This window comes from Paenibacillus tarimensis, from assembly GCF_021532315.1.
In the GTDB taxonomy this organism is placed as follows: Bacteria; Bacillota; Bacilli; order Paenibacillales; family Paenibacillaceae; genus Paenibacillus_I; species Paenibacillus_I tarimensis.
The window spans coordinates 1-47,795 of sequence record NZ_JAKGAO010000008.1 but is presented as its reverse complement, the minus strand read 5'-3'; the positions used below and the strand labels follow the sequence as shown (position 1 = coordinate 47,795).

Annotated in this window: 44 protein-coding genes, 5 tRNA genes and 2 pseudogenes; 17 read left to right on the top strand and 34 right to left on the bottom strand. The window is 52.2% G+C overall.

The features are described 5' to 3' along the window. Positions 1-72: 72 nt before the first annotated feature. The gene (locus L1N82_RS08805) at positions 73-267 is read right to left on the bottom strand and encodes a hypothetical protein (protein WP_235287020.1); all 195 of its coding nucleotides are present in this window, start codon (positions 265-267) and stop codon (positions 73-75) included. 385 nt (positions 268-652) lie between these two features. Here L1N82_RS08805 and L1N82_RS08800 point away from each other — a divergent pair, with 385 nt between their 5' ends. From L1N82_RS08800 to L1N82_RS08785, 4 genes are all read left to right on the top strand, one after another. Next, positions 653-1,618, top strand: a complete 966-nt coding sequence (locus L1N82_RS08800; protein ID WP_407946728.1) for a TIGR01212 family radical SAM protein — start codon at positions 653-655, stop codon at positions 1,616-1,618. Further along, the gene (locus L1N82_RS08795) at positions 1,618-2,205 is read left to right on the top strand and encodes a class I SAM-dependent methyltransferase (protein WP_235287019.1); all 588 of its coding nucleotides are present in this window, start codon (positions 1,618-1,620) and stop codon (positions 2,203-2,205) included. The genes L1N82_RS08800 and L1N82_RS08795 overlap by 1 nt, the downstream gene beginning before the upstream one ends. A 56-nt stretch (positions 2,206-2,261) precedes the next feature. Then, positions 2,262-2,654, top strand: coding sequence for a VOC family protein (locus L1N82_RS08790; protein WP_235287018.1), 393 nt, complete (start codon positions 2,262-2,264; stop codon positions 2,652-2,654). 123 nt (positions 2,655-2,777) lie between these two features. Continuing rightward, on the top strand, positions 2,778-3,749 hold the full coding sequence (locus L1N82_RS08785) for a type I phosphomannose isomerase catalytic subunit (RefSeq protein WP_235287017.1): 972 nt from the start codon (positions 2,778-2,780) through the stop codon (positions 3,747-3,749). Between the two features lie 119 nt (positions 3,750-3,868). On the opposite strand, the gene L1N82_RS08780 is transcribed toward L1N82_RS08785, so the two are convergent. Together L1N82_RS08780 and L1N82_RS08775 are read right to left on the bottom strand one after the other, a co-directional pair. After that, the gene (locus tag L1N82_RS08780) at positions 3,869-4,237 is read right to left on the bottom strand and encodes an ATP-binding protein (RefSeq protein ID WP_235287016.1); all 369 of its coding nucleotides are present in this window, start codon (positions 4,235-4,237) and stop codon (positions 3,869-3,871) included. A 43-nt stretch (positions 4,238-4,280) separates the two neighbouring features. Beyond that, positions 4,281-4,523 carry a hypothetical protein gene (locus L1N82_RS08775; protein WP_235287015.1) on the bottom strand — a complete coding sequence of 81 codons (243 nt, stop codon included), beginning with the start codon at positions 4,521-4,523 and terminating at the stop codon, positions 4,281-4,283. A 210-nt stretch (positions 4,524-4,733) separates the two neighbouring features. Here L1N82_RS08775 and L1N82_RS08770 point away from each other — a divergent pair, with 210 nt between their 5' ends. Next, complete coding sequence (locus L1N82_RS08770; RefSeq protein WP_235287014.1) at positions 4,734-5,168, top strand: pyridoxamine 5'-phosphate oxidase family protein; 435 nt, start codon at positions 4,734-4,736, stop codon at positions 5,166-5,168. 210 nt (positions 5,169-5,378) lie between these two features. Next, a complete protein-coding gene (locus tag L1N82_RS08765) occupies positions 5,379-10,724 on the top strand; it encodes an S-layer homology domain-containing protein (RefSeq protein WP_235287013.1) in 5,346 nt (1,781 codons plus the stop codon). A 65-nt stretch (positions 10,725-10,789) separates the two neighbouring features. Here the strand turns inward: L1N82_RS08765 and msrA are convergent, their stop codons facing one another. After that, positions 10,790-11,791: a peptide-methionine (S)-S-oxide reductase MsrA gene (gene msrA, locus L1N82_RS08760; protein ID WP_235287012.1), complete on the bottom strand. Its 1,002-nt coding sequence runs from the start codon at positions 11,789-11,791 to the stop codon at positions 10,790-10,792. 191 nt (positions 11,792-11,982) lie between these two features. Between msrA and L1N82_RS08755 the strand changes: the two genes are divergently transcribed. After that, a complete protein-coding gene (locus L1N82_RS08755; protein ID WP_235287011.1) occupies positions 11,983-12,318 on the top strand; it encodes a LytTR family transcriptional regulator DNA-binding domain-containing protein in 336 nt (111 codons plus the stop codon). A gap of 71 nt (positions 12,319-12,389) precedes the next feature. On the opposite strand, the gene L1N82_RS08750 is transcribed toward L1N82_RS08755, so the two are convergent. From L1N82_RS08750 to L1N82_RS08735, 4 genes are all read right to left on the bottom strand, one after another. Then, positions 12,390-13,133, bottom strand: a complete 744-nt coding sequence (locus L1N82_RS08750) for a response regulator (protein WP_235287010.1) — start codon at positions 13,131-13,133, stop codon at positions 12,390-12,392. A 135-nt stretch (positions 13,134-13,268) separates the two neighbouring features. Next, positions 13,269-14,099 carry a carbohydrate ABC transporter permease gene (locus L1N82_RS08745; protein WP_235287009.1) on the bottom strand — a complete coding sequence of 277 codons (831 nt, stop codon included), beginning with the start codon at positions 14,097-14,099 and terminating at the stop codon, positions 13,269-13,271. A gap of 2 nt (positions 14,100-14,101) precedes the next feature. Then, positions 14,102-14,986: a carbohydrate ABC transporter permease gene (locus L1N82_RS08740; protein WP_235287008.1), complete on the bottom strand. Its 885-nt coding sequence runs from the start codon at positions 14,984-14,986 to the stop codon at positions 14,102-14,104. A gap of 105 nt (positions 14,987-15,091) precedes the next feature. After that, positions 15,092-16,318 (bottom strand): ABC transporter substrate-binding protein, encoded by a 1,227-nt coding sequence (locus tag L1N82_RS08735; RefSeq protein ID WP_328284458.1) that lies wholly within the window; start codon positions 16,316-16,318, stop codon positions 15,092-15,094. 452 nt (positions 16,319-16,770) lie between these two features. On the opposite strand from L1N82_RS08735, the gene L1N82_RS08730 reads away from it, so the two are divergent. Genes L1N82_RS08730 through L1N82_RS08720 form a run of 3 tightly spaced genes read left to right on the top strand, consistent with a single transcriptional unit; the run spans position 16,771 to position 20,148 of the window. Continuing rightward, the gene (locus tag L1N82_RS08730) at positions 16,771-17,721 is read left to right on the top strand and encodes a glycoside hydrolase family 113 (protein WP_235287006.1); all 951 of its coding nucleotides are present in this window, start codon (positions 16,771-16,773) and stop codon (positions 17,719-17,721) included. A 14-nt stretch (positions 17,722-17,735) separates the two neighbouring features. Then, complete coding sequence (locus tag L1N82_RS08725) at positions 17,736-18,977, top strand: AGE family epimerase/isomerase (RefSeq protein WP_235287005.1); 1,242 nt, start codon at positions 17,736-17,738, stop codon at positions 18,975-18,977. Beyond that, complete coding sequence (locus L1N82_RS08720) at positions 18,970-20,148, top strand: glycoside hydrolase family 130 protein (RefSeq protein ID WP_235287004.1); 1,179 nt, start codon at positions 18,970-18,972, stop codon at positions 20,146-20,148. Before L1N82_RS08725 ends, L1N82_RS08720 begins: the two co-directional genes overlap by 8 nt. A 476-nt stretch (positions 20,149-20,624) precedes the next feature. Here L1N82_RS08720 and L1N82_RS08715 read toward each other — a convergent pair whose 3' ends face one another. The 9 genes from L1N82_RS08715 to L1N82_RS08675 form a co-directional block, all read right to left on the bottom strand. Beyond that, on the bottom strand, positions 20,625-21,686 hold the full coding sequence (locus L1N82_RS08715) for a LacI family DNA-binding transcriptional regulator (RefSeq protein ID WP_235287003.1): 1,062 nt from the start codon (positions 21,684-21,686) through the stop codon (positions 20,625-20,627). Between the two features lie 68 nt (positions 21,687-21,754). Then, positions 21,755-23,068, bottom strand: a complete 1,314-nt coding sequence (locus L1N82_RS08710; protein WP_235287002.1) for an ABC transporter substrate-binding protein — start codon at positions 23,066-23,068, stop codon at positions 21,755-21,757. Beyond that, positions 23,065-24,972 carry a cache domain-containing sensor histidine kinase gene (locus tag L1N82_RS08705; RefSeq protein ID WP_235287001.1) on the bottom strand — a complete coding sequence of 636 codons (1,908 nt, stop codon included), beginning with the start codon at positions 24,970-24,972 and terminating at the stop codon, positions 23,065-23,067. Before L1N82_RS08705 ends, L1N82_RS08710 begins: the two co-directional genes overlap by 4 nt. A gap of 126 nt (positions 24,973-25,098) precedes the next feature. Next, positions 25,099-25,497 (bottom strand): GNAT family N-acetyltransferase, encoded by a 399-nt coding sequence (locus tag L1N82_RS08700; RefSeq protein ID WP_235287000.1) that lies wholly within the window; start codon positions 25,495-25,497, stop codon positions 25,099-25,101. A 369-nt stretch (positions 25,498-25,866) separates the two neighbouring features. Continuing rightward, entirely contained in the window at positions 25,867-26,859 is a 993-nt protein-coding gene (nrdF, locus tag L1N82_RS08695) for a class 1b ribonucleoside-diphosphate reductase subunit beta (protein WP_235286999.1), read from the bottom strand. 34 nt (positions 26,860-26,893) lie between these two features. Then, positions 26,894-28,978: a class 1b ribonucleoside-diphosphate reductase subunit alpha gene (gene nrdE / locus L1N82_RS08690; RefSeq protein ID WP_235286998.1), complete on the bottom strand. Its 2,085-nt coding sequence runs from the start codon at positions 28,976-28,978 to the stop codon at positions 26,894-26,896. Beyond that, positions 28,965-29,324, bottom strand: coding sequence for a class Ib ribonucleoside-diphosphate reductase assembly flavoprotein NrdI (nrdI, locus tag L1N82_RS08685; RefSeq protein WP_235286997.1), 360 nt, complete (start codon positions 29,322-29,324; stop codon positions 28,965-28,967). Before nrdI ends, nrdE begins: the two co-directional genes overlap by 14 nt. 566 nt (positions 29,325-29,890) lie before the next feature. Continuing rightward, complete coding sequence (gene fumC / locus L1N82_RS08680; RefSeq protein WP_235286996.1) at positions 29,891-31,282, bottom strand: class II fumarate hydratase; 1,392 nt, start codon at positions 31,280-31,282, stop codon at positions 29,891-29,893. Positions 31,283-31,558: 276 nt separating this feature from the next. Next, positions 31,559-31,771: a YwbE family protein gene (locus L1N82_RS08675; RefSeq protein WP_235286995.1), complete on the bottom strand. Its 213-nt coding sequence runs from the start codon at positions 31,769-31,771 to the stop codon at positions 31,559-31,561. A 183-nt stretch (positions 31,772-31,954) separates the two neighbouring features. Here L1N82_RS08675 and L1N82_RS08670 point away from each other — a divergent pair, with 183 nt between their 5' ends. From L1N82_RS08670 to L1N82_RS23215, 3 genes are all read left to right on the top strand, one after another. Further along, on the top strand, positions 31,955-32,383 hold the full coding sequence (locus L1N82_RS08670; protein ID WP_268821893.1) for a GNAT family N-acetyltransferase: 429 nt from the start codon (positions 31,955-31,957) through the stop codon (positions 32,381-32,383). A gap of 27 nt (positions 32,384-32,410) precedes the next feature. Next, positions 32,411-32,896 carry a hypothetical protein gene (locus L1N82_RS08665; protein WP_235286994.1) on the top strand — a complete coding sequence of 162 codons (486 nt, stop codon included), beginning with the start codon at positions 32,411-32,413 and terminating at the stop codon, positions 32,894-32,896. Positions 32,897-33,064: 168 nt separating this feature from the next. Further along, complete coding sequence (locus tag L1N82_RS23215; protein WP_268821892.1) at positions 33,065-33,376, top strand: DivIVA domain-containing protein; 312 nt, start codon at positions 33,065-33,067, stop codon at positions 33,374-33,376. Between the two features lie 116 nt (positions 33,377-33,492). Here L1N82_RS23215 and L1N82_RS08655 read toward each other — a convergent pair. The 9 genes and pseudogenes from L1N82_RS08655 to L1N82_RS08615 form a co-directional block, all read right to left on the bottom strand. Next, positions 33,493-34,138, bottom strand: a pseudogene (locus L1N82_RS08655) (NAD(P)-binding protein); the annotation flags it as partial. Positions 34,139-34,213: 75 nt separating this feature from the next. Next, the gene (locus L1N82_RS08650) at positions 34,214-35,605 is read right to left on the bottom strand and encodes an MATE family efflux transporter (protein WP_235286993.1); all 1,392 of its coding nucleotides are present in this window, start codon (positions 35,603-35,605) and stop codon (positions 34,214-34,216) included. Between the two features lie 207 nt (positions 35,606-35,812). Beyond that, positions 35,813-37,441 carry a methyl-accepting chemotaxis protein gene (locus L1N82_RS08645; protein WP_235286992.1) on the bottom strand — a complete coding sequence of 543 codons (1,629 nt, stop codon included), beginning with the start codon at positions 37,439-37,441 and terminating at the stop codon, positions 35,813-35,815. A gap of 414 nt (positions 37,442-37,855) precedes the next feature. Then, positions 37,856-37,941, bottom strand: a tRNA-Leu gene (locus tag L1N82_RS08640). A 57-nt stretch (positions 37,942-37,998) separates the two neighbouring features. Next, positions 37,999-38,074: transfer RNA gene (locus L1N82_RS08635), tRNA-Lys, on the bottom strand. A gap of 17 nt (positions 38,075-38,091) precedes the next feature. After that, a tRNA-Glu gene (locus tag L1N82_RS08630) sits at positions 38,092-38,166 on the bottom strand. A gap of 186 nt (positions 38,167-38,352) precedes the next feature. Continuing rightward, positions 38,353-38,443 (bottom strand) — tRNA-Ser (locus L1N82_RS08625). Between the two features lie 5 nt (positions 38,444-38,448). Next, positions 38,449-38,524: transfer RNA gene (locus L1N82_RS08620), tRNA-Asn, on the bottom strand. 43 nt (positions 38,525-38,567) lie between these two features. Further along, positions 38,568-39,047: a SprT family protein gene (locus L1N82_RS08615; protein WP_235287021.1), complete on the bottom strand. Its 480-nt coding sequence runs from the start codon at positions 39,045-39,047 to the stop codon at positions 38,568-38,570. A 160-nt stretch (positions 39,048-39,207) separates the two neighbouring features. On the opposite strand from L1N82_RS08615, the gene L1N82_RS08610 reads away from it, so the two are divergent. Together L1N82_RS08610 and cmpA are read left to right on the top strand one after the other, a co-directional pair. Further along, positions 39,208-39,561, top strand: coding sequence for a hydrolase/acyltransferase (locus L1N82_RS08610; protein ID WP_235286991.1), 354 nt, complete (start codon positions 39,208-39,210; stop codon positions 39,559-39,561). Between the two features lie 193 nt (positions 39,562-39,754). Beyond that, positions 39,755-39,895, top strand: coding sequence for a cortex morphogenetic protein CmpA (cmpA, locus tag L1N82_RS08605; RefSeq protein ID WP_111147872.1), 141 nt, complete (start codon positions 39,755-39,757; stop codon positions 39,893-39,895). A 131-nt stretch (positions 39,896-40,026) separates the two neighbouring features. Here the strand turns inward: cmpA and L1N82_RS08600 are convergent, their stop codons facing one another. From L1N82_RS08600 to L1N82_RS08575, 6 genes are all read right to left on the bottom strand, one after another. Beyond that, positions 40,027-40,671 (bottom strand): nitroreductase family protein, encoded by a 645-nt coding sequence (locus L1N82_RS08600; RefSeq protein WP_235286990.1) that lies wholly within the window; start codon positions 40,669-40,671, stop codon positions 40,027-40,029. Positions 40,672-40,876: 205 nt separating this feature from the next. After that, complete coding sequence (locus L1N82_RS08595) at positions 40,877-41,314, bottom strand: RrF2 family transcriptional regulator (protein ID WP_235286989.1); 438 nt, start codon at positions 41,312-41,314, stop codon at positions 40,877-40,879. Between the two features lie 139 nt (positions 41,315-41,453). After that, positions 41,454-43,712: a Tex family protein gene (locus tag L1N82_RS08590; protein WP_407946727.1), complete on the bottom strand. Its 2,259-nt coding sequence runs from the start codon at positions 43,710-43,712 to the stop codon at positions 41,454-41,456. Between the two features lie 97 nt (positions 43,713-43,809). After that, positions 43,810-44,457, bottom strand: coding sequence for an MBL fold metallo-hydrolase (locus tag L1N82_RS08585; protein WP_235286987.1), 648 nt, complete (start codon positions 44,455-44,457; stop codon positions 43,810-43,812). Positions 44,458-44,460: 3 nt separating this feature from the next. Further along, entirely contained in the window at positions 44,461-45,027 is a 567-nt protein-coding gene (locus tag L1N82_RS08580) for a thioredoxin family protein (RefSeq protein WP_235286986.1), read from the bottom strand. Positions 45,028-45,174: 147 nt separating this feature from the next. Then, a complete protein-coding gene (locus tag L1N82_RS08575; protein ID WP_235286985.1) occupies positions 45,175-45,783 on the bottom strand; it encodes a DedA family protein in 609 nt (202 codons plus the stop codon). 163 nt (positions 45,784-45,946) lie between these two features. Here L1N82_RS08575 and L1N82_RS08570 point away from each other — a divergent pair, with 163 nt between their 5' ends. Then, a complete protein-coding gene (locus L1N82_RS08570) occupies positions 45,947-46,393 on the top strand; it encodes a cupredoxin domain-containing protein (protein WP_235286984.1) in 447 nt (148 codons plus the stop codon). Between the two features lie 57 nt (positions 46,394-46,450). Then, complete coding sequence (locus tag L1N82_RS08565) at positions 46,451-46,762, top strand: dehydrogenase (protein WP_235286983.1); 312 nt, start codon at positions 46,451-46,453, stop codon at positions 46,760-46,762. 135 nt (positions 46,763-46,897) lie between these two features. On the opposite strand, the gene L1N82_RS08560 is transcribed toward L1N82_RS08565, so the two are convergent. Both L1N82_RS08560 and L1N82_RS08555 read right to left on the bottom strand, forming a co-directional pair. Then, positions 46,898-47,257: a hypothetical protein gene (locus L1N82_RS08560; RefSeq protein WP_235286982.1), complete on the bottom strand. Its 360-nt coding sequence runs from the start codon at positions 47,255-47,257 to the stop codon at positions 46,898-46,900. Positions 47,258-47,418: 161 nt separating this feature from the next. Further along, positions 47,419-47,795: pseudogene (locus L1N82_RS08555) on the bottom strand (hypothetical protein); the annotation flags it as partial.

Sequence of the window (47,795 nt, the reverse complement as noted above, 5' to 3'; positions counted from 1 at the left end):
GAAACAAGACAAAGCCCCGAAGTGGGGCTTTGTCGACAGTCTGAGGCCGGATCACGGATCCGGCCGATCTATCTAGTTCAGCAGCTTTGTTTCCTTGCCCTGCTCAATCTCATATGTCTCTTCCAGCGCCTCATTCAGCTTCTTCCGGGCAGCTGCCTTCATCGTATGATTGTCGTGAAACCGGACGCCGGTCAAGGCCATCAATTCCTTAACCGTCAGTTCCACCTTAACTTTGGCATCGCCTTGAGGAATTTTCACTTGATTCACTACGCATCACCTCACGAGTAATATAAAAAAGTATTCCCAGTTAGGCACGCCGCTATAAAAAGTGGCGAAAAATAGATGATGTAAGGTTTATTTATTGATTTGGCGCACTTTTAATATAACATAAAGTGTAAGGTAATGCAATGGTGAAATCGCTTACAGATTAAGTTCTTGCGCCTAAGTTTCCAGTTCCGGACGAACCATCTCTCCCTCAGGCAATTCGTTCGCCAAGCCTGCCGTCCCTGCAGCATTCCCTGCTGCGACCACACGGGTTTGTTCGCCAATGCGGCTGGCACTGTCCGCTCCTTATCAGGTATAATTGTGGAGTCGAGGGCTAACAGCTGCGCTTGGCGTTTCAACCGAGCAATCCGGATAAAGGAGCTTTGCAATGACAACAATGGCATCAACCGACATACATGATGAACCCCGCTTATGGGGAGATAAACGATTCCACACCTGGAATTACGAAATGCGGAAGCAGTTCGGCGGCAAGGTATTCAAGGTCATGCTTGATGCCGGCTTCACCTGCCCCAATCGCGACGGCAGCATCGCAACAGGCGGTTGCACCTTCTGCAGCGCGAGAGGCTCAGGCGATTTTGCCGGAAGCCGCCGGGACGACCTCGTCGTCCAGTTTAATAAAATCCGGGACCTGCAGCATCAGAAGTGGCCTGAGGCCTCCTATATCGGCTACTTTCAGGCTTACACCAATACGTACGCGCCTGTCGAGGAGCTGCGTGAATATTTTGAAGCGATTCTGAAGCAGCCCGGCGTCGTTGGCTTGTCGATTGCAACCCGGCCGGACTGTCTGCCGGATGATGTCATCGATTATCTGGCTGAGCTTAATGAACGAACATATCTCTGGCTGGAAATGGGGCTTCAGACGATTCATGAGTCTACATCTGACCTGATCAACCGTGCACATGACACGGCATGCTATGAGGAAGCTGTAGCCAAGCTTCGGGCCCGCGGCATCCGGGTATGCACCCATATCATCTACGGACTTCCTCAGGAAAGCCACGAAATGATGCTGGCCACAGGTCGGGCGGTAGCCAAAATGGATGTGCAGGGCATCAAAATACACCTGCTCCATCTGATGCGCAAAACTCCAATGGTCAGACAATACGAAGCCGGACTTCTGAGATTTCTGGACCGGGATGAATACGTGGGCTTAATCGCAGACACGCTAGAGCTCCTGCCCCCCGAGATGATTGTTCACCGCCTGACAGGCGATGCGCCCCGGGAGCTGCTCATCGGGCCAATGTGGAGCCTCAAAAAGTGGGAGGTTCTGAATGCGATTGATGACGAGCTTCAGCGCCGAGGCACCTGGCAAGGCCGGCTCTGGGGGACGTACTGATGGGCTTCGTATCCGTTCTCGCTATGGCGCACAAGCTCGTTCAGGATCGTGTTCAGCCGGGCGACTGCGCGGTTGATGCAACAGTCGGCAACGGCATTGATACATCGGTGCTCTGCAATCTAACAGGTCCTAAGGGAGCTGTATTCGGTTTTGACGTGCAGGAGACTGCCCTTCAAACAGCTGAGCAGCGGGTTCGTCGTGAATGCGGCTCAGCCGCCCAATCTCTGAAGCTGATTCTTGCCAGTCACGAGCACATGCTCCAGCACCTGCCCGCGGTGTATCACGGCCAAGCGGCTGCCGTCATGTTCAATCTCGGCTACCTCCCGAACGCGGATTCGGAAGAAACACAGCGTATTATTACAGAGCCGCAATCCACCCTTACCGCTCTCCAAGCCTCGCTCACCGTTCTGCGCCCGCGCGGCGTGTTGACCATCGTTGTCTATCCCGGCCATGCAGGCGGCGCCGAGGAGGCGGAAGCCGTTCTGGCCTGGGCCGCGCAGCTGCCCTCAGCTACCGGACAAGCCATGACATACCGGATGGTTCAGAAGCCTTCCGCTCCCTACCTGATCGCCGTTGAACGCAGATAAGCGGCAGCAGCATGATGCATTTATATGTAAATTAGAACCAGGAGAGTGATCCACTTATGGCTATTCGCAAGCTTGAGCATGTCGGCCTGATGGTCCGCAGCATAGAGACATCAGTCGAGTTCTATACCAAGGCGCTGGGCATGCAGCATATCCGGACTATGCTTCACACCAATGGCGTAATCCGGCTGGCATTCCTGTGCTTCCAGGATAGCGATCAGACCGTACTCGAATTGATCGAGGGTTATAACGATACGCTGCCTGCAGAAGGCAAGGTTCATCACATTGCCTTTACGGTTGATGATCTCGATGAGGATGTAGAACGTCTGCGGCGTCTGGACATACCGCTCCGCGACACCGACATCACCGTACTTCCCGATGGCAGCAGATACTTCTTCTTCTACGGCCCCGACGGCGAACTGCTTGAGCTGTTTGAGCCTGCTGCCGGGTAACCCATCTAAATAATGTAAGGCAGATCTGCTATGCTGTATCCGTACAAGCATCCAGAGCCCTACGGCACCTCGCTGGGGTCAGCTAACATATATAGAGAACATTTGGATAAAGGAGCGTGCAATATGAGTGTTAGACCTTATCCCATGAAATTCAAACCAGAAATGAAAGAGCGGATTTGGGGCGGAAGAGCACTTGAGAAATTCGGTCTTGAGCTGCCGGAAGGCTCTATTGGTGAGGGCTGGATGATTGGCGATCATCCGAATGGAACAACTAAAGTCATTAACGGAGAGCTTGCCGGCATGGGACTTGATGAAATTCGCCAGGCGTATGGGCGGGAGTTTTTCGGCAGCAGAGGCTTTTCGGAAAAGAACGGCCGTTTCCCGCTGCTGATCAAGCTCCTCGACTGCAATGACGACCTATCGGTTCAGGTTCACCCCAACGACCAGTACGAGGGACTCCCCGAAGGCGAGCTAGGAAAGACCGAAATGTGGTACATATTAGACGCCAAGCCGGGTGCCAAAATCATCTATGGTCTTAAGGATGGCGTGAACCGTGAAAATCTCGAGTCGGCTGTTCAGGAAGGGCGAATCATGGACTGTCTCCAGGAAGTGCCGGTCCACGCTGGCGATGCCTTCTATATCCCTGCCGGTACCGTACATGCTCTCTGCGCAGGAGTTGTCGTGGCCGAAATCCAGCAGAACTCCGACACCACTTACCGCCTTTATGATTACAACCGGCCGGGACTCGACGGCAAGCCTCGTGAGCTGCATATTGAAGATTCACTTAACGTTATCGCCTACGAAGGCTCGGGTGCAGCCCGGATGAAGACGGACAATACTGCCCCTGGAAGCTGGCTGACTATTGCAGAATCCCCCTATTTTCTTGTAGAGAAAGGGGTCATCGAGGGCCAATCCCAGCTTTCCACCTCACCTGAAAGCTTTGTGGTGCTCGTCATTGCCGGAGGCAGCGGCAAGCTCTCTTGGTCAGATGGCGAACTGCCGCTGAACGCTGGTGAATGCTTCCTGCTTCCTGCTAATCTTGGCAGCTACGAGCTGACCGGCTCCTTAACCGTTATCCGCAGCGTTGTGCCTTAACTTAGAGCCGCAGCCTTCAGCTTTTTCCGCTAACAATAAAGCACCAAAAGACCGGGCACTGCATGTGCCCGGTCTTTTGGTGCTTTTCTTTGCCTTCCGGCCGCTTACTTCATTAGTTCTTACCCAGCGTCATTCAGCAGCAGAGCAGGGCTCAATCTCACGCTGAAAGTAAACTCCGAGCCGCCGCCCGGTGGAGATGATACCGTAATAGCCCCGCCCATCAAAGCCGTGAGTCTGCGGCATATCGCCAGACCAAGGCCGGTACCGCCATATTTTCTCGTTATAGATGCATCCGTCTGGACAAAAGGCTGGAACAGCTTATCAATGTCCTCCTGGGCTATGCCAATACCGGTATCCGTGACACGAAAACATACAGTAAACATGGACGCATTATCACCACGGCCTGCAGCGTGAAGCAGCTCTGCTCCCGCTCCCTCTTCCAGCTTCCAGGCTTGTATGGTGATTCCGCCTTGCTCTGTAAACTTCACAGCATTACTAATCAGAATGGTCAGAATTTGCCTGATTTTCAGCTCATCGCCAACAACGCCGCTGGTGCGGCAGCTTTAACGCAATCCGCTTGTCAAACATCTGCCCAAAGACGATCAGGATGAGGATAACGATAGCCGTCCCGCCAATGAATAGCGCAAGCCTAGTCTCCTGAATGGCGTGCATGCCCACTACAGCCAGCGCTATGAATAAGCCTCCCGCAAGCTGCCGCGACCATTGCGTCCGGTTACCCGTAATAACTGCAAAAGCCGCGAATGCGGCAATCAACAGTGACAGGAGAATAAGAGATGTATGATGAGTGCCCTGGATGTGTCCCAGTATATCCTCCTATAGTGCATATGAAGTTGAATAATGTCGAATACTGTCTGTTCTAACACAGCCCCAGCCGGTACAGGAAGTAGGTCACACGGTTCATTCCCATACCAGAAGGGTACAATACGAGGGTCAAAACGGTTCATTAACAAGGAGGTATCTGCCATGGAAAAGAAGGAGCTGGAGTCACGTATTTCCGCTGCGCTCGACCGTCATCCCTATTGTTCACTCGGCACCGTCGAGGGGAACAGGCCCAAAGTCAGATACATGGCGCTGTTTCATGACGGGCTGAATATTCACCTCGCTACTAGCCGCAAGACACAAAAAGTAGACGAGCTTGAAGCAAATCCGAACGTTTATCTGCTCTTTGGTTACGACGGCTCTTGGCCATCTGATGTCGTGGAAATTGAAGGCAACTGCCGGATATCAAAGGATGAGTCCCTGCGTTCCAAGGTTTGGAGAGAAGATCTTAAGCATTGGTTCAGCGGTCCGGACGACCCGGACTTCGTTATCTTGGATATAGAGCCGGTCCGAATCGAATTTACGGAAAAAGGCAGTGAGCGCCTAATCTGGGAACGCGAGAAGGCAGGCGTCCGCTAAACGGCGTCAACTATACAAGACAGTCTAAGCAGCTCTTCCTTGAAGGGCTGCTTCTTTATTGTTTTAAAAGACACCTCGCCGCCCCTATTGTAACGAATTCGTAAACCTCGCGGCGAAAGTTATAAAACCGTTACATCGACATGATTCTCCACTAACAAATACTATAGAAAATATAGTAGTTCAGACATTCTAAACTAAGAGGTGAAAGAATTGGTTAACCGTTTACGCAGCAAGGCGGCTTTGTTCATTGCTTTTGTACTCTTGTGGACAAGCCTGGGATTCCCCCCGCACACTGTGCAAAACGCACAAGCGGCTAATGCAGAAGCTGTCATGTTTGAGGATCATTTTGAAGATGGAGATTTAACCGGATGGACAACCTTGGCAGGCTCCGCCTGGAACGTTAGCTCCGGTGAGCTTGTCTTTGGAGATCCGGGCAGCGAAGCCATTATTACCGCAGGAGACCCTATGTGGACGGACTACTCCTTTGAATCCAGAGTCAAAATCGGAACGGGTTATCCGGGTTTGGCTGCACGGATGCAGGATAAGGACAATTTCTACCTCTTCCGGTATGACCCCGCCAAGAAGGGCGTGGACCTGGCTGTCCGCAAGAATGGCACGGACACCCTTCTTCAGGAAGCTTCCTTTAATCCCGCGAATGGTTCCTGGGTGACCTTCAAAATCGTTGTAAAAGGAAATATTATCCAAGGCTTTGTCGACGGGCACAAGCTCATCGAGGTCTACGACGATACTTTTCGTTCCGGAGCGGTCGGATTCCGCAGCCGCTGGGCTCCATTCGCTGCTGATGATATTATCGTCCGCGATGCGAGAAGATTGCACACGGACTTCGAGGATCGGACTCTGAATCCCTGGACACCTATCACCGGCGAATGGTCGGTCGTGGACAACGTATACAGATCCGTAAGCGATAGTGTGTACGACCAGGCTCTCAGCCAGAATCTAAGCGGCCAGCCTGGTCTCGCGGCTGCAGGAGATTCGTCTTGGGACAGCTACTACATAGAAGCGGATGCCACTCCTCTCACGGCGGAAGCAGAGTTTGGCCTCGCCGGCCGGGTTCAGGACGCCTCCAATTTCTACCTGCTAAGATGGAGCGGGAAGAATGGCGGCCATCTGGAACTTGTGAGAAGAGAGCATGACGCCGAGCAGGTTTTGAAGACCGCCTCCTACCCTATGACAGCCGGGCAGAGCTATTCCCTGCGTCTTGAGCTAACGGGCAGCCGCCTGACCGGATATGTCAACAAGTCGAAGGTTGTTGAAGTCAGTGACAATAGCTGGTCATCCGGCGCTGCAGGCTTATGGTCGACCGGTTCAGCCTATTTTGATAACACAGTATCCGCTGTAATGAAAGACCCCGCACAGGCTGAAACGCTTGCCCACTGGAAATTTCAACCGGACTACATCCAGTCAGGATCACTTGATGCTGGTGACCTTGTCTTATCGGATCTCACCCAGCGGGGTAATGACCTGCGCCTAGTAACAATCGGGGATGCCGCTCACCCGGACACCGCGAGCGTGCTGCAGTGGTCCGAGGATGATTATCATGGCAGTCCCGGAGTGAAGAGCCTGCTCTTCAACAATACGCAGACCGGACCGGTCAAAAGATACTTTGAGACCGTACCAACCGCTCCAGTCAATGATGAACAGTTTGCCCACGGATACACAATTGAAGTGATCTACAAGCTGCCGGCTGAATTTTCCCGCAACACCCACTCGTGGATGAAGATTCTGAACCGGCAGGGAACCGGGGCGCTGGCGGGAAAAACACAGGGCGAGACTGATCTCCTCGGACAGCTGGCCGTCTCTAACCTGAAGGAGCTTCAATGGACCTATTACAGCACCGCCCTGGCATCCAACCCTACGAGCTGGTCCTTCTCGCTGGACAGCGTGGAGGATTGGTATCATATCGTGCTCGTAAACGATACGAAGAACACTAAAATTTATGTCAATGGTGTCACCGACTTCCGGAATGCAACCCAGACGATCAGCAATTTTGCAGGCATTGTTGGTAAAGGCTGGGATATCGGTGCGGCGAGTCAAGGTGAGGGTGTCGGTGCCAAACGGTTCCTAGCCGGCAACCTGGAAGAAATGCGAATCGTGAATCGTCCGCTGCCCGTGGACCAGTGGCTGATTCCAAACTCACTGGATCGTACGCCGGAATATGGAAATAATGAGAATCTGCCGCTGCTTCAGGAGCCGGACAATTACAATATCGTACTGGTTCCGGACATCCAGAAGCCCATTCGTTACATGCCGGAAATCGTAGAAGAACAGACCAAATGGCTTACACGCCACGCGCAGGCTAACAATGTCGTATTTACCGCCTTCCTGGGCGATATTGTGGACCAGTACAATGTGACGGACGAATGGCTGGCTTCCAACAAGGCCATTACCTATCTTGATTATGCCGAGCTTCCTTACATGACAATTGCCGGCAACCATGACTATGCTTATACGGGCGGCAGCGAACCCTACTTAACCTATTTCGGCAAGAAGCGCTATGCCGACAAGCCTTACTACACCAACGAATCTCCCTCGGGATACAGCTCCTACAGCTTGTTTAAAGCCGGCTCCTACGAATATATGATAATTGGCTCCGATTGGCGTGATGACCATTACAACGCTGACCGCGCCTGGATTCAGAAAGTTTTAAGCGAGCACAAGACGATCCCGACAATTCTCATTAGCCATGAAATTCTGGAATTCCAGGGCGAGCAAAGCACTGAAGTGCAGCATTCTTGGCGGGGCACCCGTAACTGGAATGATTTTGTAAAAAATAATGACCAGATCTTCATGACCGTATCCGGGCATCATCATGGTGCAGGCTACATGGTCAGCAAGAACGCATTTGGGCACGATGTACTGGAGGTTCTGGTGGATTATCAGAGCCAGTATCACGGCGGAAACGGCTGGATGCGGTTTGCCGAATTCGATGAATCCGGCAATCAGATTCATTTCCACACCTTCTCGCCATGGGTCGCGGCCATGCCGGACAATGAACGCACCTATTTTGATATGAAGAACCTGATCGGAAGCAAAGACCGGTTTACTTACCCGATCAATTTCACCGAGCGCTTCGCCTTTTCCCAGCCGCTGTATTATGTGGATTCGGGAAGCACGGACACGGATTGGCTGCCGCCGGGTGAAAAATTCGGGCTCAGCAATTCTCAGACAGACCAGCCGTTCGGCGCTGATCCCGTAACCGGAAAACAGTGGGGCTATACGGCGGATGGAGCCGCGCAGGCAAGCGGCGGCACCGATCCCTGGACAAGCGTCTTGTCAGATAACGGCGGAACAGGCAAGGGTCTTACGTACACTTTCGAAGCTCCTGCCGGCACGTACGAGGTTGTGACGGGCTTCCGGAGTCCGGTAAACGATACCGGAAGGAAGCAGAGTGTCATTCTGAACGGTGATACGAAGCTTACGGCTTACACGCCTCCTTCTCATACGAATGAAGAGTATTTGTTCGAGACAGCTGCGCAGGATGGGCAGATCAAGCTCGAGATTAAGCGGGATGCTTCCAGCATCAGTGATCCGATCATCAGCTGGGTCAAAATCATCCGGAAAAATGTTCCGGTCCAGGAGATTCAGCTGGATATGCCAAATGTGACACTGGAAGTAGGGAAGACCTACAATTACGGCATAACCGTTCTGCCTGCGGAGGCAACGGAAACTGATCTGATATGGTCCAGTTCAGATGAAGCCATTGTGATGGTCAAAGACGGCACGATCGTAGCCAGACAGGCAGGAACCGCTATTGTTACGGTTACCGCCAAGGATGGTACCGCCGCAGCCTCCAGCTCGGTAACAGTACAGCTTCCGCCTGCGAACAAGGCAGAGCTTGCGAAGCAGATTGCCGATGCCCTGACACTTGATGCTGCCCTGTATACATCGGATTCGTGGTCAATTCTCCTGTCCGCCCTAGATTCGGCGACAGCCTTATATGACAATCCCGATACTGGGCAGGAACAGCTTGATCAAGCCGCAGAGCAGCTTCATATGGCTATAGAGCAGCTCGTTACACTGTCTTCGGTTACCCCTTCATGGCCTGCCGGAAGTGCGCTGCTAAAGACGGATGTCACGCAGAATGAAGTGGAGCTGAGCTGGTTTGCAGCAAACAATGCGTCCCAATATAAGATTCTAATGAGCACTGGCGCGGAAGCACTGTTTAAGCCAGTTGAAGCACAGATAACCTCTGTGACACAAAGCGTGTACGCAGCCAAAATCACCGGACTTGCATCCGGTACGGCTTATACCTTTAAAGTAGAAGCCGGCAACCGCTATGAAGCCTGGACTACGGATGGTCCTCAGCTTGACATCAAGACGCCTGTTCCTTCTTACACTGGCGGGGGAGGCGGCGGAACGCCCGGCACCGGCGGCAATAGCGGAACAATAGGCGGCAGCCAGGCAGCTCCGGGGAACAGCTTGACCCCGTCCATTACTAAGGAACAGCTGACAAGCGGCAAAGCAGGATTAGTTGCAGTCGAAATGACCGGCAGCCAGATAACCCTGCCTGCCCAAGCAGCTCAGCTGTTGCAGAATAGCCGTCTGCAGGTCAGCACCGAGGATCTAACCTTGTCCATACCTTCCTCAGTGTTCCAGAGCCTCTATGATAAGGCCGGGAATAAAGCCGGCCAGGGGCTGATGACCGTTCACGTCGAACAGCTGCAGCTTACAGAGGAACAACTGCATGCTGCTAACCCGTCTGTTGAGCTTGCGCAAGCCGGTCAAGCCTATGTAATTGATGTTTACTGGACTGACCAGCAGAACCCGGTAAAGCTCGACAGCTTCCCGGATTCAATCAGAATCACCAGCACGATTAGACAAGCTTCGGTCCAAGCATCTTTAGCCGGTTACTATTACCGCAACTCAGCCAACATGCAGTGGGAATACGTAAATAGTACGCTCAGCAGGGAGAATGGCCTTCTGACCTCCGAGCTAACCAGGCCGGGAACCATTGCCGTACTGGAATGGAACCAACTCTTCGAGGACGTTCCGGCAAATCACTGGGCATCCAATTCGGTGCGGATTATGGCTGCTCACCATCTTGTTGAAGGTATCTCGAATACGCAGTTTGCACCGGATCGTCTGGTAACACGCGCAGAGCTGGTCACTCTGCTCGCCCGCCTGCTTAAGCTGCCTACAAAACCAGAGCTCTCCAATCCGTTCACGGATGTGAGTGACAGCGCCTGGTATACGGAAGCCCTGACAGCCGCGCAGCACTACGGTATCGCAACCGGCTCTTCCTCTGGTAAATTTGAGCCAGGGCGCCCGGTAACCAGGCAGGAAATGGCTGAGCTCCTCGTACGTGCCTATGAGTTTCGTAACGGAGAGATAAGCAGCACATCCGATCATGCCAAGGTCTACAAGGATCAAGGCAACATCTCAGCCTGGGCACGCAGCGGAGTCAATAAAGCGGTTCAGCAAGGGCTTATGAAAGGTCAGTCTGCGGCCAAATTTGCTCCAGAGGGCTTGTCAACCAGAGCCGAGATGGCCCAGGCCGTATTCAATCTGGCAGATAAATTGAACGGAACCCAATGAGCACCAGCAGCAGCTCTTAAAGAAAGAATAAACCCCGGGCAGCGAACGCCCGGGGTTAATTCTTGTTATTTGAACAGAGACAGGTATTCCGGATACCCTTCCTTCTCCAGATCTTCCTTCGGGATAAATCGCAGTGCAGCCGAGTTAATACAATATCTCAGCCCGCCCTGCTCCTTGGGTCCATCCGGGAATACATGTCCGAGATGGGAATCACCATATTTACTGCGGACCTCTACCCGCACCATCCCATGGCTGAGATCCATCTTTTCTCCGACATGCGTCTTGACGAGCGGTTTGGTGAAGCTCGGCCAGCCGCAGCCGGAGTCATATTTGTCAAGTGAGCTGAACAACGGCTCGCCTGATACGATATCGACGTAAATTCCTTCACCCTTGGCATCCCAGAATTCATTCTGGAACGGAGGCTCGGTGCCATTCTCCTGGGTTACCTTGTACTGCATGGGCGTCAGCTCCCGGCGCAGCTGTTCAGGGTCCTTGCGAACCTGCCAGTGCCGTTCAATGAAAGCATCGCGGCCAGAACCCTCGCGGTAGCTGTTGTATCGCTTCGGATTCTTCTTGTAGAACTGCTGATGATAATCCTCAGCCGGGTAAAACTCCGACGCCGGTTCAATTGGCGTAACAATCGGGCCATCAAATCTTCCGCTCGCCTGGAGCTCTGCCTTGGAAGCTTCTGCCTCCTGTCTCTGCTTCTCCGTATGGTAGAAAATCGTCGTCCGGTAGGAATGTCCCCTGTCAAAAAACTGCCCTCCTGCGTCAGTCGGGTCAATCTGCTGCCAGAACAGCTCTAAAAGCTTACGGTAGGGAAACACATCGGGATTGTATGTGATCTGAACTGCTTCCGCATGACCTGTTGTCTCCGAGCATACTTCCTCGTAAGTGGGATTCGGCTTGTGCCCTCCCGTATACCCCGATACTACCTTAAGAATCCCCGGCATTTCCTCGAACGGGGAAACCATGCACCAGAAGCAGCCGCCCGCAAAGGTGGCAAGTTCGGTTGCCTGTGCGGATGCTTCACCGGTCCTCTGAGATTCATTCGTATGCTGCTGCATAACGGCACGCCTCCTTCACATTATTTCCTCTATTATAGAGGAATAAGCTTACCGGATTCCACCCCGCCAATAAATCCAGGACAAGGACACTCCATAATAACCATTTATTTCTCTAAGTTAACGCTTCCATTGCAAAATCAACTATGCTATAATGAAAGCGCTATCAATCATTTCTTAAGGGGGACTCACCAATGATGAGTGTAGCACTGGACGTCCGTAACCGGTATGAAGATTTGGATATCAAGAAGGATGTTATCTTCTTCCGACTGGGCGCGCCCGGACTCGTATGCTTCCACGGGACTAATTATAATATTCGCAAAAGAATGACCGGGGAGCAAATTCAGGAACTGATTCATGATGCAAGCTTCTTCAAGGTAGGCAGCGACTGTTATGTGAATATCGGAAGAATTGCGGACATTGAGAACGATCGTCTCTATTTCGGTGAGAAAGGCCCTGAATCCAAGAGCCTCCCGGTTTCTAAGCGAAACCAGCAAACGCTGCGCAGTCTAATCGCTTCTGGCCAATAACTCCATCCATTCTCTCTTCCAGCCGGCAAGCAGGACACTCGGATCCTCAAGGGTCCGGTGTCCTGCTTGCTTTATGGAAGCCTGCTTGATTTCCTCTCCTTATAATCCCGCGGTGTCATGCCGACTACCTTCTTGAACAGCTTGTTAAAATAAACCGGATCATGGTAGCCCACGCACTGGGCGATCTCGTAATTTTTGAGGCTGGGGTTGTCAAGCAATAGCGACTTCGCCTTATCGATCCGGACATGAATTAAATAGTCGGTAATCGTCATGGCTGTCTTGTTCTTGAACAGTCTGCTTAAATAGCTGGCATTCATTCCGATCTGTTCAGCGAGACGTTCCAGTTCGAAAGGCACCCCGTACTCTCTGTCCAATATAGCCCGAACCTGCTCCACAGCGTAGTGATCGCCATCCTCTTCCCTATACCCGGAGTCTTGATTACGCTCCTTGCCCACCCGTATCAGCAGTTCATACAGCTGCTCCTTATCTACGGGCTTTAACAGATAATCAAGCACGCCGTGGCGAAGGGCTGTGCGCGCGTATTCAAACTCCCCAAACCCGCTTAAGACCACAATATGAACCGACAGCTGGCGTTCCCTGACCTTCTCAATGAGTGTCAGTCCATCCATCATCGGCATCTTGATATCTGTAATGAGCAGGTCAAGCTCCCGCTCCTGCAGCCGGGACAGATGCTCCCATGCCTCTTCTCCATTCGCGTATGATCCGATCAGTTCTGCGCCCATATCCATTCTGGAGATGATCTTGCCCAACCCGAGCCGGATAACGTCTTCGTCATCCACCAGCATGATCTTCATGCTTGCGCCCTCCTTCTTCCTCTATTGCCAAGTGTGCCGGAAACGGCAGTGCTCTGCAACCTGATTATGATGAAGACAGCGGCAAAGGCGAAGACGGAGGGCACGCAAGCCTTCCGCCTTCACAGGCTAATCCGTTTATTTGACTGCTCCGTTCGTTACCCCTGCAAATATATAGCGCTGCAGAAACAAGTACATAACGGCAGTAGGTATCATAATGATCAGGATAGCTGAGGACACCATCTGCCAATCCCCGCTGTTCGTGCCGAAGAATCTCATAAGCGATGTAGATACCACGACATGCTCAGCTCTCGGAAGATACAGGAATGGCACAAACATATCATTATAGATATTAATCGTCTTCAAAATCACAATCGTAGCTGTGGCCGGAGCCAGCAGCGGGAAGATAATAGTGGCATAAATGCGAAACAGGGACGCTCCCTCCAGCAGCGCGCTCTCATCCAGCTCATAAGGAATATTGCGGATGAACTGCAGGTAAATATAAATCTGTAGAATATCGGCACCGATATAGAGCAGCACAGGCCCCATCAGATTGTTGGTCAGACCAAGCGACAGAATGGTCTTGTAGTTAACAACCTGGGTTGTAATCTGCGGAATGATCGTCGCAAACAGGAAGAGCCCGACGAGCAGCCCCCTGAACCTGAATTGAAACCGCCCGACTGCATAACAGAATGCTGAACCCAGCAGAATATTGAGCAGCAGGGTTACGACCACTATAATTAATGTGTTGCCGAATGCCGTCCCCATATCCGCCTGCCGGAAGGCCTCCACAAAATTGCCGAAGTTTACAAAGCTATCGGGAAGCTGCATCGAGGTTTTGTTGAAGAACTCTTCCTTTGTCTTAAATGCGTTGACCACAATAACGTAAGGAGGGAACAGAACGACAAACACGGCAAGCAGCAGAGACAGGTACTTTAAACCCGTCCAGATCTTGTTCTCGTTTCCCATGTTTAATGATCCCCCCTATTCAAAAAATAACGCTGAACGGATAGCACAGCTACTACAATAACGAGCAGCACAACACTCATAGCCGAAGCCAGCCCGTAGTTGTTGAACTGGAATGCCGTCTCTATGATCTTCATCACAAAGGTTTCGCTCGCTCCAGCCGGACCGCCATTAGTCAGAACAAATGGAATATCAAAGACCTCCAGCGCTCCCGTTACCGTCAGGAACAGGTTGAGTTCAATAATCCGGTAAATGTTCGGCAGCGTGATGAAGCGGAACTTCTGCCAGCCGCTTGCCCCGTCAATGGATGCCGCCTCATAAATATCTGCCGGTATGGACTGCAGCGCTGCCAGATAGATGACCATGTTAAAGCCCATGTACCGCCACAATCCAATCGAAGCAAGGGTATAGTTGACAAAACTCTCACTGCCCAGCCAGCTGGTGTCGGATGGCAGGCCTAGCGAGCCAAGAAACAGGTTAAGCGATCCCTGCGTCGTATCGAATACATAGCCAAACAGATAAGCAACGGCCACACCGTTAAGTATGTAGGGCAGGAACAGCAGCAGCCGGAAGAAATGCTTGCCCTTCAGTCTGCTGTTTAGAATGACCGCAAAGTATATCGCCAGTATGTTCTGAATAATGCCAATAACAAAGTATGCCAGGTTGTGCCAGAAAACGCCGAAGATCTCGGGGTTGCGGAAAACCTCCCGGTAATTCTCAAAACCAACCCACTGCTTGTCGGGACTCAGCCCATCCCAGCTCGTAAAGCTCAGTCTGATGAGTTCAAGAGCCGGATAATAGGCAAATGTCAGCAGCAGGACAAGCGGGATCATAATAAAGCCAATGATGACGATTTTTCTCTGTACGCCAAACGAAAGTCTGCTGAACATATGCTTCTCTCCTCTCCAAATCCGTGTATGAAAGCGCAAAGTGGATTACCGCAGCGGGATAATCCACTTTGACTGGCTGCCTGCTATGGACCAAGACCAGATTGTTTAATAGCCGAGTGACTTCTTGGCTTTGGTCCACTGGTCGTTCAGCTTATCCAGAACCTTCTGCGGATCCTTGGCAAGTACGAATTCCTGCACAGCCGCTTCCTGGTCAATCTGCGCCTTATTCTGGATTTCGGTAGCTTCCGAGCTTGGAGGGCCCGCCTCGATCATCTGCGGATTGTAGCCCTGGAATTCCTTCAGCTGGGCCAGACTTGCTTCTTTATCCTTCAGAGTCGGGATGAACCCGGCAAATTCATCATAGCCCGATTCTTCAATCATCCATTTGACAAATGCCTTGGCTGCCGCAACATTCCCATCTTTATTCACGGCATAGAACCAATCCGGATTGAGTGGCGCTTTCAGCTCACCGGAGTTATCTGCCGGGAACGGGGAGAAGCCGATGTCCTCTGCTGCAGCGCCATTCTCGATAATCTGGTTAATGACCCAGTTGCCCAGCAGGTACATGGCGAAATCGCCCTGCGCCACTGCCTTCTTGGACTGTTCCCAGTTCGTGGAATTGATATCCTTCTCGAGATATCCCTTCTCCTTCAGTTCACGAAGCAAGCTCCATGATTGGCCATAAACATTGTCCATAGTGTAAGGCGTATCGGTCTCAGCCCGCTCGTTTTGATGATTCGGATCCGCGCTCATCATCGTCGGCACATCGTATACCCATGCGCCCAGCGGCCACTTGTCCTTAAAGTTTGAAGCAAGCGGAACGATGCCGGCGTCCTTCAGCTTTTGAGCTGCTTCCATAAACTCATCCCGGGTCTTCGGAATCTCGTTTATGCCGGCTTTCTCAAATGCTTTTTTGTTGTACACAATACCTACCGTACTGTTGCCGGATGATACGCCGTACATCTTGCCTTCCGATGCTTTCGACTCTGCGAACCAAATATCGCCGGAGAACTCGATATCATCCAGAGGAGCAAAATACTTAGGCAGCTCCGAGTTCGCAATTCCCGGACCAATTAACACAATATCCGGGAAACTGCCGGAGGAAATACGGATTTTCATATTTTTCTCGTAATCCTGAATGGCTTCAAATTTAAGGTCAACCTCCGGATACTGCTCCTCAAAGCGCTTCTCATAATCCGTATACTGCTTGCCGACCATATCTGTCCGGTTTGTCAGGAAGACCAATTCACCCTTGATGCTTCCCTCTCCAGTCGCCTGCCCGCCTTCATTACTGCCCGTCTCACCTGCCGGCTGGTTGCTTGAGGTATTCAAATTGCTGTTTGAACCACCACAAGCAGATAACAAAGTTATTAAAACAACACTTACTACTGCTAACAAAATAACTCTACTCACCATTCTCGCCCCCTGCAAATGATTTCTTGTTAACGTTTTCATTTTGATTATATCTAACGAGATACTTACTTAAAATGGTCTGTATTTTCTTTTCTGGTCTTCAGTTTACCTTTTTAGAAAAATATAATTTTTCACTAACAATTTACTCTGTAAGCGTTTATAATGGCAACATAAATGCCGCTGTTCCATTTTCACCTTCTCTTCAACCAGCTATTATGAATTACATTCTTGACAAATCAGAAACGCGAATGGCAGCTTATAATAACGCACACAACCTTTTAACTAACAAAACAAACAAACAAAAAAACAAACATGAAATGTCTGGCGCTGTATTAACTGCTTGGCCCGGCATTGAGACAGGAGTGATGCTCATGAAGAAACCGGATCGCTACATAGCTGGAATGACCTGGGGCTGGACCGGGGTCCGCGGTACCTGGGGGAATAATGAAGCCGAGAAATCTATGAAGCTGATGAAGCAGAGGCTTAATGTCAACTGGACAGCGATTACCTTCGCCGCTCTGCAGGAGCATCCCCAGGCGACGGAGATTTCGTATTGGGAAGCGCCTACTGTAACGGATGAAGAGGTAGTGTGGGCCATCCGTCAAGCGAAAAGCATGGGGCTCAAGGTTGTACTGAAGCCCGTAGTTAATGTCCGGAACGGGACGTGGCGTGCCCATATTAACTTCTTCGATATGGATGTTCCCTGCGAGCCCAAGTGGTCTGAGTGGTTTGCCGCTTATGAAGCCTTCATTCTTCACTATGCCCGCATGGCCGAGGAGACCGGCTGTGAATTATTCTGCATCGGCTGCGAGATGGTCCAGACCGACAGGCGGGAGATGGAATGGCGCAAGCTGATCAGCGAAGTCCGCAACGTTTACTCCGGGCCGATTACCTACAACTGTGACAAGTACCAGGAGGATCATGTGAGATGGTGGGATGCGGTAGACATCATCTCCTCAAGCGGCTACTACCCGATTGATACCTGGGAGGAGCAGCTTGACCGGATTGAAGAAGTCGTGAACCGGCACGGCAAGCCCTTCTTCTTCATGGAAGCGGGAGTCCCGAGCCGTACCGGGTCTGAGCAGCTGCCTAACGATTGGGGTCTTCAGGGACCGCCGGATGAAGAGGCTCAGAAGAGGTATTATGAGACCATGTTCGAAAGCTGTGACCGCCGTGAATGGATGGGCGGGTTTATGCTCTGGGACTGGCCTCCGCGCTTGTATGACCTTAGTGAGGCTTCCGTTAATAATGATTACTGCATGTACGGCAAGAAAGCCGAGACCGTAATAGCGCAGTACTATACCAGGAAAATAAGTGATTAGGAGGTATCGGGAGGATGAGCAAACTGGCCGACTGGCGGAATAATTGGATTGCTGAGATTGAACAAGAGCTGCAGAATAATATTTTATCGTTCTGGATGACGCATACACCGGATGAAGAAAACGGGGGCTTCCTGGGTGAAATTGCCCAAGATCTGCAAATCAATCGTCACGCTGACAAGAGTCTTGTACTTCACACCCGTATTTTGTGGACCTTCGCCTCCGCCTACCGCATCTATAAGGATGAACGCTACCACGCCACAGCCGAGCGGGCGTATCAGTATTTAACGGGTCACTTCATTGATCAGAAGCATGGCGGACTCTTCTGGATGGTAAGTCCTCGGGGGGAACCGACGGAAGATAAGAAGCAGGTGTACGGGCAGGCATTCATGATCTATGCACTGTCTGAATATTATCGGGCCTCCGGTAAGCATGAGGCGCTTAATCTGGCAATTGAACTGTTCCGGCTGCTGGAGAAGCACAGCTATGACCCCGTCAATAAAGGGTATGTCGAGGCCCTGGCCAGGGACTGGTCCCCGACGGATAATCTCAGCCTCAGCGGCAAGGATTTGAATGAAAAGAAGTCCATGAATACACATCTCCATGTGCTTGAAGGCTACACCAATCTCTTCCGTGTATGGCCATCTGCTGAACTGCACAGCTCTCTCAAGGGGTTAATTGAGGTGACGCTTGAGCACATCATTGACCAGAACACCGCACATTTCAAGCTGTTCTTCGATGAGGAATGGATGAATAAGTCGGGCCATATTTCTTACGGTCATGATATCGAGGGCAGCTGGCTGCTTGTAGAGGCCGCCGAGGCTCTCGGCGAAGAAGAACTGCTCCTGAAGGTCAAGCGGACGGCCATCCGGATGGCCGAGGCCGCTTTGAACGAGGGTGTGGATCCAGATGGTGGCATGCTGAATGAAGCCGACTCAACCGGCCTAATTGACACGGATAAAGACTGGTGGCCGCAAGCCGAGGCCGTAGTCGGATTTTACAATGCCTATCAGATGACCGGTGATCCCAAGTACCTCGAGGCCTCCCAGGCATCGTGGAACTTCATCCGGCGGTACATCGTGGACAAGGATAATGGAGAATGGTACTGGAGTGTAACCCGTGACGGTGTACCTACCGAGGGGCATGCCAAGGTGAGTGCATGGAAATGTCCGTACCATAACGGCAGAGCCTGCCTCGAGATGACCCAGCGTCTTGGCAGACATACAGACAATGTACAGGAGGATGATATCCATGAATAATTTGTTCCAAACACGCAAGCAGCAGCTGACAGAGCAGTACGAGGCTCTTCTGGCCCGCAGGAATGAGAAGGAGCCATTAGGCAATGGAATCTATGACCGGTACCGGGATCCTGTGCTTACTGCGCAGCATGCCCCCCTAATCTGGCGCTATGATTTTAATCCAGCAACCAACCCGCACTTCATGGAGAGAATGGGAATTAACTGTGTGTTTAATCCGGGCGCCATTGAACTGGACGGAAAGTTCTATCTGGTGGCCCGCGTTGAAGGGGACGACCGCAAATCATTCTTCGCCATCGCCGAGAGCAGCAGCGGTGTAGACGGCTTCCGGTTTTGGGACCATCCGGTCGTTATGCCGGAGACGGACAACCCGGATGTCAATGTCTATGATATGCGGCTGGTTCAGCATGAGGACGGCTGGATTTACGGTCTGTTCTGCACCGAGCGCAAAGACCCGGATGCATCGCGCGGCGATCTGTCGAGCGCTATCGCCCAATGCGGCATTGCGCGCACCAAGGACCTGAAGAGCTGGGAACGCCTTGCCGACCTGAAGACCGGCTCCAACCAGCAGCGCAATGTTGTGCTGCACCCGGAATTTTTCGATGGGAAGTACGCCTTCTACACGCGTCCGCAGGACGGTTTTATCGATACCGGATCAGGCGGAGGAATCGGCTGGGGATTATCGAGTTCCATTGAGAATGCCGAGGTGAAGCAGGAAATCATTATCGACGAGCGCCATTACCACACGATTAAGGAAGTAAAGAATGGCCAAGGCCCTGCACCGATTAAGACAGACAAGGGCTGGCTTCATATTGCGCATGGCGTTCGCAACACCGCCGCTGGCCTTCGTTATGTACTGTATGCTTTCCTCTCCGATCTTGACAAGCCATACCTGGTTACCCACCGTCCAGGCGGCCATTTCATTGCTCCTGAAGGGATCGAGCGGATCGGCGATGTATCGAATGTTGTCTTCTGCAATGGTGTCATCGCCCGCGGCAACGGGGATATGTACATCTACTACGCCTCATCGGATACCCGTTGTCATGTCGCCACCACGACGGTCGAGCGGCTGCTCGATTACGTCATCCATACGCCGGAGGACCCGCTGCGCTCTTATGCATGCGTCCAGCAGCGTATCGGGCTTATCGACCGCAACCTCGCTTATCTCAAGTAACAAGGAAGAGGCTGTTTCCGGCAGAATGCTGGAAACAACCTCTTATCCTCCCCAATCCCCGGTTATCCACCAGCCCGCTATCGCAGCAACGAGCAGCCAGCATCCCAGGCATACGGAAACCAGTACATACCACCAATTTCTTCTAAGCCATTTCACCTTGTGGCCTCCATCCGAATAATTTGGGAAACTATCCTGCTAACTGCCCTACTTGTGAGACTGCTTTAGCAGGCCGCCAAATCCTTCTTGATAACGAACATGTCGTGGATAAAACGTCACACTAATCACCATCTTATCCAACTATAACCTCTGCCTGGATGCAAGTAAACCCTAAGGACTGTCTGATCAGGGTCTTATGGCACCAGCCTTTCCGTATACATTTTCACCTAGGGTTTGCGGTTATGTGCAAGTGGACTACACTGCCACAACATGCTAACGTACCGCAAACTGAAGAATGCGCGGCAAGCGGCTTTCGCCGCTCAACTGCGCATCCGGTTATCTGCTGTGGAGTCCCTGTATATCACTTCGCCCGCCAGTAAAATTTTCTCCAGCGGCTCGGCCGGATGCCGTACCCGCTCTAACAGGCGGACAACCGCTCTTTCCCCCAGCGCTTCCTTCGGTACATGAACGGTAGACAAGGCCGGGCTCATCCGGTAAGCATCCTCAATATTATCAAAGCCGGTTACAGACACTTCTCCCGGCACCGATATGCCGAGATCGGACAATATACGGATCGTGTCCCGCGCAATGGAATCATTCGCACAGATGATCGCTGTCGGCAGAGTATGGGCCCTCTTCTTCCGTGCAGCCCACTGCCGGATCATCTCCACGCCTTCCTCTTCTTCACCCAGCCGGGTCAGGTTATCATCCCTTAGTGGTATGCCCTGCTCCTCCAGCGCACTCCGGTAACCAGCGAACCGGTCGAGGAAGCTGCGGGAATAACGGACATCACCTACAAACCGGATGTTATGATGACCGATAGCAAGTAAGTGTTTAGTCAGACGGTACATACAGTCATAGTTATTGACGAACACCGTGTCGGTAGGAATCAGCGGATCTTCATGATCGACAAGCACCATAGTAACGCCGACCCTGTGTGCCTCAAGCAGCAGGGACGAGCTAATCTGTCCGACTCCGACCATGCCCAGTATACCGCTCGGATTCAAAATGTGCAGAAAGTTGTCCACGTTCTGCTCCGACACGATCACCATTCCAAGTCCTTCTGCTTCCGTCTTCGCAGATATTCCATCCAAAATGCGGCCCCAATACACGGAATCCTTCGTCTGAAAACGAATATTTGGCATCAATACCAGTACAGACTGCCTGCTGCCCGCACTGCTTGCCGGGAGAGGCTGTCCCAGATTCATGTTTTTGACATATGCATTCTTCTGTGCAAAATATCCGAGCTGAGATGCAGTCTGGATAACCCTTTCCTTAGTCGCGGCGCTGACGCCGCCTTTTCCGGAGAGCGCCTTGGAAACGACGAATTTGGAAACACCCAGGTAATCAGCTATTTGCTGCATGGTGACTTTTTTTGACATAATCCCACTCCAACCGCTTTCACATTCCCTTTAGTATACCATCTGTCGCAAACGCCGTCATGCACGCATCAGTCAGCTGAAATCCCCCTTCTCGCTTCTCTCCAGCGGACATTGAACTGGGCAAAGGCCTCGCTCAGGTCCTCCGCCACAATTAACTCCTGAATATAGTCTCCCGACCAGAACGAAATCCGCGCCTGTTCAGCAACCTCCAGGAACAGATCGCTCGGGGGCTCGCTCTCGACAAAGACTGGCGAATAGGTCAAGAATTCCTGAAACTGCGGCAGCTCTGGAGCGGCGTCCCGTCTGACCGGTAAGAAGCCCCCGTCATCCACATAGCCGGATTTTTTCACAAAGTATTCTACCCACTCTTCCGCCAACTGCTTACTGCCGCTAAACTTGCTGACTCCTATGAACCAATCGGCCACTAGCGGCGCATAACGTTTATCCGGATTATTGTCATAAGGGAACGGGAAAAATCCGATATCCTCTGGTGCAGCACCGGCATCGATGACCTGACTTATTACCCAGTTGCCCATGAAATACATTCCCGCTCTGCCTTCCGCCAGGTCTGTCTTCGATTTTTCCCAATTGTTCGCGATTAGATCTTCTTCTGCATATCCCCGGTCAATCAGAGTGCGGACAATAGAAATTGACTCCCCCCATGGATTATCCAGCTGCCAGGGAGCATCCTGCAGAGCCATCGCGTTCAGGTAGCCCGCATCCCCCGTCCGGAAGCTCACCAAATCCTCCCCCCACAGCTTCATCGGCCACTGGGCGCCATAATTAATATAAATAGGTATAATCCCGCTGCGCTTCAATTTCTCGCATGCCTCGTAGAATGCCTCGAGCGTCTGGGGAATGTCCGTAATCCCAGCCTGCTCGAACGCCCTCTTGTTGTAGACAATCCCGTCTGTCGTTGCCCCTGTTGCAATGCCGTAACGATTGCCGTTATAGGATTTGTAGTCGGCAAACCTCATCTCTTGAAACATGTCCTCCGGCAGCGGCTCAAAATACGCCGGGAGGTCCTGGGCCATCAGATTCGTCGGCAGCAGCAGCACATCCCCCATGCTGCGGGTCGACAGACGAACCATAATATCCGCCGCATAGTTCGTCAGGCCTTCAAACTCAACCTGAACGCCCGGATGCTCCTGCTCGAATCGTTCGGCATAGCGCTTCAAAACCCCATTCTCAATTAGATCGATCCGGTTAGTCAGCACGGTCAGCGTCTCCTGAGTGTTGGCTGCAGGCTGGTCCTGCTTAACCACCTCCTCCTCACGGAGGCGGTCTCTGTCTGTGCTGCCTGTCATACACCCGCTTATTCCTGCAGCCATACACAGTACAAGCATTAGCTGAAGCATCCCAACGACGCTGCATTTCTTCACTGGCCTACTCCTCCTCCTGCCGTGTGATCTTTAGTACCTGCTACAGGGGAGCGGCTGATTTCAGTAGGGAATAACATCGTGACGACTGTCCCGCCCCCTTCACGGGCAGAGGCCTGAAGGCCGTAACCGCTGCCATAATGAAGCTTAATCCGTTCATTAATATTTTTCAGCCCGATTCCGCCATGCTCCTGATCTGACTGCACCACCTGACGAAACGATAAGTTGAGCCTGGCCAGCTTGTCCGCATGCACGCCAACTCCGTCATCATGAATTTGGACCGTCAGATACCTCTCATCCAGCCACGCTTTAACGCCGATGACCATCTGCCGTTTCCGGTCGTCCAAACCGTGATACACGGCATTTTCCACAATGGGCTGAAGCATCAGCCGGATCATCGGATAGTCGGCAAGCTGAGGAGGCAGCGATATGTCCAGACAGAACCTGCCGGGGTAGCGGTAATTCAGCAGACTGACATAATCTTTCACATGCTGAATCTCCCGTTCCAAAGTCGTGTGCTGACTCAGATTGCCTACACTATAGCGCAGAAGCTTGCCGAATACCGCCAGCATATCAGCCGCCTTATCATCATCGTTCAGCTCCGCCACCATCCGGATGGCTTCCAGTGTATTGTACATAAAGTGAGGATTAATCTGTGTCTGCAGCGCATGCAGCTCTGCTTCCTTCTTCTTCGCTTCCATCTGATAAATATCCTGAATCAGCTCATCGATCCTCGTGATCATGCGGTTAAACTGGCTGCCCAGCTGGCCGATCTCATCGCGGTTTCTGACCGGAAACTTCACATTGAAATCTCCCTGCTGCACCGTGCGCATCAGCCTCATCATTTTTCGCAGCGGCTTCGTTAAGGTAAAGGAAAAGACAATGGAAAGAATAAGCGCAGCTCCGATGGTCAGGAAGGTCGCAGCCCATGTTACATTCCGGGTCACTATTGAATCCCTCATCAGCTCGTGAACCGGAATGGAGATAATCACCTTCCAATTCGTATTGGGAGAAGTAGTGTAGATATGCAGCTGCCGCTCTCCGTTCACTTCTTGATAGAAGCTCCCCCTCGACCCTGCGGCACTGCGGACAATCGGATCATTGGCAATAGGAAGGGCAAGCCGTCCCCTGCCGCTGTCATAGATAACATTCCCGCTCTCATCTATGATCACCGAGCTGCCCATAGTCAGCTTGTCCAGACGTGTGATCTGGTCTTCAATAACATGGATATTGGCATCTACAGCAATCAGGCCGATCGGCTGCAGCGTTTGATCCATTATTTTACGGACGACGGTGAACGCATAGCGGGTGCTCTTCAGGCTGCTTGTATACTTCTGTGTCCCGAACAGCAGCGCTTCCCCGCCCGATTCATCCGCCCGCTCCATCCAATACTTGTAGCTCTCCTCTATATTAAGCCGGATACCGCCGGCTTCCGCCGAGAAGCAACCTGAACCGTACTTGTCAAAAATATAGACAGAATTAGCCCCGCGTTTGACGTTGTTAATAAATTTGATGTCCGACTGAATTCCGCGCTGGATCGACAGCAGCTGATTAAAATCTGCCGGGACAGTCTGGTCCGTATGCTGCTCAAGCCGCTTCTGCTGCTCATGATACCGGTTGGAGCGGATCAAATTCTGCTTAATGTCATCCTGGTAAGCTGGAATGGAGGAGATCCGTGTCATATCTTCAATATAATCATCCACCCGCTGCATCATATTTTCGAGCAGATTGGTCGAATAGGCGATCGTCGTCTCCTCAATAGAGCTGGAGTAATTGCTGTACGAGATATAACCAATGAAGCCGAGCGGTATTGTAATGACTACTATGAAAATATACAGAAGCTTCCGTTCCATACGCATATCCAGTATTCCGTGCCATGCCCGCTTCAGCCAATTATGATGGTTCATCGCTGTGCACTCATCTCATCTGTCCTCCATGTTTGTAAGCGCTGACAATAATATCTAACAACTATTATAACAAAAGGACGCTAGGTTAGCGCCCCCTTTTCCCTAAAGAAGGGGGCGCTGCGGAGATCAGCGGAGACGGCGAATACCGAAGGCATTCTCCAGCTTGTTCAGGCCAACCTTCGGATAATATTCCATGGCCTCGGGGGCCGATAGCAAAATAAGCGAGACCTCTTCTCCAATCTGCTGCCTGATAAGGACCAGCAGTTCTCTTCCTACGCCGCTCTTCTGATAGTCCAGATCTACGGCCAAATCAGACAGATAACAGCAGTAGCAGAAATCCGTCAGCGCCCGGGCAATGCCAACAAGCTTATCATCGTCCCACGCTGTAATGGTCAGATTCGCACCAGCCAGCATCTTCGCGATTCGCTCGGGCTGATCGACAGGACGCTTAATCCCGCTGCTCCTGAATACGCGAATGACATCCTCAGTTTGAACCGCTTCATTAACCTTATATACAATTCCCATAATACTGCCTCCGTTACCTGCCAAATGGCTGTTTATTTTGCTTGATTATAGCAGAATAACGGAGCGTTTAATAGAAGTGCCTTCCTACTTTTTCACAGATTCCGTGTGGAAAATCGGTACGTAAACCGCCTGCATAGCCTGCCGGCAGTGCGGACAAGTATACGCATGAAGCTGCCGTCCGTGCTCCTTGCACATCCACTTTCTATACATGTTTTCCCCCCTTGTCCTTGTCTACTACTTCTACTCTCTCTGCTAGTATGGCCAGCCTGCACAAAAAAACACCTCATCTACGTATATCGGTTCAAACACGATTGTGTTTAACCGTTCTACGTCTATGAGGTATTTAGAATGCAGCTTCAACACATGTGATTACAGATCGAATTTGAAATCATCGTCTGTCAGATACTGCACATTGGTCGTCCGTACATAGCCATTGCCCTTCTTGGAGAAAAAGTCATGCTGCTTCGTCCGGGTGCTGATGCCGTTGAACACGATCGGATTGACCTCCTGCTCCGGGAAGAGCGGGTCAAGCCCGAGGTTCATCAATGCTTTGTTCGCATTATAGCGGACAAAATCCTTCACTTCCTCAGCCAAGCCCAGCGCTGTGTACAGCTCATCCGTGTACAGCTCTTCATTGCGGTGCAGGTATTGGAACAAGCCGTGGAAAGCTTCCAGCGCGTCCTTGCGGTCCTCTGCATCCAGCTCGGCATAAAGCTCCTGTGCGAGCACACCGACGTACAAGCCGTGGATGCTCTCGTCACGGAGAATCAGGTCAATGATCTCGCCACTGCTTGTCATCTTGCCTTGGCCGGCCAGATATAACGGGTAGAAGAAGCCGCTGTAGAACAGATAGCTTTCGAGCAGCACTGATGCGGCCATTGCCAGCCACAGATCCTTAGGTGTCTCAATGTTCTTGTAATATTGTGAGATCGTATCCGCCTTCGTCTGCAGCAGCGGATGATTCTCCACCCAGCGGAATACGCCGTCAATCTCTTCGGTCGAAGCAAGCGTCGTGAAGATGCTGCTGTAGGACTTCGCGTGGATTTGCTCCATCATGCCCATAAATCCGAGCACCGCTTTGCGCTGCAAGCCGTCTACATGCTCCAGTATTTTGGGCATTCCGACGCCTCCCTGGACTGTATCCAGCAGGGTCAGACCGCCCAGTACCTTCATATATAGCTCGCGCTCGGCGTCGTTTAATGTCATCCAGGACATCTTGTCATCCGAGAGCGGAATTTCCTCATCCGTCCAAAACTGCATGATGTTCTGGTTCCAGAACATTGCTGTAAAATCATCATCCGGCCGGTTCCAGTTAACCGCCTTAATTGCGTTTTTGGCGCCTGCCGTTTCCTTGTTGCTCATTCGCTGCGCTCCCCTTCCCTGTTCCGCTCAATAATTATACGGAGCAGCTGATGCACTCTTCTACGGACAACCGGTTCGTACGGGTATAGTAGAGAGATTTCAGCCCTTTCTTGGCCGCATAGATATAGTAGCGGGCAAGCTGTCTGGTCGTCACGTCACTGTTGACATGCAGGACAGTGGAAATTCCCTGATCGACATGACTCTGAATTTCGGCAATCAGATCGATCACCTTGAACTGGTCCATATGATAAGCCGACTTATAGAAGAACATGTTCTCACGGCTCAAGTACGGCATTGGATAATAAGTTGTTGAATTCGCATAGGTCCGGGTTTCAATCTGTTCTACGATCGGCATAACGCTCGAAGTGGCGTTTTGCACATACGAGATGCTCTGTGTTGGCGCAATCGCCAGACGGTAAGCATGGTAAAGGCCATAACGGGCCACCTGATTCTTCAGCTCCGTCCAGTCAGCAGGTGTTGGCACCGGAATACCGTCAAACAGAGCCTTCACACGCTCGGAGGATGGACGGTAATCCGTCTGCTCATAACGCTCGAAGTATTCGCCTGTCGCATAATCCGAACGCTCGAAGCCTTCGAAGACGATGCCTCGCTCACGGGCGATCTCCATGCTTCGTTCGATGGAATGGAAATTCACCATCATGAAGAAGGTCCGGGCAAATGCCTTGGCATCATCGCTGTCATAAGCGATGCCGTTCTTCGCCAGGAAGCCGTGCAGGTTCATGGCGCCAAGCCCGACTGAGTGCAGCTCGCGGTTCGCCTTGGCAACGCCTGGCGCGTTCGCTACGCTCGTCATGTCGCTTACAGCGGTCAGAGCGGTCATGCCTTCATGTACGGACTCACGGATCTTCTTATGCTCCATGACATTGACAATATTAAGCGATGCCAGATTGCAGCTGATATCCTTGCGAATAACGTCCTCGTGGCCGTAATCTCCGATCTCCGAGGTTTCCTGCAGCTGGAAAATCTCTGTGCACAGGTTCGACATCTTGATCGCACCGATCGCCTTAAGGGCGTGTCCCCGGTTCGCATTACTCTTATTCATAATGTACGGATAGCCGGATTCAAGCTGAATCGTAGCGATTTTGACCAGCATATCACGTGCGCTCATAATAACTTTCTTCTTAACCCGGTCATCAGCCAGCAGCGTGTCATACATCTCATCGAGGTTCATATCATCCATATGAATGCCATATGCTTTATGTACCGAGTGAGGCCCGAAGACATGAAGCGGTTCGTTGCGTTCAGCCAATTCATAAAATTTATCCGGCACAATAAGGCCGATCGACAGCGTCTTGAGGCGTGTCTTCTCGTCGGCGTTGATCTTCTTACTGTCCAGAAACTCCATGACGTCCCAGCCGAAAATATTGTAATAGCCCGCACCCGAGCCCTTGCGCTGGCCCATCTGATCCGCATAGGAGAAAGCATCCTCCATCAGCTTCAGGACCGGCATAATGCCTTTAGCAGCACCTTCCACGCCTTTGATCGGCTCGCCGCGTCCCCGCAGCTTGGACAAGTTCACAGCAACACCGCCGCCGATCTTCGACAGCTGCATGCAGGTGCCGAGGACATAATTGATTGAATTGAGCGAGTCGTCCATCTCCAGCAGGAAGCAGGACACCATCTCGCCGCGTCTGCTCTTGCCTGCGTTCAGGAAGGTTGGTGTAGCCGGCTGTACGCGCTGCTCCATCATCGAAGCGGCAAGCGCTCTGGCATGGTCCATATTGCCCCTGGCCAGATGAAGCGCTACGATCGCTACACGGTCCGCATAATGCTCCAGATAGAGCGAACGGTCGTTGCTCTTCACCGCATAATCGGTATAGAATTTCGAAGCCGCCATATAAGACGGGAATTCAAACCGGTAGCTGTGTGTTATATTATAAATTTCCTCCACATCCGCTTCGGAATAGCGGAGGTAAACATCCTCGTAATAATCATTGTCAATCATATATCTGACTTTCTCCGACGTCGATGCAAACCGGATGCTCTTACGCTCCACATCCTCCATGAACGCCTGTACTGCTTCTCTGTCCTTCTCCAATTGGAAGAATCCGTCTTCCCCGCGCTTCATGAGCAGGTTGTTTAATTCAATATGCCGCAACTGCGCTCACCTCCTGAACGAATCGATGTACATCTTGTGTTGTTCCCGCCAGCTCAAACTTGCTGATCACCGGTACATTATATAGCTCGGAGATCCGGTCTGCGCTCTTGGCAAAGCCTTGACCCCAATTGCGGTTGCCGCTGGCCGATACACCTACCAGCCTGCGGTGATTGTGCTTAAGAAAAGACAGAACCCGCTCCGGAGCCTGTCCGAAGCCGGTCGTATACGTAACGAGCACGAAGGGCTCGTCCACATGCATTGCTTCGTCAATTTGAATCGACGGCATGTTCAGTTTTTCGACAAATCTTCTTACATTACCTGTCCTTGAATCATACGCGATAAGCATCTGTCGTCTCTGTCTCCTTCCGTATCCCCTCACGCAAGGCAGCACAAAATCACCCGGCAGCAAGCTGGATCGGCGGTGTACCACTTAGGTCCATAGGGGGCAAGCACTTCGTCTGTATCCCACAGGACAGCTCTGGACTCTACCAATCATACGCTGGGTCTCTATATCCTGTCTATGAAGAGGCAAGGGGCTTTCTTGGTTTTCATTAACCGAGAAAGCGCCATGTCAAAACAATATGTAGTTGATAGATTAAAATTTATATCAATATATTGTGATTGTCAATCCTATATTTCAAAGTTTAATGTTTCTGAAAACTCGCATTTCAGGGGGGAAATCCTATCAAATCCACTCCCAGCAAGCATTTCAAGGCTTGCAAGCGCCTCAATAAATTTCTCTATATGCGGGTGCGGCCTGCCTCACCCGCAAATGGACAAGCAAGCGGCTGCCGGTACATGTCCGACAGCCGCATCCATTACTCGAAATTATTCCCATAATATTATAAAAAGAGGCAACGTTCATATTAACTGATAATATGACAAAAATCGGGAACTCATCCGTTCTCCTGATCAGCCTTCTCCAGGCGCTATCATTCGCTCAGGCTTCACCACCCGATCGAACTCCTCCGCTGTCAGCAGGCCGCTCCTGAGAGCCGCTTCCTTAAGTGTTATGCCCTCCTTGTGGGCGAGCTTTGCGATCATCGCCCCATTCTCGTATCCAATATGGGGATTAAGCGCCGTTACAAGCATTAGCGAGCGTTCCAGATGTGCGGCTATTATCTCCCGGTTCGGTTCCAGTCCTGCTGCACAGTTACGGTTAAAGGAGCGCATAGCGTCGGCAAGCAGACGGACCGATTGCAGGAAATTATAGAGGATGACTGGTTTGAAGACGTTCAGCTCAAAGTTTCCCTGACTGGCCGCAAAGCCGATTGCCGCATCGTTGCCCATCACCTGGCAAACAACCATGGTCATCGCTTCGCTCTGAGTAGGGTTCACCTTGCCGGGCATGATGGAGCTGCCAGGTTCATTGGCCGGTATGGTTAATTCTCCGATGCCGCTTCTTGGACCGCTGGCAAGCCAGCGGATATCGTTGGCAATCTTCATCAGATCGGCAGCGAGCGCCTTGAGTGAGCCGTGTACGAATACCATCTCGTCGTGACTTGTGAGCGCATGGAACTTATTGACCGCAGCCTTGAAGGTCCTGCCCGTCAATTTACTGAGCGCCTCCGCGGTGAGCTCGCCGAATTTCGGGTGCGCATTAATACCTGTACCGACAGCCGTCCCGCCGATTGCCAGCTCCCGCATGAAATCCGAGCTCATCCGGATCATTGTATCGGTTTTGTCCAGCATGCGTCTCCAGCCGCTGATTTCCTGTCCCAGTGTCAACGGCGTCGCATCCTGCAGATGAGTCCGGCCAATTTTGATGATGTCCTTAAATTGCTCGCTCTTGCTGCGAAAGGTTTCCTTTAGCGCCGATAATTCAGGCAGCAGTTCATCCTCCAGCGCGATCAGCCCGGCGACATGCATGACGGTCGGGAAGGTATCATTGGAGCTCTGTGAACGGTTCACGTCATCGTTCGGATGAACGCGCACACTGCTGCCATTCTCAGCCAGCTTCTGGTTTGCCCGGCTCGCGATCACTTCATTCACATTCATATTCGTCTGGGTACCGCTGCCTGTCTGCCAGACGGATAGCGGAAAGTGGTCATCGAGCTTACCTTCTATAATTTCATCCGCGGCTCCAATGATGGCTTGTGCTTTTACCTCATCCAGGAGTCCCAGCTTCATATTCGCCTGCGCTGCGCTCTTCTTCAGCATCGCGAAGGTGCGGATGAATGCGGGCGGCATCTTCTCTGTTCCAATTCGAAAATTTTCCAGGCTTCTCTGTGTTTGTGCCGCCCACAGCTTATCTGCAGGCACCTGAATTTCACCCAGTGTATCCTTCTCCACCCTGTAGTCCATTATTTCTCATCCTCCCACTCATGCCTTCAGATTAGCCCGGCATTCTGTCTTCACTTTATATGATAATGATTCTCAACGTCAACTAAACGAATAAAAGACCCTGTTCACAGGCAGAACCATTGCTTTTGTCGACGGGCTGCTCCGTGACTTAGCAGCTTGTCGAGGGCTAACAGCGAGCAGCGGCTGAACACAATGCGGTGTCCATCATCTCACCCTGCTGTGCCCAGCCGCTCCCCACGTTGTTCCTTTGGGGCAAGATACTGTTGTCCTACCTGATCATGCCTGCTCAGGTGATGACTGCAGGATTGCTTTGACCCTGCCTACCTGGCCGTCTGTCAACCGCACCTTTATCCCATGCGGATGGGTAGCCGAACGTGTCAGAATATCCTTCACCGTCCCGCGTGTAAGCTTACCTGTCCTCTGATCGGCCTTCAGCACGATATCGACCAGGCTTCCGGCCTGCAGCTGTTCTCTGCGCTGTCCGTTCATTTCATTCATCCTCCCTGCGGACCTTAACCATCATTAACCCCAGATTAACCGCTTCATTCATTCTAACCGCTGAAGATGATTCAAATCCAGTTATCGTATATACTTATGTAGAGTTTAATCCTTCGGCACACGCCCAAGGGAAATAAAATACATAACGTTAACTGCCAGCACGCAGAAAGGAAGATGAAAGTGGAAGTAAAGCGTATTACGCTGCCCGAGGACCTGGAGCATGCCTACCGGATCCGCAGGAAGGTGTTTGTCGAGGAACAGGGAGTTGCTGCCGAAGTCGAAATTGATGAGTATGAATCGCAGGCTGATCACATATTGGTATACTATGAGGGTGAGCCTGTCGGGACATCGCGTATTCGGAACGTGGACGGCGTAGCCAAGCTGGAGCGCATCTGCCTGCTTCCCACACACCGCAAGCACGGTCTCGGCAAGCTGCTCGTGTCTGAGCTTGAAGCCATTGCCCGCGAGAAGGGCCTCAAGAAGGCCAAGCTTCACGGACAGGTCCAAGCGAAGGCATTTTACGAGAAGCTCGGCTACACAGCCGTATCCGATGTGTTTATAGAAGAAAATATTCCACACCTGCTCTTCGTCAAGGAACTGTAGACGCCGGCAGATTATATGGAGGCATCTATGCTAACATTCGAACAGAAGCTTGCCATCATGGAATCGTTCCAGGAGCTCCAGAGGAAGGATGTCTCGCTTGGACGGGTCAATTACCAGTATGAAGAGAGCATGTATGACAAGAAAAATGTTGTCTATCACCTTCATCCGAATGGCAACGGATATGTTTATGCCGGACTGCTCACAGGATATGAGACAGATGACAAGGGTTTTTGCAGTATTCGTGATATGAACGAGGAAGAAATCCGAACGCTCGTGGAGAAATCTATCCGATCCCTCTCCGAGCGGGACGAGCCTGCAGCACCAGCGGCTTCACGCAAGCGCAGCAAGCCTGCTAAGGAATCGGAGTGGACAAGCTCGGACGGGCAGAAGCTCACGCTTAGATTCGAAGATGATCTCTGGTATGTTTATGCCGGGCTTAGCCTGGAGTCCGCCTTTGAAACCCACGAGGAAGCGCTCGAGTATTTGCAGGAAGAAGGATTTTCCCCTGCATAAGCGCAAGCTGGATCCGGTACCAACATGACCTGCACCAAAAGCTCCCGTATCCCCGCTAATGCGATGGACACGGGAGCTTTTGTCACAGGCTTACCCTATCAGCGGCAATCTCGAATCCGGACGCCCTGTACATTCGTATATCCATTATAAAGAAGGAGGTTATCTTACATGAACGGTGATATAAAAATAAAGACGCCAAAAGAGTTTGGAATTAAGCTGAATGCACTCGAGATCCACGAGAAGGACTTTCCCACTGTGTTCAGAGGCTATGACGCCGCCGAGGTTGACAATTATCTGGACCAGATTATTAAAGACTATGAAGCCTTTGAAGCCATTATCAACCTGCTGCAGAAGCAGCTTTATCAGGCCCGGCAGAATGCTGTGGTTCGTCCTCCTAAAGCCCCTGAAGCGGATCTCGAGGAGATCATGCAGCGCATCCGTGAGCTTGAGGTCTATTGCTGGGGCAGGGCAAAGGGTTAAAAAAAGCTGGCTCCGGTTATGGCAGCCTTAATGAGCCGGTCAGATACCGGTCGACCTCTTGTGCTGCCTAGCAGCCTTCATTGAACGCCCAGGCCACAAGACTCCGGCCGCGTCGCATATCCCCGGCAGCGAAGACACCCTTCATATTCGCTCTTCGTATTCTGTGTTAGAAAGTCCATCGCCTGGTGGACACCGGCTAGCTCACGACCTTCAATTGGCAGCTCGCGGGCCTTGGGGGCACCAGCACATAACACAACCGCATCATAATCTTCGCGAAGCTGTTCAGCAGCGATATGCTTGCCGATTCAACGCCTGTCCGGAACATTACGCCCTCCGCCGAGAGCAAATCCACACTGAGCTGTGCGACCTACTTATCCAGCTTCATGTTGGGGATGCCGTACATCAGAAGCCCGCCAATACGTTCCGCTCGCTCATAGACCATTACAAGGTGTCCTGCCTTGTGCAGCTGGGCAGCGCAGGCCAGTCCCGCCGATCCTGAGCCGCCAACCGCCACACGGTACCCGGTACGTTTCTCCGGAGGCTCAGGGACAATCCACCCCTCAGCGAACCCTCGTTCCACAGTAGCCTTACCGGGCAGCTTGAAGCCAAGCCGGACAGGATGCTCCCGGTATGACAGTAAGGCTTGCCGCAGTCCATGCAGCAGGTCCCCTGCGCTGGCAGCTTATCCGCGCTAAGGACAGCCCGTTAACTCCTCCAGTGGGCAATACGCTCAAGCGGTTCACGCAGTATAGGTAGTGTAATTTTTCACTACTTAGTGAGGAAGATAAATAAGCCCCGTCAGACGGCTTAAGAAGCCGCATGCGGGGCACGGATAAATCACCTATCAGGTGCAGGCAAAGCGCTCTGTTCGGCCTCTGAGACAAGCCTTGCGGGCTTGGACTGGAGATACAACAGCCGGCTGAACAATCCGACCGCCCCTGCGGCAAGACCTGTGATAAGGCCCACCCAATATCCGAACGCACCCAGATCCGTCAGTCGCGCGAGGGCGATGCCAAGGGGGAGTCCAATCAGCCAATACGAGATAAGAGCCAGCAGGAAGGTCACATTGACATCCTTGTAGCCCCGCAGAGCCCCTTGAATCGGAGCAGCTACCGCATCAGACAGCTGAAAGAAGATTGCATAGATCAGAAAGTGTGCTGTCATCTCCAATACAGCTGCATCCCGTGTATAAATAGCAGCGAGCTCGGTATTATAGCTGAGAAGCAGCACGGAGAAGATCAGAGCCATGCCAAGCCCCATGCCGATCCCGAGAAAACTATACTGTCTAGCATCCCGTGTCCGTCCGGCTCCCACCTCGAAGCCAACCAGAATCGCCAGCGAGTAGGAAATGCTCATCGGGATCATATACAGGAACGAAGCAAAGTTAATGGCCGCCTGATGCGCTGCTATCGTAATCGTGTCATAGGCGCTCATGAACAGCGTGACCACCGCAAATATACTGCTCTCTATAAAAATCGCCATGCCAATCGGCACCCCGATCCGCAGCAGCTCCTTCCAGTCCCTGAACCGTACCTGGAGCTTGCCCGCTGTCAGCCTGTAGACCGTCATCTGGTCGCTGCGTCGGATGAAGCTGACAGCCAGCCCAAGCAGAATCCAGTACGTAATCGAGGTCGCGATACCAGCCCCTACACCACCCATAGCCGGGAAGCCGAGCTTGCCGAAGATGAATAGGTAGTTGAACACGCCATTAATAGGAAGAGACAGCAGGGTAATAATCATCGTAACTCTCGTCTGGCCAAGCGCGTCAATGAAGCAGCGAAGCACATTGTAAACAAATAGCGGCGGGATCCCGAGCGCGATCATGGTCAGATACCCCCAGGCAATCGTCCTGACTTCCAGTTCGAGCGGCATCGCATTCAGTACAGGTGCCAGCGCAATCATACCCGCCGTAATAACTAGTACGGACATGAGCAGAGCGAGGAAAATGCTCTGGACAACGGTAGGCATCACTTCCTTCTTCCGGTGTGCACCAATCAGCTGGGCTGCTATCGGCGTCACGGCCATCAGAATGCCTGTTATCCCCATCTGGACAGGCGACCAGAGGCTTGCTCCGATGGCGATTCCCGCCAGATCATCTGGGCTGACCTGACCGGACATGGCCGTGTCCAGGAAGCTCATGGCGAACATGGCAAGCTGCGTAATAAGCAGCGGGATCAGTATGATGAGCATCTGCTTTATTTTCTGGGGCAAGGTATAGGTTTCGTTCATATACTAAAGGTTCCTTTCAATGCCGGTCTTTACTCGCCGGTGCATGCTCTTGAGTATCTATATAGAAACTACTATCATAGCAGATTTGCCCCGCTTGGTGAATCACAGCTTCCTTATCGGCCGAGCATACAGCATTAAGAACCGCCCGTTGCCAGATGAGGCCGCGGGCGGTTCTTATTAGTTGCTGAGTGCAAGCAGTCGCTTCAACTATACTTTAAATTTCTTAATCTGTTCCTGTAGTTCTTCAGCCGATTGATTCAGCGATTCCGTGGAACTTGCAATTTGTACAACCGCCTCACGCTGGGCTTCATAGCCCGAAACCATAATTGTGCTCTGCTCGTTGGCACGCTTGGCAATTGCGTTCAGTTCATTGACCGAAGCGCTCATTTGCTGGAAACCGGCAGAGGTCTCTTCAGCAGCAGCCGAGATGTCCTGGGTTTGCATGGAGATGTCGGAAGTAGCACTTGTAATACGTCCGAATGCTTCGCCTGCCGTCTGAATGGACCTGCGTCCGCGTTCTACTTCAGTCTGACTCTGTTCCAATGCGGATACGGCTTGCTGGGTATCCTTCTGAATCATTTGAATAATTTCATAGATATGCTCGGAAGATATACTTGTCTGTTCGGCAAGCTTACGGATTTCATTGGCTACAACAGCGAAGCCTTTTCCGTGATCGCCTGCTCTTGCTGCCTCAATGCCCGCATTGAGCGACAGCAGATTAGTCTGCGAGGAGATTGATTTAATAACTTCCACAATCTGATTGATTGTCTTGGAATGCTCGTCCAGCTTGCCCACAGTATCGGCGAATTGAGTCACGGAATCATTAATAGTATCCATCTGGCGGACAGCTTCGCTGAGCAGCTGGTTGCCCTGCTGAGCCTGCTCCTCGGTTGTTGCTGACAGCTCGGCTACAACACTTGTTGTCTCTGAAATACGCATAACGCCAACTGTCATCTCTTCCATTGCAATTGAGGTTTCCTCCAGGCTGCGCATCTGGGTTGATGAGCCGCCTTCAATTGAACGAATGATCTCACCTGATTGTGATATGGATTCGGCTGCCCCATTCGCATGACGGGACAGTATTTGGGAAGATTCGGCCACATGGTCTGTTGTCACCTGGGACGCCTTAATGAAGGCAGCGAGACTAGCGCGCATCGTCTCAAAGTTCGCGCCCAGCCTGCCGATCTCACCCTTGGCTTTTACATTAACCGGATTGCTGAGGTCGCCTCCTGCAATGGTTGTCGATGCAGCGATCAGCCTCTTGACCGGTGTAATGATGGATTGGGTCAGCAGTACAGCTGCTGCCACACAGGCAAACAGAATAGCGAGCTGGAACAATCCGAGCCGCCCGTTAGCCGCTTCGGTCTCATCCATAGACAGTTGGAGCGAGTCTTCGATCTTTTCTAAGTTGCTCGTGCGAAGATCTTCAAGTGACTTGTTGATTTTCCCAACAATTGAACCAACATCCGATTGCTCCGTCATCGTGGTATAAGCCGTATAGTTGTCCCGGATCTCCTGCACTTCCGCAGCAGCATTCGGGTTCAGCGACTCGTATTTCCCAAGCATCTCCACGAACATGTCGTCCAATCTTGCCAGTTCAGCTCCTGCAGTTTCCGGGTCGACAAATTCCGCCCACATTAAAACCCCCTGCATCTGCATCTCGGTCACGGCCTGCTTCAATCCTTGGGCCAGCACTGACGACTCCAGCGTACGTTCATTAATTTCATGCAGCCGCTTCTCCTGCGTGATTGAGGAGTTAATTTGATAAGCATAACTTCCCGCCACCAACAGAATCAAAATACCAAATGCCAAAAACGTTTTAACCCGAATACTCATACAGCACGCCCCTTAATTCGACATTATTCGTCATTTGACAACATAACTGTATATCGGGTTAAGTGCTGCCCTTTTTATAGAGAAGGTGAAATATTCCTTAATATTATGCAAAATAAACAAGCGGAGCGGCTTTCTGGTTCGGCATAGCGAGTCCCGAATCCAGCACCTGGCGCACCAGAATAAGCCCCCTCTTAACTAGTATTAATCCCGTCATTCCTATTCCTTGGTTGCCCCGCCCTTAATCCGTCGACGAGGAAGCGCTGCTGGAAAATAAACAGCATCGTAACCGACAAGGCCACGAGTACCACCTTCAGGGTATTCATGAACCAGACCGGATACTGCATCTTCGAGGCCAGACGAGGTTATTGAACATAAGAAAACCCTATGCATCGCATAGGGTTGGTTTGTTATGTATGGTGCGGTAGAGAGGACTCGAACCTCCACGGGCATACGCCCACTACCCCCTCAAGATAGCGTGTCTGCCATTCCACCACTACCGCACGTGTAGTTATTTGCTCATTACTAATCTATTCCGCTGTTTCTGAGGAGTGAAACAGTGGTGAGCCATGAAGGACTCGAACCTTCGACACCCTGATTAAAAGTCAGGTGCTCTACCAACTGAGCTAATGGCTCTTGCTTAATAATGAAGGTGGTGACCCGTAGGGGATTCGAACCCCTGTTACCTCCGTGAAAGGGAGGTGTCTTAACCCCTTGACCAACGGGCCACATGTCTTGCTTACTTGAAGCAGTTTAGCGTGACAACAGAAACTATTGTATCAGATCCGCTAGATGATTGCAACAACTTTTTTTTCTGATGTCCGCTTACCTTGTCGCTTTCTGTCGAAAACAAGGTGAATCAGGCAAATAAAAAAGACCGTTTCAATCGGCCCTTCTCGTGCCTTACTAAACTATGGCGGAGAGAGAGGGATTCGAACCCTCGCACCACTTGCGCAGTCTAACCCCTTAGCAGAGGGTCCCCTTGAGCCACTTGGGTATCTCTCCATGAATGGCTCCCCGAACAGGACTCGAACCTGTGACAACTCGATTAACAGTCGAGTGCTCTACCAACTGAGCTATCAGGGAACGTTAAATAACTTGTTTCGTCGAAGTGACAAGTAATAATTTATCACGTTTCTTTTTTGGAGTCAAGCCCTTTTAAAATTAATTTCCCGGCACATTTCCCGCACCTGTATTTGCTTGGATTCATGCGCCTTCTTCGCATATATTCCATGCCGCAGCCGGTGCATTTGAGCATATATTTGTAGGGGGCCGGCTTGCGCTGAAGCCGCTCAGGAAGTGACTTGCAGTAGCGGCTTCCCCCCACCTTCTCCAGCAGCAGCTTAAAATCGGAATCCCTGTGGCGGTATCCTCTGCCGAGCAGATGGAGATGATAATGACAGAGCTCATGCTTGATAATTTTCTCAGTCTCTTCTATCCCGTAATTTTCCAGCTGATGCGGACTGATCTCGATATTATGCGACTTCATGAAATATCGGCCTCCGGTTGCCTTTAGCCGCCGGTTAAACGTTGCACGGTGACGGAATGGTATGCCAAAGCTGTCGAGCGATATTTTCTCCACCCATGCCTGCAAGTGATCGTCCGTCATCATCTTAGGTATTCCCTTCTGTAAACCGGTTCATTCAACGGTCTGTTCCTCCTGTAGTTCATTCTGTTGATACTTGAATTTATAAGGGTTCATAAGCTAAACTGTCAAGTAGGTTTCATGTCCGAATTTCATACATACAGAGGGGAGCTCATAAGTCAATATGCCTACTATGAGATACATCATCATGCATTCGGATTCCGGTCTGTCGTTCGTCGAAATGCCGGCCTCCCACGCTTACCAGCTGAGTGCATTAAACTTGCGGCTCCACAAAGAGCTGGACAAGCTGACGGCCAATAACGTGCCCGCCCTTCCCTATGCCGTAGCAGAATGTGCAGAGCTTGAGCTGCATAACAAATCACTCCCGGTAACTAGCGGTCTTGATTACATGAACGAGCTGGAAAAACAGTTTGCCGGCATAGAGGAGAAGTCCTACCCTCTCATCTCACTGCTTACGGAAATCCGTGCCCTGCAGGCCCAGCTTGAGCAGTGGTATGAGGAAGAATTGGAGTTTTAATCGTCCACCGAACGGTTAACAATGTGGCATAGAGTGATTTCATGCAAAAAGAACCAGAATTTGCTGATATTACTGTAAGCATACATAGTTGGCTAACCGTTCCGTAATCGTAAGGTTGCACGGGACCTGCACGGCCAATCGCCTACTTCCATATGCTTATAATACATCAGGATACCGGAGGAGGACGATCGTTATGCCGCAATGGCTTTGCAATCAATTGATGCGCGCATTTCAAAAGAAGGACCAGCGGCAAATCCGGCTGCTGAACGACTGCTGGTTCTTCTACCGCACCAAACCGCAGCCGGATGAAGAGCAGCATATTTCCATGCCCTAATAACGGCAGGCAATCTTCACTATACGAATCCTTGCACACGACAACGGCTAACAGGCTGCCCGGGTACCGTCAGACGACGATCCCCAGGCAGCCTGTCGGCTTTCTGCGCTGCAGCATTTATAGAAGATGATTTAGAATGTATTCCAGGTTGTTACCTCATCAACCGACAGTCTGCTTGTAGGACGTCCCGGTGCAGCAGCCTTGCCAACGGCAATCAGCATGACCGGCACATAAGTTTCCGGTACCGCAAACTCCTTCACAAACTGCTCCGCATTATATCCGCCCATTGGTACGGTATCGAGGCCTCTCGCTTTGGCAGCAAGCATCAGCTGCATGGAGATCAGGCCCCCGTCAATCAAGGCAATGCCTTTTGCAGCTTCCTTCGACAGACCGCCATACATCTGCTCGAGACGCGGCACGAAGTTATTCTTCACATCTTCGGGCATGTAGCCCGCTTCAACAGCACGGCTGTATATCTTATCTGCATTCTTGTAGGCTTCAACATCCCCCAGCACGGCAATAACAGCAGCAGCGTCTACTACCTGCTGTTGATTGTGTGCGATTGGCAGCAGCCTCTCCTTCATTTCCTGCTGATCAATCACCAGAAAACGCCACGGCTGCAGGTTGGACGAAGATGGTGCCAGAATGGCATCATCCAGCAGCGCCTTGATCTCTTCACGTGTCATACGGTAGGAAGGGTCATAGCTGCGAACCGAACGGCGCTCCCGGATCACATCCGAAAATGCCTCAACCTTCTTTAATTGTTCTACGGACATGGTAAACTCCTCCAAATCATTCTTTAATGTGTAATAAATTGCTCAGTTTAAAATAAAAATAATCGCCTGTCCTTATCAGGCTGCTGTCTGTCTAACTGTAATAATATATGCACAGTATAAGGCGGGCAGACCGATTTTGTCAAACCCTCTTATGCTGCTCTACCTTCGAGCCTCCCTGCCGGCCATTCTGCAAAGCCGTTATGTTCTAATCCACCTTAGCCGCCAGGTCTGCGATTGTATAGTTGCCGAGCACCTCCAGCACCTTACGGTCCAGCTCATCCTTAATCTCGTTAAAGGCGGTTTCCAGCTTTTCGCCAAACGGATGATCACCTGCAGCAAGACGCATGCCGCTGCATACGGCTTCCTCCATCTGGAGCGCCTTGTACACCTCGGCCAGCGTCAGATCTTCGGCACGCTTCTTCAGCTTGTATCCGCCGTCTCTGCCTTCCCTCGTCTCCAGAATGTTCTCCTTGGCAAGCTTAGCCATAATCTTACGCAGCAGGGTCGCTTCGGACTGCAGCTTGCGGGCGATATCACAGCTTGGGCTTATTCCTTCCTGTCTGGACAAGACGACCAGTGCTTGCAGCGAAAGCCCGAACCATTTTTGACTGGGAGACGGGTTGGCACATCTGTCTGTCCTCATCTACTCTCCCTCCTCTACCATCCTGTAGCTGAACCACTATCACAAAATTGTACCGTGAAACGCAGCCGGCTATCAAGAGGAAAATGGACTTTTTCCAAGTATACCTAACAGCCCATCTTCCTCTTAATCAGCCTGCCGGCTAGTCCGGCTTGCGCATAGTGAGGCTGACGCGTCCGCGCTTCAAGTCTACGCTCATCACCCAAACGGTCACATTATCCCCCACAGATACGACATCCATCGGGTGCTTGACAAATCGGTCACTCAGCTGCGAAATATGGACGAGCCCGTCATTCTTAACCCCGATATCTACGAAAGCGCCGAAATCAATAACGTTGCGGACTGTACCCTGCAGTTCCATGCCCGGCTTTAAATCCTCCAGCTTAAGCACGTCCGTGTGGAAAATCGGAGGCGGCAGCTCCTCACGGGGATCCCGCCCGGGACGACGCAGGCTGTCCAGTATATCGCGCAGCGTCGGTACCCCAACGCCAAGCTGAGGCGCCACGGCCTCCGGGTCCACCTGCTCCAATCTTTCGTTAAGCTCAGCCGTTCCAAGCATCGAGAGCTCCAGGCGCAGCTCTTTGAACAGCTTATCGACCACATCATACGATTCAGGGTGTATCGGAGTCCGGTCAAGCGGGTTTCGTCCGCCGCTGATCCGGAGGAAGCCGATGCACTGCTCGAATGATTTCGCCCCTAGGCGCGGCACCTTCTGCAGCTGCTTCCGGTCGGTGAATTTGCCGTTCTCCTCGCGGAATTTTACGATATTGCGGGCAATCGTCGCATTCACGCCAGCTACATATGAGAGCAGCGAGGGCGATGCCGTGTTCACATCGACGCCGACATGGTTAACCGCCGACTCGACGACCCCGCCAAGACTTTCCTCAAGGCGCTTCTGGCTGACGTCGTGCTGATACTGTCCAACACCGATCGCCTTCGGTTCAATCTTCACCAGTTCAGCGAGCGGGTCCTGAAGACGCCGCGCAATGGATACCGCGCTCCGTTCGGCGACATCGAGGGACGGGAATTCCTCTGCCGCGAGCTTGGACGCAGAATATACACTTGCCCCTGCTTCGCTGACAATTATATATTTCAACGTTCCGCTTCCCGCCTTGCCTGCCTGCGACCTCCCCGCAATCAGGTCGGCAATGAACTGCTCAGTCTCGCGGGAAGCCGTTCCGTTCCCGATGACAATAAGCTGAACATTGTACTTGTCAATCAGCCCGTTAATAATCCGGCCTGCCTCCTCCACCTTATTGTGCGGAGCAGTTGGATAGGTGACCGCCACTTCCAGCAGCTTGCCGGTATCATCAACGACTGCCAGCTTGCAGCCCGTCCGGAATGCGGGATCTACGCCAAGCACGACCTGACCCTTTACCGGCGGCTGCAGCAGAAGGTTACGCAGGTTAGCGGAGAATATTGTAATGGCATGCTCCTCCGCCTTATCGGTAAGCTCTCCGCGGACCTCACGTTCAATGGAAGGCGCGATCAGACGCTTATAAGCATCTTCGATGACAGTCAGCAGAACCTCCCGTGTCGGAGTCGGCTGGCTGCCCCGAAACACCTGGCGGCCGATATACTCATGTATCCTGTCGACCGGCACCTCGAGAGTCACGCGGAGCACATCCTCCCGTTCAGCCCGGTTAATGGCCAGAATCCGGTGCGGCGGCAGCTTGCGCACAGGCTCCTGGTAGCTGTAATACATCTCGTACACAGATTCCTGCTCGGGATTCTTGACATTGGTATGAAGCAAACCCTGGTCAAAGGTAAAACGGCGGACCCAAACACGGATTTTGGGATCATCCGCTATGTTCTCCGCGATGATATCCATCGCCCCCTGCAGGGCCTCCTCCGCTGTAGCAACCCCCTTAGCCCCGTCAACATAGCGGGCCGCTTCCTGAAGCGGATCGCCCTGCTTCGGCTGCGCGGTTATCCACTGTGCAAGCGGCTCCAGCCCCTTCTCCTTCGCAACACTTGCGCGTGTCTTCCGCTTTTGCCGGTAAGGCCGGTACAGATCCTCGACCTCCTGCAGCTTCGTGGCTTGAACAATCGCTCCGCTGAGTTCATCCGTAAGCTTGCCCTGCTCATCAATGAGCCGGATGACTTCACGCTTGCGGTCCTCCAGATTGCGCAAGTACTGCAGACGCTCCTCGATGGCCCGGAGATCGTTCTCGTCCAGCTCGCCTGTCATCTCCTTGCGGTATCGCGCGATAAACGGAATCGTGTTGCCTTCATCCAGCAAGCTGACAGCTGCCTTGACCTTCGATGCCGGAATACCAAGCTCCGCACTTACCTGCTTTTCGATCCGCTGGCGCTCTTCCGCCTGCTGGGCTGCAGTAAGCCCGCCCTTGCCCGCACCGGCCTGTTCCTCTGCCTGTGTGCCTGCTTTCGGTTCCGTCACGTACATGCACCTTCCTCAGTCTTCTAATAAAAAAAAGTACGGCCAAGCAAGTCAGCCGTATTAAGCCTGTTACATGTTATATAGATATTTATTGCCGTCAGCGCTCCAGCGGACGCACATACGGATTGTTTGCCATTTCAAAGCCGATCGTTGTCTTTGGTCCGTGGCCTGGATAGACCCGGACGTCAGCGTCCAGGGTGTAGAGTATGTGCTGAATGGAATGGAACAGGTCCGCCTCCCGGCCGCCAGGCAGGTCAGTTCTTCCCACCGACTGGCGGAACAGCACGTCACCGGAGAACAGATCGCTGCCGCACAGGAAGCTGACGCTGCCCGGTGAATGGCCTGGCGTATGCATAACCTTAAAGGAGTATCCGATCAGCTCGATAACCTGGCCGTCAGCCAGAGAAAACTCCGCGGGCTCCGCTGTAAGGGGGACCGTGACATCCGACCATCTGGATGATCCGTTCTTGCGCGGATCTGTCAGCCAATCGGCTTCCAGATCGTGGAGGTATACCGGACAGCCAGCTGCCTTGCGCACCTCTTCAACGCCCCCCATATGGTCAAAATGCGCATGCGTCAGAAGAATTGCTTCAACCTTCAGCTCTCTCGACTCGATATGGCGCAGCAGTGATCCCGGATTCATCCCCGGGTCAATAACAATTGCACGACCGGCAGCTTCATCCTTAATCAGATAGGCGTTCGTCTGCAGAGGGCCAAGCGTAAAGGTTTCGATATGAAGTGTCATAGCTTATAACCGGGCGATCAGGTCACGCAGCTCTTGAATGATAACTACCTGGTAGCCGGTGCCTTCCCCGTACCTCCGTCCCATTTCCTCGCGGGCTGCCGCAAGCTTGTCCTGGTAATCCGCCGCATCACGGTCAGGGTTCGACTGCTTGAACGCTGTCATCACTTCCTGAACATGGCTAGGCCGTGGTCCCCACTGTCCCAGCACAGCCCCGCCGGTGTCGGCAAAAATAACAATCGGCACCGCTTCGCCGCCCATGGTCAGAAACTGCTGCATCGTGTCGGGATGCTCTTCCTTGATCAGCACCTCCGTTGGAATGCCGCTGATTTCGAGCGCTCTGAACACGACCGGAATATTTTTCACGACATCGCCGCACCAGTCCGCCATTAAGATCAGACAGCGAAGGTCGTCCCGGTTGTTCAGCGATTCAAAAAATTCCTTGTCCTCCTCATTCGGCCACTCGAAGCCGTTGTAAAGCGAAATGAAGGCATCCTTGTTCTTCATCATATCATCCATGAACCGCTGGGGGCTGATACCCTTATTCAGCTTGTCCGCTACCATTTTAGCCAAGAAGCATCCCTCTTTTCTATTCATCTTCGCAATTGCTACCCATATTGTAGCAAAGTTAGGGCAGGCCCTCAAACCTCCCGGACCAGCCATTGGTCCTCTCAGAGGGGATCAGGGGCCGCCCCGGTTCGTGGCAGGCCTATTAAAGCGTTATAATGACCTTCTGCGTCCTTCTACCTGCTTCCATATAAAATAAACAATCAGAACGCCAAGACCAAGCAGTACAGCCGGCTGTATGTATGGGGCTGCTTGTTCATGAATGGTCGCCCACTGCGAGCCAAGCTTCATGCCAAGATACACGAACAGGATCGTCCAAGGAAGGGAGGCCAGCAGCGTCAGCAGGGTAAACAGCCACAGATTCATTCTAGTGATGCCGGCTGGAATAGAGATCACCTGGCGCATAACCGGAACGAATCTGGCGGTGAAGACGATTCCCGCGCCATATTTCTGAAACCACTGCTCGGCGATGTCCATATGCTTAGGCTTGATCTTAATATACTTGCCGAACCGGTCAAGGAACGGTCTCCCGCCGAACCGGCCGATGCCATACAGAATCCACTGCTGCAGCACAGCCCCAAGCGTTCCGATCACAACCGCACCGGTGAATGTAAGCTGCTGCTGGGAAACAAGGAAGCCGCCATAGCCAAGAACAATTTCACTAGGAATCACTTCAACGGCCAGCCCAATGAGAATGCCCAAATAACCGAGATCCTGTATCCACCGCATCAGCATTCCAATTAATTCCGACAGCCAATCCATAACATCCATCCCCCCGTTTCAATCCCCATAATTCAATCATAAAACCTGCTCCCCCCGCCGCTGGCATCAGGCTGCAGGCATATGCCGGTAAGCCACCGCATAAATTGCTGTAGATGGCTCTGTCCAAGCCTGCAGTAGATTCTATGAAACCGAGGTGTTGTTCATGTCCAGAATATTGGTTGTCAGCCGAAAACAAATCCGTCTGGCCGCCGTGCTTGCAATTGCCATTGTGCTCGCCGCCGCCTATCTGCGGTGGGATCAGCTAGAAGCCGCAAACTCCGTTCCCGCTGGCGAGAGGGTATTCCATCTCGTAACGGAGGAGGTCAAGAGCACAGATGCACACGGCAAGGAGGTTGATGTATACCGCTGGGACCCCGGAACACTGGTCGTTCATCAGGGCGAGCAGGTCAGGCTGGAGATTACCGGCATTAAAGGTGAGAGCCACCCGTTCGTAATCGAAGGGCTCGGCATCCGCGGTGAGGTCCTTAAGGGGGAAACGACGACGGTCACATTCACTGCCGACAAGAAGGGCTCTTACCCGATTCTGTGCCTCACGCATACCAGTGACCATCAGAGCAGTCCTATGGTAGCCTATTTGACGGTTATCTAAAATGTGGCCTTCCTCTGGCCTCACGCATACATATGGGGTAGAGGAGGGCTTGCGAACATGAACAATCAGCAAGGCAAGCATAACGCCGGTTATCCGACAGCCCGCAAAATCCGCCGGACATGCAGCATGGAGCTGTACCGCACCGCCAAAAGGCTCAAAACCTGGATTGCACCGGATAAGCTGGAGGCCGCAGAGAAGCTTTATTATAAAAAGGTAATCGGCAATCTGATCTGGATCTCCGAGCGCCAGAGCAACCGCAAGGAGCTGGCCGACTGGTGGGCTGAGCAGGTATGCCCCGAAATCGCCGAGCTCTGGGAAGTAGATCCCGCCAGGCTTGAGCAGGCATTCAGGAATTCCTTCGGCGGCTGAATAGTGCCTGCCTGGCAATGAATGCCCCGGGACAGCACCCAAAAAAAAAAGCTGTACTCCTCCCCTGCCTGTTGGCACAAGGGACGAGTACAGCTTGCTGTGCTTCCTGATGCTTGCTGCATATCGGAGAGACTGCTAACCGATAATCGAATAGGTTTGCACACCTGCCGGGATTGTACGCTGCCGGAATTGAACGCCGTTCTGATCAATAACGCGAATGGTATAAGTTACGTCCGTCAATGTCGGTACACGGCTGAAGCGCACAACGCCGAAGCGGTCAAAGGCCGCAGTCTGAACAATCCGGTTACCTTGGTACAACCGGGCAAAGAAGCCGGTTGTGTCAAACGGCACACCGTTCTGCTGCACCCAGGATACAGTCAGCCGTATGAAGGTCGGTCCGGTTGCGGAGACCAATCTGCTGCCAACCGCTCTGCGGCGGATTACCTTGCCGCCTTTGCTTGCCATTTGCTTCGGTTTCACGCGTTTTACTGCCATTGCTGTCACACTCCTCTCTTATTCTCTATTAGACTATGCGTCCACAGAGTAAGAGACACGGACAAAGCACCCTGGCAATCCGACCAAATTGTCAAACATACTTGAAGTCAGACCGAAGCAACGGGCAAGCAGACGATCATGTTACGCTCATAGCGGGAGGCTCACAGTCCGGAAGTGCCGCCTGCCGGCAGCTGCTGCAGCAGCTGCCGGCAGCGGCGGGCCGCTTCGGCCGCTTCCTCAGTCATCTCAAAATCGCGGTCGTTCACCCGTACCCGCGACTCCCGAAGCTGCCGGACAAGCGCCTCGTACCCGGCATAGCTGCGCAACGCCGCCTCAGCCGTGCGGCGTGCGCTGTCCCACTGGCCGGCGGCCTGCTGCCGGTCCGCCAGGCCCGTTAGCAGCGCGACCGCCTCCGTCTGCTTCGCCTTGTCGAAGCGGTCGCGCTGCAGCGCAAGCCGCATATAGGCGGCGGCTTGCGCTGCTTCACCGAGCTCGGCGTGCGTGCGCCCGAGCTCCCACAGAAGCGGAGCGGACTGCG

Bases quoted from the DNA above. Each gene is read 5' to 3' on its own strand.
- L1N82_RS08800 (WP_407946728.1), top strand. From the start codon at position 653: ATGACAACAATGGCATCAACCGACATACATGATGAACCCCGCTTATGG.
- L1N82_RS08795 (WP_235287019.1), top strand. From the start codon at position 1,618: ATGGGCTTCGTATCCGTTCTCGCTATGGCGCACAAGCTCGTTCAGGAT.
- L1N82_RS08790 (WP_235287018.1), top strand. From the start codon at position 2,262: ATGGCTATTCGCAAGCTTGAGCATGTCGGCCTGATGGTCCGCAGCATA.
- L1N82_RS08785 (WP_235287017.1), top strand. From the start codon at position 2,778: ATGAGTGTTAGACCTTATCCCATGAAATTCAAACCAGAAATGAAAGAG.
- L1N82_RS08770 (WP_235287014.1), top strand. From the start codon at position 4,734: ATGGAAAAGAAGGAGCTGGAGTCACGTATTTCCGCTGCGCTCGACCGT.
- msrA (WP_235287012.1), bottom strand. From the start codon at position 11,791: ATGCAGCAGCATACGAATGAATCTCAGAGGACCGGTGAAGCATCCGCA.
- L1N82_RS08755 (WP_235287011.1), top strand. From the start codon at position 11,983: ATGATGAGTGTAGCACTGGACGTCCGTAACCGGTATGAAGATTTGGAT.
- L1N82_RS08750 (WP_235287010.1), bottom strand. From the start codon at position 13,133: ATGAAGATCATGCTGGTGGATGACGAAGACGTTATCCGGCTCGGGTTG.
- L1N82_RS08745 (WP_235287009.1), bottom strand. From the start codon at position 14,099: ATGGGAAACGAGAACAAGATCTGGACGGGTTTAAAGTACCTGTCTCTG.
- L1N82_RS08740 (WP_235287008.1), bottom strand. From the start codon at position 14,986: ATGTTCAGCAGACTTTCGTTTGGCGTACAGAGAAAAATCGTCATCATT.
- L1N82_RS08730 (WP_235287006.1), top strand. From the start codon at position 16,771: ATGAAGAAACCGGATCGCTACATAGCTGGAATGACCTGGGGCTGGACC.
- L1N82_RS08725 (WP_235287005.1), top strand. From the start codon at position 17,736: ATGAGCAAACTGGCCGACTGGCGGAATAATTGGATTGCTGAGATTGAA.
- L1N82_RS08720 (WP_235287004.1), top strand. From the start codon at position 18,970: ATGAATAATTTGTTCCAAACACGCAAGCAGCAGCTGACAGAGCAGTAC.
- L1N82_RS08715 (WP_235287003.1), bottom strand. From the start codon at position 21,686: ATGTCAAAAAAAGTCACCATGCAGCAAATAGCTGATTACCTGGGTGTT.
- L1N82_RS08705 (WP_235287001.1), bottom strand. From the start codon at position 24,972: ATGAACCATCATAATTGGCTGAAGCGGGCATGGCACGGAATACTGGAT.
- L1N82_RS08700 (WP_235287000.1), bottom strand. From the start codon at position 25,497: ATGGGAATTGTATATAAGGTTAATGAAGCGGTTCAAACTGAGGATGTC.
- nrdF (WP_235286999.1), bottom strand. From the start codon at position 26,859: ATGAGCAACAAGGAAACGGCAGGCGCCAAAAACGCAATTAAGGCGGTT.
- nrdI (WP_235286997.1), bottom strand. From the start codon at position 29,324: ATGCTTATCGCGTATGATTCAAGGACAGGTAATGTAAGAAGATTTGTC.
- fumC (WP_235286996.1), bottom strand. From the start codon at position 31,282: ATGGACTACAGGGTGGAGAAGGATACACTGGGTGAAATTCAGGTGCCT.
- L1N82_RS08675 (WP_235286995.1), bottom strand. From the start codon at position 31,771: ATGAACGGACAGCGCAGAGAACAGCTGCAGGCCGGAAGCCTGGTCGAT.
- L1N82_RS08670 (WP_268821893.1), top strand. From the start codon at position 31,955: ATGAAAGTGGAAGTAAAGCGTATTACGCTGCCCGAGGACCTGGAGCAT.
- L1N82_RS08665 (WP_235286994.1), top strand. From the start codon at position 32,411: ATGCTAACATTCGAACAGAAGCTTGCCATCATGGAATCGTTCCAGGAG.
- L1N82_RS23215 (WP_268821892.1), top strand. From the start codon at position 33,065: ATGAACGGTGATATAAAAATAAAGACGCCAAAAGAGTTTGGAATTAAG.
- L1N82_RS08650 (WP_235286993.1), bottom strand. From the start codon at position 35,605: ATGAACGAAACCTATACCTTGCCCCAGAAAATAAAGCAGATGCTCATC.
- L1N82_RS08645 (WP_235286992.1), bottom strand. From the start codon at position 37,441: ATGAGTATTCGGGTTAAAACGTTTTTGGCATTTGGTATTTTGATTCTG.
- L1N82_RS08615 (WP_235287021.1), bottom strand. From the start codon at position 39,047: ATGACGGACGATCACTTGCAGGCATGGGTGGAGAAAATATCGCTCGAC.
- L1N82_RS08610 (WP_235286991.1), top strand. From the start codon at position 39,208: ATGCCTACTATGAGATACATCATCATGCATTCGGATTCCGGTCTGTCG.
- cmpA (WP_111147872.1), top strand. From the start codon at position 39,755: ATGCCGCAATGGCTTTGCAATCAATTGATGCGCGCATTTCAAAAGAAG.
- L1N82_RS08600 (WP_235286990.1), bottom strand. From the start codon at position 40,671: ATGTCCGTAGAACAATTAAAGAAGGTTGAGGCATTTTCGGATGTGATC.
- L1N82_RS08595 (WP_235286989.1), bottom strand. From the start codon at position 41,314: ATGAGGACAGACAGATGTGCCAACCCGTCTCCCAGTCAAAAATGGTTC.
- L1N82_RS08585 (WP_235286987.1), bottom strand. From the start codon at position 44,457: ATGACACTTCATATCGAAACCTTTACGCTTGGCCCTCTGCAGACGAAC.
- L1N82_RS08575 (WP_235286985.1), bottom strand. From the start codon at position 45,783: ATGGATTGGCTGTCGGAATTAATTGGAATGCTGATGCGGTGGATACAG.
- L1N82_RS08570 (WP_235286984.1), top strand. From the start codon at position 45,947: ATGTCCAGAATATTGGTTGTCAGCCGAAAACAAATCCGTCTGGCCGCC.
- L1N82_RS08565 (WP_235286983.1), top strand. From the start codon at position 46,451: ATGAACAATCAGCAAGGCAAGCATAACGCCGGTTATCCGACAGCCCGC.
- L1N82_RS08560 (WP_235286982.1), bottom strand. From the start codon at position 47,257: ATGGCAGTAAAACGCGTGAAACCGAAGCAAATGGCAAGCAAAGGCGGC.